Annotated in this window: 48 protein-coding genes (2 of these 48 only partly in view); 17 read left to right on the top strand and 31 right to left on the bottom strand. The window is 53.8% G+C overall.

The features are described 5' to 3' along the window. The 10 genes from V6575_RS18720 to V6575_RS18675 all read right to left on the bottom strand — a co-directional run. Positions 1-322: the beginning of an aminotransferase class I/II-fold pyridoxal phosphate-dependent enzyme gene (locus V6575_RS18720; RefSeq protein ID WP_340276498.1), read on the bottom strand. The gene continues 1067 nt to the left of window position 1, outside the view; the window shows 322 of its 1389 coding nt (coding positions 1-322); it begins with the start codon at positions 320-322; its stop codon lies beyond the left edge, outside the window. Continuing rightward, the gene (locus tag V6575_RS18715) at positions 319-7920 is read right to left on the bottom strand and encodes an SDR family NAD(P)-dependent oxidoreductase (RefSeq protein ID WP_340276497.1); all 7602 of its coding nucleotides are present in this window, start codon (positions 7918-7920) and stop codon (positions 319-321) included. The genes V6575_RS18720 and V6575_RS18715 overlap by 4 nt, the downstream gene beginning before the upstream one ends. A 495-nt stretch (positions 7921-8415) precedes the next feature. After that, on the bottom strand, positions 8416-8787 hold the full coding sequence (locus V6575_RS18710) for a YciI family protein (RefSeq protein WP_340276496.1): 372 nt from the start codon (positions 8785-8787) through the stop codon (positions 8416-8418). Between the two features lie 83 nt (positions 8788-8870). Further along, the gene (locus V6575_RS18705) at positions 8871-9833 is read right to left on the bottom strand and encodes a Bug family tripartite tricarboxylate transporter substrate binding protein (protein ID WP_340276495.1); all 963 of its coding nucleotides are present in this window, start codon (positions 9831-9833) and stop codon (positions 8871-8873) included. A 67-nt stretch (positions 9834-9900) separates the two neighbouring features. Further along, a complete protein-coding gene (locus V6575_RS18700) occupies positions 9901-11400 on the bottom strand; it encodes a tripartite tricarboxylate transporter permease (RefSeq protein WP_340276493.1) in 1500 nt (499 codons plus the stop codon). Between the two features lie 4 nt (positions 11401-11404). Then, on the bottom strand, positions 11405-11869 hold the full coding sequence (locus V6575_RS18695) for a tripartite tricarboxylate transporter TctB family protein (RefSeq protein WP_340276491.1): 465 nt from the start codon (positions 11867-11869) through the stop codon (positions 11405-11407). 54 nt (positions 11870-11923) lie between these two features. Then, positions 11924-12997 (bottom strand): Ldh family oxidoreductase, encoded by a 1074-nt coding sequence (locus V6575_RS18690; protein WP_340276490.1) that lies wholly within the window; start codon positions 12995-12997, stop codon positions 11924-11926. Beyond that, a complete protein-coding gene (locus tag V6575_RS18685) occupies positions 12952-13839 on the bottom strand; it encodes an alpha/beta hydrolase (protein ID WP_340276489.1) in 888 nt (295 codons plus the stop codon). Before V6575_RS18685 ends, V6575_RS18690 begins: the two co-directional genes overlap by 46 nt. 78 nt (positions 13840-13917) lie before the next feature. After that, complete coding sequence (locus tag V6575_RS18680; protein ID WP_340276487.1) at positions 13918-14823, bottom strand: VOC family protein; 906 nt, start codon at positions 14821-14823, stop codon at positions 13918-13920. A 155-nt stretch (positions 14824-14978) separates the two neighbouring features. Then, positions 14979-15806, bottom strand: a complete 828-nt coding sequence (locus V6575_RS18675; protein WP_340276484.1) for a fumarylacetoacetate hydrolase family protein — start codon at positions 15804-15806, stop codon at positions 14979-14981. Between the two features lie 233 nt (positions 15807-16039). Between V6575_RS18675 and V6575_RS18670 the strand changes: the two genes are divergently transcribed. Next, on the top strand, positions 16040-16738 hold the full coding sequence (locus V6575_RS18670) for an FCD domain-containing protein (protein WP_340276545.1): 699 nt from the start codon (positions 16040-16042) through the stop codon (positions 16736-16738). On the opposite strand, the gene V6575_RS18665 is transcribed toward V6575_RS18670, so the two are convergent. Then, the gene (locus tag V6575_RS18665; protein WP_340276483.1) at positions 16735-18306 is read right to left on the bottom strand and encodes a trimethylamine methyltransferase family protein; all 1572 of its coding nucleotides are present in this window, start codon (positions 18304-18306) and stop codon (positions 16735-16737) included. The genes V6575_RS18670 and V6575_RS18665 overlap by 4 nt on opposite strands. 326 nt (positions 18307-18632) lie before the next feature. On the opposite strand from V6575_RS18665, the gene V6575_RS18660 reads away from it, so the two are divergent. From V6575_RS18660 to V6575_RS18645, 4 genes are all read left to right on the top strand, one after another. After that, on the top strand, positions 18633-21194 hold the full coding sequence (locus V6575_RS18660) for a GcvT family protein (protein ID WP_340276482.1): 2562 nt from the start codon (positions 18633-18635) through the stop codon (positions 21192-21194). A 77-nt stretch (positions 21195-21271) separates the two neighbouring features. After that, positions 21272-22276 (top strand): betaine--homocysteine S-methyltransferase, encoded by a 1005-nt coding sequence (bmt, locus tag V6575_RS18655; RefSeq protein WP_340276480.1) that lies wholly within the window; start codon positions 21272-21274, stop codon positions 22274-22276. A gap of 180 nt (positions 22277-22456) precedes the next feature. Next, positions 22457-23692: an APC family permease gene (locus V6575_RS18650; RefSeq protein ID WP_340276478.1), complete on the top strand. Its 1236-nt coding sequence runs from the start codon at positions 22457-22459 to the stop codon at positions 23690-23692. Between the two features lie 198 nt (positions 23693-23890). Further along, on the top strand, positions 23891-24613 hold the full coding sequence (locus V6575_RS18645; RefSeq protein WP_340276477.1) for a DUF1194 domain-containing protein: 723 nt from the start codon (positions 23891-23893) through the stop codon (positions 24611-24613). A gap of 62 nt (positions 24614-24675) precedes the next feature. Here the strand turns inward: V6575_RS18645 and V6575_RS18640 are convergent, their stop codons facing one another. From V6575_RS18640 to V6575_RS18610, 7 genes are all read right to left on the bottom strand, one after another. Further along, the gene (locus V6575_RS18640; protein ID WP_340276475.1) at positions 24676-26703 is read right to left on the bottom strand and encodes an ASKHA domain-containing protein; all 2028 of its coding nucleotides are present in this window, start codon (positions 26701-26703) and stop codon (positions 24676-24678) included. Between the two features lie 6 nt (positions 26704-26709). Then, positions 26710-27063: a hypothetical protein gene (locus V6575_RS18635; protein WP_340276474.1), complete on the bottom strand. Its 354-nt coding sequence runs from the start codon at positions 27061-27063 to the stop codon at positions 26710-26712. 11 nt (positions 27064-27074) lie between these two features. Beyond that, positions 27075-28037 (bottom strand): methyltetrahydrofolate cobalamin methyltransferase, encoded by a 963-nt coding sequence (locus V6575_RS18630; RefSeq protein WP_340276472.1) that lies wholly within the window; start codon positions 28035-28037, stop codon positions 27075-27077. Continuing rightward, positions 28034-28936: a methylenetetrahydrofolate reductase gene (locus V6575_RS18625; RefSeq protein ID WP_340276470.1), complete on the bottom strand. Its 903-nt coding sequence runs from the start codon at positions 28934-28936 to the stop codon at positions 28034-28036. The genes V6575_RS18630 and V6575_RS18625 overlap by 4 nt, the downstream gene beginning before the upstream one ends. Continuing rightward, on the bottom strand, positions 28933-29244 hold the full coding sequence (locus V6575_RS18620) for a virulence factor (RefSeq protein ID WP_340276468.1): 312 nt from the start codon (positions 29242-29244) through the stop codon (positions 28933-28935). The genes V6575_RS18625 and V6575_RS18620 overlap by 4 nt, the downstream gene beginning before the upstream one ends. Positions 29245-29253: 9 nt before the next feature. Beyond that, positions 29254-29850: a DUF1638 domain-containing protein gene (locus V6575_RS18615; RefSeq protein ID WP_340276543.1), complete on the bottom strand. Its 597-nt coding sequence runs from the start codon at positions 29848-29850 to the stop codon at positions 29254-29256. A gap of 106 nt (positions 29851-29956) precedes the next feature. Further along, on the bottom strand, positions 29957-30658 hold the full coding sequence (locus V6575_RS18610; RefSeq protein WP_340276467.1) for a corrinoid protein: 702 nt from the start codon (positions 30656-30658) through the stop codon (positions 29957-29959). A gap of 344 nt (positions 30659-31002) precedes the next feature. On the opposite strand from V6575_RS18610, the gene V6575_RS18605 reads away from it, so the two are divergent. Genes V6575_RS18605 through V6575_RS18595 form a run of 3 tightly spaced genes read left to right on the top strand, consistent with a single transcriptional unit; the run spans position 31003 to position 33640 of the window. Further along, positions 31003-32238: an aromatic ring-hydroxylating oxygenase subunit alpha gene (locus V6575_RS18605; RefSeq protein ID WP_340276466.1), complete on the top strand. Its 1236-nt coding sequence runs from the start codon at positions 31003-31005 to the stop codon at positions 32236-32238. 4 nt (positions 32239-32242) lie between these two features. Further along, positions 32243-33319 (top strand): FAD-binding oxidoreductase, encoded by a 1077-nt coding sequence (locus tag V6575_RS18600; protein WP_340276465.1) that lies wholly within the window; start codon positions 32243-32245, stop codon positions 33317-33319. A gap of 9 nt (positions 33320-33328) precedes the next feature. Further along, positions 33329-33640: a M48 family metalloprotease gene (locus V6575_RS18595; RefSeq protein WP_340276464.1), complete on the top strand. Its 312-nt coding sequence runs from the start codon at positions 33329-33331 to the stop codon at positions 33638-33640. A 36-nt stretch (positions 33641-33676) separates the two neighbouring features. Here V6575_RS18595 and V6575_RS18590 read toward each other — a convergent pair whose 3' ends face one another. Continuing rightward, on the bottom strand, positions 33677-35347 hold the full coding sequence (locus V6575_RS18590) for a formate--tetrahydrofolate ligase (protein ID WP_340276462.1): 1671 nt from the start codon (positions 35345-35347) through the stop codon (positions 33677-33679). 74 nt (positions 35348-35421) lie between these two features. Next, positions 35422-36669: a winged helix-turn-helix domain-containing protein gene (locus V6575_RS18585; protein ID WP_340276460.1), complete on the bottom strand. Its 1248-nt coding sequence runs from the start codon at positions 36667-36669 to the stop codon at positions 35422-35424. A 99-nt stretch (positions 36670-36768) separates the two neighbouring features. On the opposite strand from V6575_RS18585, the gene V6575_RS18580 reads away from it, so the two are divergent. Beyond that, the gene (locus tag V6575_RS18580) at positions 36769-37518 is read left to right on the top strand and encodes a sulfite exporter TauE/SafE family protein (RefSeq protein ID WP_340276458.1); all 750 of its coding nucleotides are present in this window, start codon (positions 36769-36771) and stop codon (positions 37516-37518) included. Between the two features lie 27 nt (positions 37519-37545). On the opposite strand, the gene V6575_RS18575 is transcribed toward V6575_RS18580, so the two are convergent. Continuing rightward, positions 37546-38559 (bottom strand): GlxA family transcriptional regulator, encoded by a 1014-nt coding sequence (locus V6575_RS18575; protein ID WP_340276457.1) that lies wholly within the window; start codon positions 38557-38559, stop codon positions 37546-37548. 325 nt (positions 38560-38884) lie between these two features. Here V6575_RS18575 and V6575_RS18570 point away from each other — a divergent pair, with 325 nt between their 5' ends. Both V6575_RS18570 and V6575_RS18565 read left to right on the top strand, forming a co-directional pair. Beyond that, positions 38885-39697: a ferredoxin--NADP reductase gene (locus tag V6575_RS18570; protein ID WP_340276456.1), complete on the top strand. Its 813-nt coding sequence runs from the start codon at positions 38885-38887 to the stop codon at positions 39695-39697. Positions 39698-39974: 277 nt separating this feature from the next. After that, entirely contained in the window at positions 39975-40829 is an 855-nt protein-coding gene (locus V6575_RS18565; protein ID WP_340276454.1) for an N-acetylneuraminate synthase family protein, read from the top strand. A 45-nt stretch (positions 40830-40874) separates the two neighbouring features. On the opposite strand, the gene V6575_RS18560 is transcribed toward V6575_RS18565, so the two are convergent. Then, on the bottom strand, positions 40875-41792 hold the full coding sequence (locus V6575_RS18560) for a class I SAM-dependent methyltransferase (RefSeq protein ID WP_340276453.1): 918 nt from the start codon (positions 41790-41792) through the stop codon (positions 40875-40877). A gap of 239 nt (positions 41793-42031) precedes the next feature. Between V6575_RS18560 and V6575_RS18555 the strand changes: the two genes are divergently transcribed. Next, on the top strand, positions 42032-42763 hold the full coding sequence (locus V6575_RS18555; protein WP_340276452.1) for an acylneuraminate cytidylyltransferase family protein: 732 nt from the start codon (positions 42032-42034) through the stop codon (positions 42761-42763). Then, positions 42760-43893 carry a polysaccharide pyruvyl transferase family protein gene (locus V6575_RS18550; RefSeq protein ID WP_340276450.1) on the top strand — a complete coding sequence of 378 codons (1134 nt, stop codon included), beginning with the start codon at positions 42760-42762 and terminating at the stop codon, positions 43891-43893. The genes V6575_RS18555 and V6575_RS18550 overlap by 4 nt, the downstream gene beginning before the upstream one ends. A gap of 26 nt (positions 43894-43919) precedes the next feature. On the opposite strand, the gene V6575_RS18545 is transcribed toward V6575_RS18550, so the two are convergent. Continuing rightward, positions 43920-45779: a tetratricopeptide repeat protein gene (locus V6575_RS18545; protein ID WP_340276449.1), complete on the bottom strand. Its 1860-nt coding sequence runs from the start codon at positions 45777-45779 to the stop codon at positions 43920-43922. Between the two features lie 326 nt (positions 45780-46105). On the opposite strand from V6575_RS18545, the gene V6575_RS18540 reads away from it, so the two are divergent. Then, positions 46106-46279, top strand: a complete 174-nt coding sequence (locus tag V6575_RS18540; RefSeq protein ID WP_340276448.1) for a hypothetical protein — start codon at positions 46106-46108, stop codon at positions 46277-46279. A 70-nt stretch (positions 46280-46349) separates the two neighbouring features. Here the strand turns inward: V6575_RS18540 and gph are convergent, their stop codons facing one another. After that, positions 46350-47018 carry a phosphoglycolate phosphatase gene (gene gph / locus V6575_RS18535; RefSeq protein WP_340276447.1) on the bottom strand — a complete coding sequence of 223 codons (669 nt, stop codon included), beginning with the start codon at positions 47016-47018 and terminating at the stop codon, positions 46350-46352. A 106-nt stretch (positions 47019-47124) separates the two neighbouring features. Continuing rightward, the gene (locus tag V6575_RS18530; RefSeq protein ID WP_340276446.1) at positions 47125-48882 is read right to left on the bottom strand and encodes a methyl-accepting chemotaxis protein; all 1758 of its coding nucleotides are present in this window, start codon (positions 48880-48882) and stop codon (positions 47125-47127) included. A 249-nt stretch (positions 48883-49131) separates the two neighbouring features. Here V6575_RS18530 and rpiA point away from each other — a divergent pair, with 249 nt between their 5' ends. The 3 genes from rpiA to gor all read left to right on the top strand — a co-directional run bounded on the left by rpiA (position 49132) and on the right by gor (position 51979). After that, positions 49132-49842 (top strand): ribose-5-phosphate isomerase RpiA, encoded by a 711-nt coding sequence (gene rpiA, locus V6575_RS18525; RefSeq protein ID WP_340276445.1) that lies wholly within the window; start codon positions 49132-49134, stop codon positions 49840-49842. A 57-nt stretch (positions 49843-49899) separates the two neighbouring features. After that, complete coding sequence (locus V6575_RS18520) at positions 49900-50409, top strand: DUF2059 domain-containing protein (protein WP_340276444.1); 510 nt, start codon at positions 49900-49902, stop codon at positions 50407-50409. Positions 50410-50602: 193 nt separating this feature from the next. Beyond that, on the top strand, positions 50603-51979 hold the full coding sequence (gor, locus tag V6575_RS18515) for a glutathione-disulfide reductase (RefSeq protein ID WP_340276443.1): 1377 nt from the start codon (positions 50603-50605) through the stop codon (positions 51977-51979). A 43-nt stretch (positions 51980-52022) separates the two neighbouring features. On the opposite strand, the gene V6575_RS18510 is transcribed toward gor, so the two are convergent. The 6 genes from V6575_RS18510 to V6575_RS18485 all read right to left on the bottom strand — a co-directional run. After that, positions 52023-52262 carry a hypothetical protein gene (locus V6575_RS18510; protein ID WP_340276442.1) on the bottom strand — a complete coding sequence of 80 codons (240 nt, stop codon included), beginning with the start codon at positions 52260-52262 and terminating at the stop codon, positions 52023-52025. Then, on the bottom strand, positions 52259-53041 hold the full coding sequence (locus V6575_RS18505; protein WP_340276441.1) for a hypothetical protein: 783 nt from the start codon (positions 53039-53041) through the stop codon (positions 52259-52261). Before V6575_RS18505 ends, V6575_RS18510 begins: the two co-directional genes overlap by 4 nt. Further along, the gene (locus V6575_RS18500; RefSeq protein ID WP_340276440.1) at positions 53038-54105 is read right to left on the bottom strand and encodes a Rieske 2Fe-2S domain-containing protein; all 1068 of its coding nucleotides are present in this window, start codon (positions 54103-54105) and stop codon (positions 53038-53040) included. Before V6575_RS18500 ends, V6575_RS18505 begins: the two co-directional genes overlap by 4 nt. Before the next feature lie 175 nt (positions 54106-54280). Further along, on the bottom strand, positions 54281-54511 hold the full coding sequence (locus V6575_RS18495; RefSeq protein ID WP_340276438.1) for a hypothetical protein: 231 nt from the start codon (positions 54509-54511) through the stop codon (positions 54281-54283). Between the two features lie 82 nt (positions 54512-54593). Continuing rightward, positions 54594-56009, bottom strand: coding sequence for a sensor domain-containing diguanylate cyclase (locus tag V6575_RS18490; protein ID WP_340276437.1), 1416 nt, complete (start codon positions 56007-56009; stop codon positions 54594-54596). A gap of 551 nt (positions 56010-56560) precedes the next feature. Then, a protein-coding gene (locus V6575_RS18485; RefSeq protein WP_340276436.1) for a sensor domain-containing diguanylate cyclase crosses the window boundary here: on the bottom strand, positions 56561-57671 show its 3' portion. Its footprint extends 356 nt past the window's final position; only the last 1111 of its 1467 coding nucleotides appear in the window; its start codon lies beyond the right edge, outside the window; it ends in the stop codon at positions 56561-56563.

Raw genomic sequence — 57671 nt, 5'->3', positions numbered from 1 at the left:
GGCCAAGGTAATTATAGGAGGCAAAATTGTCATATTGCTTGCCGTCGATCATGGTGGTGCCAGCGGCAAGTCCGTCATGAGCCCGGAAAAACGGGTTTTCAATTCCCATCATGTCTGCGGCAGCGCGCTGCATCTGCAGCTGTTTGATTTGCGGCAGCTCGCCGAAATCATATGCTTTGCGCTTTGGGGCGCGCGCAGAATTCCCAAGTTCTTCCGGGCGTCGTTGGCGGCCTGTTCGTCGGCCAGATCTCATGCTTTCCAAAAGCTTGGCACGGTCGCCAGCGTTTATTCCCTTGGCATTGGGATCATTTGGGCCTGTCATAGGAATGATCCCATCTCACGGCTTTTCTCTTCAACTTTCGCCGCGACATCCTCGAAGTCATCCGTCTCGCTTTGCTCATCTGTCATGTGCTGGCTTGCAAGCTGACGGCTGTCGGTAGAGGCTGTATCGTCGCTTCCTTCACCCAGGATCCGGTTTGCAACGCGGGTCGACAGATCAATCAAAGTCGCACCATTTGCCAGGGACATCAATGGGATGTCGATGCCCAACTGGCGCTCGGCGCTCATGCGCAATTCGAGCGCCATAAGGGAATCCATGCCGATTTCCGAAAGTGGCTTGTGAGCGTCGATCTCATCTGGCGCAATCCGGAGGATTTTACCTATCTCACCCGCAAGCAGCTTGGAAACGACTTGTGCTGCTGCGACCTTTTCCATGCCTTCAAGAAGGGCATGCAGATCGACCGCGCCTTCTCCAGTGCCGCTATCGTCTCCATCGCCAAGGCCTAGAAGGTCAATCAGAGGTGTGTCGAGGAGGGCGAGATCCTTGCGGGCGGATTGCCAGTCGATGCGTGCGTAACCAACCGCTGCTGTTTCCAGATCAGCTTGCGGTAAGGCCATTAGGTCCATCAGCCCATCAAGAGCTTCTTTGGCTGACAGGGCATGGCGCCCAAGCTTGCGGGACAACATCTCGTTGACGTCTTCATTGCGCGCCAGATATCCAGCATCGGAAATAGCCCCCCATGCGACTGTCAGCGCGGGTTTGCCCTCTGCCCGGCGTTTGCGAGACAGCGCTTCCAGATAACCATTAGCGGCGACATAGTTGGCCTGTCCGGGGTTGCCTACCAGCGTGGTGGCAGACGAGTACAGAACGAAATGATCGAGTGGATCGTTCAAGGTCAGACGGTCAAGAAGCTCCGCGCCTCGTATTTTGGGGGCGAGCACCTTGGTCAGACCGTCATGATCAAGATTGGCGATCAAGACATCATTCAGAACCATGGCCGTGTGGAACACACCACGAATTTCCGGCATCTCGGAGCGGATGCCGTCAAGCGCTGCAGACATGGCAGCCTCATCGGTAATGTCACAGGCAAACGCCTTGGCCATTATTCCAGTTTTGGCGAGGTCAGCAATGGCTGTCTGGGCCTCCTCAGAAGCCCCACCGCTGCGGCTCAGCACGGCCAGGTGGCGCGCGCCTTTTTCGCCAAGACGCTTGAGAAGCTCTACGCCGAAGCCTCCGAAGCCACCAGCGATCACATAGGTGGCATCCGCCTTGAAGTTCTGCTCGGCGACTTCCGGAAGTGCTTCAGGAACGCTAGGTGGGCGCAGGACAATTTTGCCGATATGGCCTGCTTGCTGCATCAAACGGAAGGCATCAACCGCCCGATCCGCATCGAACACGCGGTAAGGAAGCGGCGAGAGGGTCCCGTTTTCAAACAACTCCACCAAATCAGTGAAAAGCTGTTCGGCCAAAGCGGGTTGGCGGGTCAAAAGCTGATCGGCATCAATGCCGAAGTAAGTCAGGTTTTGACGGAAGGGTCTCAGACCGATGCGTGTGTTGCCATAGTAATCGCGCTTGCCGAGTTCCAGAAACCGGCCGAAGGGCTTTAGCACTTCAATACTGCGTTCCATGGCTTCGCCGAACAGTGAGTTCAGGACCACATCGACGCCTTCACCGTCAGTCTCGGCCATGACTGCATCAACGAATTCAAGCGATCGTGAATCAAGCACGACATCTGCGCCAAGCAATTTGACGAAGTTGCGTTTCTCAACTGAGCCTGCGGTCGTGATGACTTTCACGCCGCGCCATTTGGCGATCTGAAGCGCCGCAAGACCGACGCCGCCAGCACCACCATGGATCAGAACCGTCTCACCCTTGGACAGTTTTGCCAGATGGACCAGTGCATAATAGGCTGTCAGGAACGTAACTGGAATGGTTGCGGCCTCTTCGGATGAGACCGTAGACGGCATCCGTGCGCAGCCGCTTTCGTCAACGGATACGTGGCTTGCAAAGCAAGCAGGAGCAAAGGTGATGACCTTGTCTCCAGGTTTGAAACGGGTGACGTTTTCGCCGCAAGAGGTGACTGTTCCGCAGCACTCCATACCCAGTGTCGGGCCGGCGAAGCCGTCTTCCAGTGCCTCTTCAGGTAGCAGGCCAAGGGCCCACATGACATCACGGAAATTCAGGCCGCTTGCTTCAACAGCAATTTCTACGTCGGAGCCTTGAGGTTGCTTGCGCGGCACCGCCTGCCAGGCGAGCTGATCAAGAGCTCCCTGACGGAGGATGTCGAGGCGCATAGCAGGTGCAGATTCTTTCGGCATGGTTGCTTCTGGAAGCACGCCGCCTTGAACTATCCGCAGTCCCGAACGCCGGTCGCCATCGATGATAACTTCCCGCTCGTCTCCAGAATGTAGCAGTTCGCGAAGCAGGCGCACCGCCGCTATGCCCGGCTCCAGGTCCGGCGATAGATCAATCAAACGAACACCGGTTTGTGGGAATTCGTTCATTGCGACGCGGGCATAGGCCCAGACCGCTGCCTGTGCAGCGATATGGGATGTGCCGCCTGCAAGGTCCTGAGCACCGCCCGGCGCAACTATCGTCACGGACGCATCATCAGCGCCAATCGTGTTCAAAAGGCGTGTCAGCGACCAGCTGCGTAGGGTCGCAGCTGCCAATGCATCATTGGCACCGTCATATGCGCCCATCAGATGGACAACACGTCCGCCAGCCTCAGCCAAAAGTGACTTCAAATGGGCCGGGTCTGCATCAAAATCCACATGAACAAGACCCTCTATCGCCTTTTCTGGCGAAAGAGCTGGGATCGCAATACAGGCATCCCCACCGTCTCGTTTAAGGCCTGAGGCCAGTGCATCAGCAAGTTTTCTGGAAGGCCCGATTGCATCCGCCAGGATCAGCCATTTTCCAATCGTTGCCGCAGCTTCTTCGGGAGCGGCAATGGACGCTTCATCGTCATTGTCAGCTTTCAATGCAACCGCACGCGCTGCAAATAGGTCGACTTCAGCATCAGCGCTGTCGAGTGGTACGGTTTCAACCCGCTCGAAACCAGCATGGGCAAGTGTCGTGGTCCAGTTCGCAGACTGCCGCGAGATCGGGAAATCAGCGGTCGCACTGTCTCCCCACCAATCACTTCCCACGCCCATGACTAGGTCCGTAAGAGGCGATGGTAGATATTCCGCGCCTAAAATCAATCCGTCTCGTGCAATGAGACCCGAAAGGCTGCGATGTTGCTCACCCGTCATGTTGGCAAGGGACGATGCGTATAGAATGAGGTCGTAAGGGGCCGTTTCCTTGATAGCGTCATCGTCGAACTCCACAAAGGAAGTCGATGTGCTGCCGGACCAAAGACGCATGGCGCGACCAAGCACAGCGTCATTTGCATCCGTGACAACAGCACTCATCCGGCGCGGGTCTAGTTTCCGGTCGATGGTTTGGGCAATGTCGAGTGACGAGGCCCCAACGATCAGAATCCGCATGGCCTCTTCTTCAGGCCAGCCTGTGACGATATTGGCGGCAAGGGCGTTCTGCGCATTGGATAAGGCGATCGCTGCCGGGGATGCTGTTGAATAGGCTTCGAACAGTCCGCTGGCGTAAAGTTCGCGCGCAGAAGACTTCAGGCCAGTCGCCAAAAGCTTGGACAAATCGGTGGAAAGCCGTGCAAGCAAGGCAGCCTCGGCAACATGCCGGGATCCCTCAAAAGCAATTGCCTGCATAAGAGCCATTTGGCCCGGACCGTCTGACGGATCGCTCAAAGCCCACTGCGCAGTATCAACGTCTTCTACAGCGAGATTACTGTCCGCCAGCCAATTCAAAAGTGAAAGGGCCAAGGGCCTCGCGCTTGCGTGCCAAGTATCATCCGCAAATAGGTTCGCAGGGGACAGTGAGCCGCTCTTGGCAAAGGTCCAAAGTGTTTCATGGGCTATGGTGCGGCCAAGCGCCTCGACAAGCAGTGATTGCTCAGAAATGTCCTGAGGCTCGTCTGAGGACAGGTCTAGACGTGCAGCGAAATCCGCAAAGCTCTCACCAATCACACTTCCAACCGGAGACTGACGGTTTGCATCCGGCAGAACAGCTGCGATTTGGCGATAGATGAGCTCATTTGGAAGAGTTTCGCGTCCAAGTTTCACGGCGCGGAAACGAGCTTGAGACAGACGGGCAACAACATTGCCTTCTGCATCATGATATTCAAATGTTGCTTCGATAGAGCGAGGTGATGCTTTTGTCACCTTGATGTGGACACATGTCGGTGTCGTGTCAGCCTTCAGAAGGCGCAGTGACCCAATCCGGATCGGCAGAAAACTGGTCTTCTCCGGGATCCCCTCGACATTTCGCAGAAGCGCAAATAGCCCGTGGAACCCGCTGTCTACAAGTGTTGGGCACAGGCAAAGTTTTACTTTCGAAACGGCATCATGCTGAGGCTTAAGATAGACCGTCGCGTTTCGCGGGTCGTGAGTAACAACTTTATCTGCACGCCGGAAGGCAGGGCCATATTCGAGGCCAAAACTGCGGGTAATTTCATAAAGTTCGTCATGTTCCAGTGTCGACAAGATTGCGGGATTGTCTTTCAGCCACGGGGTTGGACTACCATTTGACACAGAGACAAAATGACCGCGGACGTTCAAGGACCAATCGCTGTCCTGAAGGCGCGGTCGTGACAGTATCTCAATCACGTGATCGTCTGAAGAAATACGAACTTGAGTTTCGAATGTTTCGCCAGGCTCAATCACCATAGGACGCAGGATGTCCAGATCCCGTAGTTCAACCGTTTCCCCGTCGACCCAGATCAGTGCTGCACGAAGGGCCATTTCGGTGAAGCCGGCTGCGGGGAAAACGACAGATTCCTCGACCTTATGATCGTTAAGCCATTTGGTCGATTCTGCATCAATGTGGTTAAACCACTCGCTGGTATCCTTACGGAGCCGAGAGCCCAACAAAGGCCAAGAATGCCCGAAGATGGCATTTATCTGCTCGCCCGTTGGTGCTGGTTTGATTTCGATGTTTTGCCAAGGGTATAGCGGCAAATCCGCCAGCGAGTTTGGTTCTGGTCCGACGAAGGCTGCCAAGTCGACTTTTCCGCCATTGACGACGATGCCGCTGGCTGCAACGGAAATGGGGTTAGCAACTGGCTTGGCTTTTTTGCCTGGCTGGTCGAGCGTCGCAAGAACCTTGGCTTTTTTACCGCCGCCCCGAAGGGCGTCGTTCATGTAGGTTCCCAGAACTGCTTTAGGCCCGATCTCCACAAGGACGCCTGTGCCTGCGTCAATCATGTTCATGATGGCATCAGCGAACAGGACGGGTTGGCGAACATTGCGCCACCAATAGTCGGCATCGAGCAGTGGGGATTCAGCGTCCGTATCGACGGTCGAATAAAACCGGATGGAAGGAGCCTTCGGTGACAGGCCAGAGAGCGCGTTCCTGAGTGGTTCTCGGATCGGGTCAACCAGGGCACTGTGGAATGGATAGGCAAGGTTCAAACGGCGCATGGCCCATTTGTTCTTGCGCGCAAATTTCGCAAAAACATCAAGGCTTTCAGCATCGCCGGAGATTGTCACACTGCGTGGACTGTTGACCGCAGCAAGCTCAATACGGGGTAGGCCGCTGGCCCTGATCGCTTCCTTTGCTTTTTCAGCCGACAACAGCAAGGCTGCCATCGAGCCGAGATCACGGACAACTTCCTGCTCGGTGGAACGGGCATGGATTACCTTAACGGCCTGTTCAAGGGTCAGGGCGCTTGCACACCAGGCAGCAGCCACTTCTCCGACACTGTGTCCGGCGACTGCGTTGGGTTCGATGCCACGTGTTTTCAGCGATTCAACGACAGCGACCTGGATTGCAAACAGCAGTGGCTGCGCTATTTCCGTGCGCTCTATGTCACTTTCAAGATCTTCAGAGTACAGAGTTGTCAGCAGGGACCAGCCTGCAACGCCCATGAATATATGGTCGATTTTCTCAAAGGATTTTTGGAACGCGGTATCTTTTTGATAGGCTTCCTGGCCCATTCCTGCCCACTGAGAGCCATTGCCGGAAAAGATAAAGCCGATGTTTTCCGATGATCGCAAGGCCTCGCCTGAAACAACCTCAGGCCCTGCAGCATCTTCGAGGTAAGCGTTCAGAGCCGCGAATTTGTCAGCGCAGGTGTCGCCGTGGACAATTAGGCGTTCGCCAAGCAAGTCGCGGGCATGGGCTGTGGAAGCTGCAATATGGGCAGCCTTTACGCTATCATCTGTTTCGAAAAGCGCGGCATAGGACTTTGCTAGCTCCTTAAGGGCGCCTTGAGATCTGGCGGTCAGCAGAAGCGGTGCAGCTTGATTGCAAGCGGCTGCATCCTCGGTTTCTTCTTCGCCGTCCGCAATCACCGCATGGGCATTGGTGCCACCAAAGCCAAAGGAGTTGACGCCAGCCAAGCGCGGCGTGTCGGACGGTGCCAGCGCAACAGATTCTGCTGCAACCTGAAGATTGAGCTCTTCAAAAGGAATGTCTGGATTTGGATTCTGGAAATGTAGCGACTTCGGGAATGTATTGTGCTTGAGAGACAGAATAGCTTTCAAGAGACCGACAAGACCGGACACTGGCTCAAGATGCCCAACATTGGTTTTAACCGAGCCAATCGGCAAGACTGCATCGCGCTTTTGGCCAATAATCGTGCCAAGCGCTTCTGCTTCCGCAGGGTCGCCGACGCGGGTTCCCGTACCATGGGCTTCCACGAATGCCAGATCCTTGGGAGGAATACCCAGGCCATCATATATTTCGCGCAACAAGTCTGCCTGCGCGTAGGGCGAGGGCAGTGACATTCCGACGGTTCGGCCATCCGCGTTGATCCCGGTCGCAGAGAGTATCGCGTGGCTTCGGGTTCCTTTGAGCTTTCCGGCACGTTTTGAACGCAGAACGATGGCGACTCCGCCTTCAGAACGCACATAACCATCACCATTGGCGTCAAACGCCTGACAGAGCCCGGTAGGTGACAGCATTGTGGCACGGGAAAAGCCGATGAAAGCAAACGGGCTAAGGAGAAGACTGACACCGCAGACAATTGCAGTGTCGATCTGTCCGCTTTCAAGCGCGGTAGCAGCCTCATGAAGGGCAACCAGAGACGATGAGCAGGCAGTGTCAACGGTGAAGCTGGGTCCGCGCAAATCGTAAATATAGGAAATACGGTTAGATACGATCGACAACGTGTTGCCGGTCATGAACTGCATGTCGGAATTCGCAGGGTCAACCAGAAAGCGATGGTGATAATCGAGTGAAGATGCGCCAACGTAAACGCCGGTATTGGTGCCCGCTATATCACTCGGCTTTATATTCGCGTGCTCAAGGGATTCCCAGACGAGCTGCAGCAAAAGCCGCTGCTGAGGATCCATTTGCAGGGCCTCGCGCGGTGAAATTCCAAAAAAGGATGGATCAAACCCCCACACATCATCAATCTGGCCTGCTGCCCATGTATAGGATTTACCCAAGGCAGCTTTGTCCGGATGACCAAAACGCGCCAGCGGCCAGCGTTCTTCTTTGACTGTGGTGACGGTACAGGTGCCATCTGAGAGTAGCTTCCAGAATTCTTCGGACGAGTTGGCGCCCGGCAGGCGGTTGGAAAAGCCCAGGATATCAATATCAGAGGTAAGCGAAGCCACAGATCGACCTTCATTCCAAGGCGCATAGCGCCAGCTTTAGTTCTTTCAGCTTAAACACTTTTTTCGTTTAAACGTTTAATATGAGTATATGGAAGTCATAATGGTATTCAGTCCCCTCAACCCGAATTTTCGCTTACTTTTAATCCCAATGGGAGTGTTTAGCCATGCGAACATACCTCGTTCGTACATCAGTTACCATACGCATGGTAATGTTTACGCTGAGGATTAAAATTTGTAATAGCTTATTTGGAACGTTTATAAACCCACTAGCGCCGCAGATCGGCTACGCAATTGAAACAATCGGCAAATAAATGTGGATTTAATCTGCGGTGTTGCAAAAAAGTTTATGCCATTTACAAATTTGGGTCGCGGTTTTTAGGGGAGTGCGAAGCTCATTTAATGAGTTCAGTAAGCTCTTCTATGTAAGGCTAAAAGCTCGCCATAGATTATGAACATTTATATTCCCGCCCAGAACGTAACAGGCACATCAAGTAATCAGCCCACAACCACACTCTGATCGGAATAGCGGACAGTGAAGGTCATGCTGCCTTCGTTCATCATCCATTTGCGCAGTGTGTATGTCCTCAATCCTGCGGCGTGAAACGGATCAGCATCGGCCAACTCTCTTGCCTCAGTGATTGACTTTACACGCAAGATAATCATGCCGCCCGAGGGAATATCCTCGCCTTCCTCAAAATAAGGCCCTGCACCGAATAGCTTGCCCTCGCGTTCTAGCTTGACCTGATAGTCTAGATGTTCTGGCAACAGTTTCCTGATTTCAGGGGATCTGGCAGGTGTGGTCGTGACCACATATAGTTCCTTGCGCAGCATATCTGCGGTCAGCTGATCTGGTGTTTTCTCGCTCATAACCGAGAACCTGCTTTACTGGCTGCATATTCATAATAACAAAAAATAAGGTCCGCCAACATGTCGGCGAACCTCTTGGCAAGTTAACGCTTTTGGATACCAGTCAGTTCAACAACCTTTTTCCAGGTCGCGATCTGGTTCTCGATCATCTTGCGCATGTCTTTCCCGCTGGACGGAGAAGGCCATGCTCCCAACTTGCTTATCCGTTCAGCTGTGTCCGTGTTTGCCAGCGCCTTATGCACCGATGCGCGCAGTTTATCAGTAACTGCAGGGTCAAGGCCCGCTGGTGCACCAACACCAGTCCAGGATATGATATCAATTCCTGGCGCAACCGTTTCGGCCAGGCTTGGAATATCCGGACTATCAATCCAACGGCGCTTTGAACTCACTGCCAGAATATCAAAATTTCCGGCTTCTTTCTGGGGCTTCAAAACAGAGCCAGTGTCGATCACGACGTCAACTTCACCGCCGAGCATTGCAGTCACTGCTGCAGCTCCTCCCTTATACGGCACGTGGATAAAATCAGCCCCTGTTTCCAGTTCCAGAAGTTCACCAGTTAGATTTTGAGTAGAACCGACACCAGAGTGCCCGATCTTGATCGTGCTGGGGGCAGCTTTTGCTTTTGCGATCAAATCTTCGATCGAGTCATAAGCCCCAGCCGGGGTCGCCACAAAGAACGGAAACTGGCCGATTGTTGAGATGAAGGTGAAATCAGAAAGTGGATCAAATGGCTGCGAGTTATAGAGTGCCGCCGAAACGGCGTGTCCGCCGACCATGAGCTGTATTGTGTATCCATCCGGGTCTGACTTTGAGACAAAATCAGACGCCACATTACCGCCTGCTCCTGGCTTGGACTCAACCACAACAGGCTGTCCCAAATCCTGTGTCATCGGTTCTGCAAGGATACGGGCGACCGTATCTGCATTTCCACCGGCACCAAATCCGATGATGAACCGAATGGACCTATCTGGATAATCATCGCCCGCCATTGCGGCACCTGACATAAGTGTAACAACTGGCAGTGCCAGCATCAGTTTCTTCAACATTTTCTTCCTCCCAATAGTATTCGGTCCAACGTGAGCTCAAAGGGCCTAAGACCGAAAAAGCCCGATCTTACCTCCCACCTGTTTTCCAGGGTTTTCGATAAGACTTGAGTGTAGATAAAGCGGTAAACGCCATCAGAGCTGCGCCGCACGCCACCAGCACAGCGCTGATGGGGCGTGTCACGAACACTGAGAAATCCCCGCCGTACAAAAGCATGGTCCGTCGAAAGTTCTCCTCAAGCATCGGACCAAGTACAAAGCCGAGCAGTACCGGGGCAGGTTCAAAGCGGTACCGCTTCATTACATAACCCACGATCCCAAACACGAGAGTAAGCAAAACGTCTGTCACACTGTTGCGATGAGAATAGACGCCGACGCATATGAGAAGAACGATGGCCGGATAGAGCCGATGATAGGGAATGCTCAACAAACGCACCCAAAGGCCAATCAGCGGAATATTGATGATCAACAAGATGACGTTCCCTACAAAGAAACTGGCGATCACCCCCCAGAACAAATCCGGCTGTTCAATGATAAGACGTGGTCCAGGGACAATACCGTTGAGGATCAATGCACCAATGATGAGAGCCATCACTGCATCTCCTGGGACGCCAAGTGTCAATGTTGGGATAAAGCTGGTCTGGGCCGCAGCGTTATTGGAAGCCTCAGGTGCGCAAAGGCCTGGCAGATGGCCCTTGCCGAATTTCTCCGGGGTTCTGGAAATCCGACGCTCGAACGCATAGGCCATGAAAGAGGCGATCGCGGCTCCTGTTCCAGGTAGTGCGCCGAAAAATGCGCCAATAGAGGCTCCGCGTCCCACGGGAGATACCATGGCACGCAGCTCGTCCTTAGTGGGGAAAATGTCCTTGAATGACAAGTCAATCTTGGCACGGCGCTCATCAAAACTTGAGGCATTCCGAATGATTTCAGATACACCAAACAGGCCCATTGCCAATGAAACCAGGCTGATGCCGTCTGCCAGAGACTCTGTGGCAACGAAACGATATTGCCCGGTGTTTGCGTCAGCCCCCACCATTCCAAGGGCGATGCCGACCAAAGCCATCGAAAAGGCGCGTAAATGGGACCCGGAGCTGATCAAGGAAGCCGCAACCAGTCCAAGAGCCACCAGCATTGTATATTCGGGTGCGCCGAACTTAAGGGCAAATGCGGCCATTGGAATGGCAGCCAAGACGACCACGAACACACCAATCATGCTGCCGACAAACGATGAGAGTGCCGTCACAAGCAGAGCAAACCCCGCCCGTCCATTCTGCGCTAGCGGATAGCCCTCCAAGCAGGTGACGACGGAAGAGGGTGTGCCGGGCAAATTCAGCAAAATGGAGGCAATAGCACCACCATATTGAGAGCCGTAATAGATGCCTGCCAACAAGATCACGGAGCTCGTTGCATCCAGATAGAATGTGACTGGAAGCAGCAGCGAGATCGCGGTGATCGCCCCAACTCCCGGCAAAACCCCGATCACTTGTCCAAGCAGAACGCCAAAGAAGGCATACATAAGCACATCAGGCTGCAGAACGACGGATAAGCCTAACAGGAATTGTTCCAGCATCGCCTTACCTCCCAAACAAGGTTAGAGGCAAACCAAGTGCGACGATGAACAAGAACCAACCAGCCAAAGTAACGGCGGCTGAATAGATCAAAATACTCAGAAATCCTGACCGCTTGTTTGCAAGCATTGACGCTGCCACGGCACAGAACATCGCAGGGATAAGACCTGCAGGTTCGATCAGAACAATAAAGATGATGACAGCGCCAGAGATAAATACAAGTGCGCGCCAGTGGACCTGCTCCTCGCGCACAGGGCCAGCATCACGTAAATCAGAAACAATCACTGCGATCCCCATTGTGATCAGGGCCAACGCAATGAGGTGCGGCATGAAACCCGGACCCATTTGTGTCAGGCTGCCGCTTGGATAGGACCACGAAATCGCGATCATCGTGAGGCCGATCACAACCAAGACCGATCCGCCGATGATGCGGCGCCAGATCGGTAACTTCTGCTGATCCAAATTCTGCAATTCACTCTTCCCTGATCATAACTTGGCTTCTGCAATCTCTCCGGGCTGCTCGCTTCAAGCCGTATAAACAGCAGGCGCCTCCACGCCGAACCGTTCAGCCAATGTAGACAGTCGTTTTAGCGTGCCCTCGGCCACTGGAATGCCGCTCTCGTTGCGCGCTTCCGACAATAGAAAACCACGTTCTCCCGGCATCAGGATTGCGTCGGTTCCCTCTGCTTTTGGCAGGCTCTTGATACTCGCGGCCAAAGTGGCGATCTGATCGGCAAAGCTATCCGGATTGGAAAACGCACTGATATTCAAGGCCATGGCAACTCCATTCATGGAGCCACCTTGTCCGGACAAAGCCTTCGATATAACCGGGTTGCCAATAAGGACGCTTGAGAGCACCTCGATCATCAACGACAACCCAGAGCCCTTGGGGCCTCCAAGTGGCGTTACAGTCGCGACCTTTTGTGGATCGGTCACCGGGGTCCCATTTGCATCAATGCCCCAGCCTTCCGGGATCTGTTTGCCAGCGTCTTTTGCAAACATGATTTTGCCCAGAGCAACTGTTGATGTCGACATATCCAGGAGCAAAGGTCGACCAGAAGACGGTGCACCAATGGAAATCGGATTTGTCGATACGCCTGAGACCCGTGCCCCATGGTAGGCCATTAATGGGCCCGATGCAGTCATGACAATACCGACATAGCCTCTCATCGCGGCCTGCAATGCATAATATCCAACAGCCCCGGCGTGGGTGATGTTTTGCGCAGAACACCAGCCAATGCTGAACTGGGAGGCAAGATCAATTGCCTCATCCATGGCAGCCGTCATTGAGAACGCTCCCGGTGCATTCATTGCGTCAAGAACGGCAACAGAACCGCTGCGCTTTTCAATAACCGGGATGGCGGATGGATCGATTTTGCCCAGCTCAACCATTTCAATGTACCTGGGAATGCGAAGCACACCGTGGGAATCGGCTCCGCGTGCATTGGCCCAGACAAGTATGTCGGCAGTCTTCTCCGCATGAACCTGTGCGAAGCCGCCAGCCGTGAGCAAGGCCGCCGCATAGGATTTCAGATCCGCGGCACGCAAGGTGCTCATGACGCGTTCTTCAAGGGCGATGGGAAGAACTTGTTCAGCCATGCCTGAACCAGAGCCCGTGTATGGGGTGCATCTTCTTCCGAAAGCGGGAAGTGAGACATTCCAGTGGGGATCATGAGTTCAGCATTGGCACCAGCTTTTTCAAACAGGCGCATCGATTGTTCCATCGGTGTGATTTCATCGCCTGCTGTGTGAAACAGCAACAAGGGGCGCGGTGCGATGTCGGCCACCACATCGTCAGCACGGAAGTTATACATGCTGCTCGCCGTCTCTACCGGAACTTCAAATTGGGCCTTTGGCGACAGATTATATCGAAGTCTTTCTGGGATTGGCACCACATCAAACCGAGACACCCACATGCTTTCGCCTGTTTCTGCCTTTTGCTTGCGCCCGTCTTCCAGGATTTTGGTGAACTTGGCCCAAGCCTCCGGTGTAGGGTGCTGGCCACGGAACTTGCGCTCGCCATCTCCCCAACCGCAGAACGACATCACACAGGCGATCCGTTCATCAATGCCGCCTGCAAAGATTGCAACCGCAGCGCCAAAACTATGACCTGTGACACCAATTCTGTCTGGATCGACTTCCTCACGCTGGGCAATGAATGTCAAAGCATTTTTCGTGTCTGCGACCTGATCAAAACACCGAACTTCGCCGCGCGCGCCTTCACTTTCACCGCAGCCCCTGAAATCGATGCGAAAGACGCAATAGCCCATCTCCTCGATCATCCGGGCCACCAGCTCGACATGAGATTTGTCTTTCGTTCCAACAAACCCGTGAAGGACGATGAAGGTTGGCAGCTTCTGGCCAGGCTTACGCCCTTCCGGGACATGCAAAACGCCCGACAGTTTCAGGCCATCCGACATGAATGAAAGAGGATATTCCATGCGATTGTAATCTCCGTGTAGAAAATTGGTTTCCGGCACAACGGTCAAAAATTGACCTTAAAGCGCCCGGCAATGGCATCAGGCAGCCGGTTTGGCCCAAGGAAATTTATGAGCGAGCCAAGGGGCGGGTGCCGGTGTGCCCCATACGTTCATCACACGCACGTTTTCAGGGCGGGTCAGCGCGGTGATCACATTCGGCTCATATCTGTCATCGTCATGGATCATTGCCATGCCGCCGGCGACTTCGACCATCGCACCACAGGTGTCAACGTAATAGGCATAAGTGTTGTCACCGGGACGATGACGGCCAGGTCCCCAGGCGAACTCCTTGCCGATCATATCTAGCTTGTCGCCAAGGTGGCAGTAGTTAGCGAACTCTGCGAATTCAAACGAGTAATGATGCAAACCTGTTTCGCCGCGAACGATTCCGACGCAATGATGCAGACGATTGGCACCACGCATCCAGCTCAGGCTGTCGTCCACCATGCGCTCGGAGAGCTTGAGGCCCATGATATGTTCAAATTGCGCCCGCGTTTCAGTTGGTTCAGGCGATGTCAAATTGACATGATCCATACGCAGTGCACCAACTCCAAGCGCGTTATTGCGCCGACCGTAGGTCTTGTCAGCAATCGGCGTGTGCACTTCGATTGTATGCCCCTGAGGGGTGACGAATACCATTCCGCCTGTACAGCAATCTAGTGTTGGTTCTTGGGAAGCCAGACGACATCCGGCGGCTTCCACGCGGCTGGTCGCCTCTTTCACCGCATCTGCGGACAAGGCATCAAATCCGATTGAGCGAACCGAGTTTTCATCAGCTCGGTGCAGCACCAACTCAGCCTGACGCCCGCTTGAAGACAGCCAGACCGTTTCGTCTGTGGCACGGGTAACGTGCAGGCCGAGAATATCCGTCGATTCTTTCACCAAGGCATCGACATCGGTCACATTCAACTGCACATGTCCGATCGAATTAACCAGATAACTCATTTGGCACTCCCACCAAGTTTTTCATCACTGAAACATTAATTAGCACACGGCTTTCAACATTTCAATTATTTTCGAATATTTTTATTTAATAGAAAAAATGTACATGTTTCGCGTTCGCTCCGAACCTCGTACGCGCTTGTAATGAGTGGATGTATCTACTCTTCCACGCTCACCGAATTGGACAGAGTTCCGATGCCGTCAATATCGATTTCGACCAGATCCCCGGCGCTCAAGAATTCCTGAGGTCGGCGTGTAGCACCAAAGCCGGTGCATGTTCCCGTCACGATGACATCACCTGGCTCAAGAGGGGTGAATGTCGAAATATAGCTTATCAGATAAGGGATATCGAAAATCATCCGCGATGTGTCTGTGCGCTGTTTTTCAATGCCGTTGACACGGGTGACCAGCGACAAGGGCCCCTCAGGCATCGCATCAGCACTCACCATCCATGGGCCGAAAGCACCTGTTCCGACAAAATTCTTGCCCGGTGTGAACTGGTGACTGTGTCGCTGCCAATCACGCACGCTGCCGTCGTTGTAAATCGAATAGCCGCAAACCGATTCCATGGCGCGCGCCTGTGAAATGTGACGCCCACCCTGTCCGATAATCACGGCCAGCTCACCCTCGTAATCAAGCTTTTCTGACGAACTGGGGCGTATCAGCGGCGCGCCATGCCCAATCTGGGACTCTGCAAGCCTTAAAAACAAAACCGGATATTCCGGCGCTTTGGAACGATCACTATCAGCTTCAAAATAGTTCAGCGCCGCCATGACGATCTTTGATGGGTTAGGGATAACCGGTGCCAAAGTCACGCTATCCAGCGAAATGTTTGTCGAAAGATTTTTAAGGCGATCAACGTCTGGAAAGCCGGCTGCGATAAAGGACTTCAGATTTTCAGCCACCATCCCCAGATCCAAAATCTCGTCTTCTCGCAAAATCCCCCACGAGGACTGACCATTTTTCTCGAAAGATACAAACTTCATTCAAAACACCTCATTTATTCGAAAATATTATTATCGTCGAATATATCTCTTTGAAAGAAATTTATGCTATATTTGTCTTGATCCGGCATAACTGTCGGGAATTGGCGGAAACCAGCAAGGGTAAGGGCGAAAATACTTTTGCAAAATCTGCTGTTGATTGGTAATCGGCAATAAAGTGGCTAACACGGGCGGCAAGTGGCGACCGGTAGTCGAGCAAACGAACGGAATAGACCCTGACCAGCAAGCTAGAAAAATCTGGACGGAAAGACCAATCCAAGCTGGAAACATCTGGTGGGCGCGATGTTGTTGAACGTCTGAGATCGGATATCGTCAGCAGCGTTTATGAGCCCGAAACCCGCCTCAAGTTTGCAGATCTGACCAAACGATATGATGTCGGCATCGGGACTTTGCGCGAGGGGCTGTCACAGCTTGTATCAGAAGGCTTTGTCACGCTTGAGGCTGGTAAAGGCTTCACAGTTGCTCCTGTTTCACGCGAAGAACTCATTGAAATTACAGCGCATTTTATCGAGCTGGAAAAGCGTGCCATTGCTGATTCAATCGCGCATGGCGATGATGATTGGGAAAGCCAGGTTGTAGCTGCGCACCACCGTCTGAGCATCATTGAAAAACTGCCATGGTCGGAGAGAATGGAGCGCCATACGGATTGGGTTAAGCGGCACCGTGATTTTCACGAATCCATTGTGGCAGCTTGCCAAGGTAAGTGGTTGTTCCGGCTGCGATCATTGATGTTCGACCAATTGGATAGATACCGCTTCCTGACCAAGATGGCCCCGCAAGGTCTGGGGGCTCGGAAATTTGAAGAGCATCAACGGATCATGGATGCAGCACTGGCCCGTGATACCGATTTGGCGGTTAAACTGATAGAAGATCATATCAGCGACACATCCGACCGTGTCGTAACACTGCTCTAGACATTGCTGTCCGGGAAGGATTCCTTCCGCTTGGTCATGAAGGCGAGCAAGGCTTCATCAATGGCAGGGTCTAGCTCGGGACCTGTATATTCGCGCAATTGGTCTTTCCAGATTATGTTTGCCCTCCGGGCAGCATCATACGCTCCGTCTGCAAGCCATTGCTCATAGGAATTGTTGTCCGCAATGGCTGAGCGGTAAAAAGCGCTCTCGAAATTGCGCTGTGTGTGTTCAGCGCCCAGGAAATGACCGCCGGGTCCGACTTCTTCAAAAGCATCCATCGCCATGGCCTCGTCTGACAGGTCTATTCCCTTGGCCAGAACATGCATCATGCCGAGTTGATCCGCATCCAGAATGAACTTCTCATAAGACGAGCAAAGTCCGCCTTCGAGCCAACCGGCAGCATGCAGGCAGAAATTGACGCCAGCTTGGACTGTCGCTGTGATCGTATGGGTCGATTCTTGCGCAGACTGCGCATCGGGAACCTTGGATGCGGTGAAAGATCCGCCCGACCGAAATGGCAGGCCAACACGGCGGGCGAGTTTAGCCGCACCATTGAGCAGGAGCGTACCTTCCGGGCTACCGAAGGTCGGCGCGCCTGATTGCATCGAAATCGAACTGACGAAAGCGCCGAACACGACCGGTGCGCCAGGGCGCAGGAGCTGCGTCAGCGCGCATCCGGCCAAAGCCTCTGCCAGAACCTGCGAGAGGGTGCCCGCAACGGTCACCGGGCTCATGGCACCTGCCAGAATGAACGGTGAGACGATGCAGGCCTGATTGGCTCGTGCGTAGACCTTCAGCGCGCCAAGCATAGTGCCATCGAAGACCAAAGGCGAATTTGCATTGATCAACTGGATCATGACGCAGTTCTGATCGACGAAATCTTCGCCAAATACAATGCGCGCCATGGCGACCGAATCTTCTGCCCGTTCCGGAGCGGTAACTGAGCCCATGAACGGTTTGTCGGAATATTTGATGTGGCTGTAGACCATATCGAAATGGCGCTTGTTTACCGGCAGATCTACCGGTTCGCAGACGGTCCCGCCCGAATGATGCAGATAGGGCGAGAGATAGGTCAGCTTTACGAAGTTCCGGAAATCCTCGATGGTGCCATAGCGTCGTCCCTGGTCCAGATCGGTGACAAAGGGCGGGCCATAGACCGGCGCAAAGACAGTGTTATTGCCGCCTATTTCAACGCTACGGGCACGATTGCGCGCATGCTGGGTAAATTGGGCAGGGGCTGTCTTCACCAGCTCCTGCAACATGCCCTTTGGAAAGCGCACTCGCTCCCCGTCAACCGATGCGCCAGCAGCCTTCCAGATTTCCAGAACTTCCGGATCATCCCGGAACTCAAGGCCGATTTCTGCCAGCAGACGATCTGTCTGTGCCTCGATCTTCTCGCAACCTTCGTCGCTGAGGTAGTCGAGCGTTGGAATGTTGCGGCTCAGATAGGGGGCGTGAACAACTCCCGAGCCTGACTGTCTACGTTCGCGCCTTGCGGACCGGCCTCTTCGCCCAGATGGAGGAGGGCCGGGAGGAGGAGGCGTTCCGGAAAGGCTATTGTCGGTCATGGCTTCAACATCCTTGGCACTGCGATTTGCAGAGGGACTTCGCGCATTTCTTTCAGTCTTCATCCTGCTACCGCCTACCGCCAAGTCCCGGTCTTGATGCGTCGTTGTGTGCTCCAAAAACGGCATCTGAGGCTGTGGCTTTGTAGACACCATCGAAGGCATGGCGGCTTGAGAACAGCGCGTGTCGGTCCGGGGCAAATTCCGAAACGCTGGCCTGCCTAACCTGAGCCTCAAATGGAGGCCTGTTGATTTGCCATTTGCATGGGCAAGGCAGCAGGCGCGCGGCGTTGACACTTCGCTCTAGGGCGATTGAAAAGGAATGAACAATGTCAGCATTTCCTGACAAAGCAAAAATCGTCATCGTCGGTCTGGGCGGGATTGTTGGCGCTTCGGTGGCACATCACCTGATCGAGCGCGGCTGGGACGACATTGTTGGCATCGACAAATCCGGCATTCCCACGGACATCGGGTCCACGGCGCACGCCTCAGATTTCTGCTACACGACCAGCCACGATTACCTGTCTGTCTGGACCACGCAATATTCCATCGATTTCTTCGACAAGATGGGTCACTACGCCCGCGTTGGCGGCTTGGAAGTCGCGCGCACCGGCGATGATGCCTGGATGGAAGAGCTGAAGCGCAAGGTGACTTCCGGCAAGGCCTTCGGTACGAATGTGCATCTGGTCAGTCCCGCTGAGATCAAAGAGAAATTCCCGCTGATCGAGGAAGATCAGGTGCAGGGTGGCATGTTCGATCCGGACGCTGGTCTGGTCATTCCGCGCTCGCAAACGGTCGCCGGTAAGCTTGTGGACGCTGGCGAGAAAACCGGCAAGCTGAAATCATTCGCTAACACGCCGGCCAAATCGCTTCTGGTCGAGAACGGCCGCATCACCGGTGTTGTCACCCATCGCGGGACGATCCTGGCCGATCATGTCATCGTTTGCGCTGGGCTCTGGGGGCGTCTGATCGCTGATATGGTTGGCGAGGATCTGCCCGTTATGCCGGTCGATCACCCGCTGACGTTCTTTGGCCCCTACAACGAATTTGAAGGCACCGGAAAGGACATCGGCTATCCGCTGCTGCGCGATCAGGGCAATTCGGCCTATATGCGTGATACCGGCGATCCGAAGACCAGCGAAGGCGGTCAGATCGAGTGGGGGTATTATGAAACGACCAACCCACGTATGTGTCACCCGCGCGACCTTCAGGAAAAAGAGCAGGCCCGCTTGTCGCCCTCCCAGCGTGACCTGGAGATTGAGCAGGTGATCGAGCCTTTGGAGCGGGCCATGGAACTCACCCCGATCCTTGGCGAGCTCGGCTACAACGAAGGTCATTCCTTCAACGGATTGCTGCAGGTGTCTGCCGGTGGCGGTCCTTCCTGTGGTGAAAGCCAGAAGGTGCGTGGCCTTTGGTATTGTGTCGCAATCTGGGTCAAGGATGGCCCGGGTTACGGCAAGCTGATTGCCGACTGGATCACCGATGGCCGCACCGAAATCGACCACGCCTCGATTGATTATTCACGCTTCTACCAGCACCAGCTGAGCGAGAAATACATCGAAGACCGCTGTTATGAGGCAGCACAGAAAATCTACTTTCCGGCGATCCACAGCCGCGAGCCCTATGCGTCCAGCCGAGGCGTCAAACGTTCGCCCTTTTATGAGCGCGAGGTTGAGCTTGGCGGCTACTTTATGGAACTGGGCGGCTGGGAGCGGGCTCACGGCTATGCAGCCAATGAACATCTGCTGGAAAAATACGGCGACAGGGTACCCGTTCGGGAAAACGAGTGGGACAGCCGCCACTTCTGGCGCGTGTCCAACGCTGAACATCTGGCGCTGAGCGAAGATTGCGGCCTGATCAATCTGTCGCATTTCTATATGTTCGACGTTGAAGGCCCGGATCATGTCGCGTTGATGGAATATTTGTGCGCGGCAAAAATTGGCGGCGACACCAATATCGGCAAGGGAATCTACACCCACTTCCTCGATGACGAGGGCATGGTTCGTGCCGATCTGACCGTGATCCGCATGGCTGACCGCTGCCGCATCATCGATGGTGCCGACGCCGGTCCGCGCGATTACCATTATGTCAAGCGTATGGCCGAGGACAAAGGCTTCGATGTCACCGTCACTGATGTGAATGAGAAATACACGACCATTGGCATCTGGGGCCCGAACGCCCGCGAAAACCTGAAAAAGGTGGTGTCTGATCCAGCTCAGCTCGATCCGGAGAATTTCCCCTTTGCGAGTATCCGACAGATCGAGATCGCTGGCAAGGCGGTCACCGCGCTTCGGCTGTCTTATGTTGGGGAGCAGGGCTGGGAACTGCATATGAAATATGAGGATGGGCTGGCTGTCTGGGATGCTCTGCGTGCAGTCGGCGTCATGGCCGTTGGCGTTGAAACCTATGCCAACTCGCGCCGCCTTGAAAAAAGCCTCCGCCTGCAGAATGCTGACCTTTTGACCCAGTACAATCTGCTTGAGGCAAATCTGGCCCGGCCAAAGGTCAAGGAAGCCGACTTCCGCGGCAAGGCCAAACATGTGGAGTACAAGGCCCGCGAGCAACAGCCTGCCATGCTATGCACATTGGTGATGCTTGAGAACAAGGATGCCAGCGGCGTGCAGCGATTCCCTGTTGGGCCCATGCCGGTTATGGATCCGGACACCGGCAACACACTGGTCGATAGCCTAGGTCGTATCTCCTACACGACCTCCGTCGCTTACGGTCCAACCATCGGCAAGAACATCGCGCTGGCTTACTTGCCGCAAGATTATTGTCAGGTGGGCCGCAAGCTGGATGTCGAATATTTCGTGGAAACCTATCCTGTCGAAGTGGCAGCTGTCGGCTACAACCCGCTCTATGATTCGGAGAATTTGAAGCCAAGGTCCTGATCGCGTGAAGCCACGGCGGCTATATTCTACGCGGTTATCTCACGCACGCAGATGACCGGAGCAACAGGATTGAGAACGTGAGCAAACTTGAGGAATTCTTGACTGAAAAGGGCATTCTGCTTGCCGATGGTGCAACGGGCACGACCTTGTTCGGCATGGGGCTGCAGTCCGGCGATGCACCAGAGCTCTGGAATGTCGATGAACCGGACAAGATCCGGGCGATGCACGAGGGATTTCTCGATGCGGGTGCAGACATCATCCTGACCAACACTTTTGGCGGCAACCGCCATCGCCTCAAACTGAGCAAGGATGAACACCGGGTTCGCGAGTTGAACAGGGCTGGCGTTGATCTGGCTCGGGAGGCTGCTGACGCCTGTGGCCGAGATGTTCTTGTTGCTGGATCCATAGGCCCCACCGGCGAGCTGTTTCAGCCATTGGGCGCGCTCACCTATGAAGAGGCCGTTGAGGCCTTTGCCGAGCAGATGGATGCCTTGATCGAGGCGGGGGCCGACATTCTCTGGGTCGAGACAATGTCTGCAAGCGAGGAAATGAAAGCGGCTAGCGAGGCGGCCAAGGGCAGGGACGTGCCGTTGGTCATCACCGCAAGCTTTGACACAGCGGGACGCACCATGATGGGCCTGCCGCCAAAGGGGCTGAATGACCTGCGTTCGGAGTTTGCCTGCACTCCGGTCGCCATCGGGTCCAACTGTGGCGTTGGGGCATCGGACCTTCTGGCCGCGATTCTGGAGATCACGGCTGCTGATCCTGAGGCGATTGTGGTAGCGAAAGGCAACTGCGGCATTCCCCAGATCAAGGGCAAGGACCTGATCTATTCGGGAACACCGGAGCTGATGGCCGACTACGCAAGGCTGGCAATTGATGCCGGAGCCCGGATTGTCGGTGGCTGTTGCGGCACATCTGCCGCCCATCTGTCTGCCATGCGCGGCGCTCTGGACAGCCACGCGAGAGAGGATCGGCCCTCCTTGGACGATGTTGTCTCCCGCATCGGCCCCCTGATCTCGCCACTGAACAAGGCTGCCGAGGCTGGGGGCGGTGCCCGCAAGAACCGCAGGCGGGGTTAAGAGCAAGTCCCATTGAACTGGGGTTGTGGTGTGATTGACTTTCGGCGGTGAACGAGCCGATAGAACTGCCGTGTACCTCTGATATCGAGCGGAGAATCACCATTTTTCTTGAGCTAAGTGTTTCAACTTAGATGAATTTTTTCCTAGGAGAACGCTTGGCGTTCTGCCTAAATACACGCCATGAGAGAATTAGAACCCACATCACCCGCAAAGCTTAGGCGCGTTCTGTCTCTGCCGTTGCTTGTTTGTTATGGCGTCGGCGTGACTGTCGGGGCTGGAATCTTTGCCCTGATCGGTGAGATCCTGCGTCTGGCTGGCGATCATGCGCCGCTTTCTTTTTTACTAGCCGGGCTTATCGCGGGGGTGACCGGTGTGTCCTATGCGGTTCTGGTGCGCCGGTTTCCTCGTGCTGGCGGCGAGGCTGTGTTTGTAAACCGCGGAATGGGGTTGTTATGGGGCCGGATCACAGGCTACGGCATTACGGCAACGGGCATCATTTCCAGCTCTGTGATCGCACTTGCCTTCGTAGGTTATGTTCAGTCCTTGCTCCCCATTCCCAAGGAGATTCTGCTGATTGGCATCATCGGTATGCTGGCGGGGTTGGCATGCCGAGGTGTGAAGGAAAGTGTCTATTTTGCCGCTCTGGTAACCCTGATCGAGGTCGGCACCTTGATGATCGTAATTGCCTTTGGTGTGCCGCTATTTTCTGACATGACACTGGTTGCCTCTGCCTTCGTGCCAGATGTGGATACAGTCGTTCTCGCCGGGGTTCTCTCGGGCAGCGTGATCGCGTTTTTCGCTTTCATTGGCTTTGAGGACATCGAGAACATGGCCGAGGAGACAATCAACCCTGAGTGGACAGCGCCCAGGGCGATTTTCTGGACCTTGGGGATCACGGTCCTGATCTATGTGCTGTTGTCGTTGACGGCGGTGCTTGCGCCGGATCGAAATGCCATCACAGGATCTTCCGCGCCTCTGGCTGTGTTGTTCGAGCAGATCACGGGACTGCCTGGAAAACCGGTAGCCGCTGCGGCTGCAATTGCCATGGTCAACGGTATTTTGGTGCAGATCGTCATGGCAAGCCGCGTGCTCTACGGCATGGCAGGGGAGGGGCTTGCGCCGCAATGGTTCGCAAAGGTCAGCCCGACCCGCCACACACCGACCCGCGCGACGCTTACCGTGACGTGTTTGATCCTGGCGCTGGCTTTGTTTTTCTCGCTTGTACGTCTGGCAGCGCTGACAAGCCTTGTCACCTTATGCGTCTTTGCCTTGGTCAATCTGTCTCTCTTTAGACTGGGCAGTCAGCCGGGCGAAGAGACACTAGCTAGATACCGCTGGTGGGGTCTCTTCGGCATGATCATCTGCCTCGGCATTGCTGGGTTCCAGGTTTTCACTGGGATTATTGGAGCGCATTGAACCTGAACAAGGTCAGCCGTTGGCAGGAATATCTGACCAAAAGGTGATATTGGCTCAACCATAAAGAGCCTATGTCGATGAGCGCACTTCATATAGTCTGTTGCCATGAGACACGCTGGAACCAGGCAGCCGTTCATCGGTGCGCTATTGATAGCCATTTCATTTTGCCTACCCCTTAGGGCGCAGGAAAGGGTCGATGTGGCTCTTGTGCTTGCAGTCGATGTGTCCCGCTCCATGTCCTATGAAGAACTTCGCATCCAGCGTCAGGGATATGTTGCTGCGATCTCCAGCCCGGAGGTCTTGCGAGCCATAGGCCAGGGTGCCTATGGCAAGATTGCGGTGACCTTTTTCGAGTGGGCGGGAAATTATCATGCCAGAGAAATCATTGGCTGGACGCTGATCGGAAGTGCGGCAGATGCTGAAAGTGTCGCCAGCAAGCTTCTGGAAGGGGCCAGTCAGGGCGCGCGGCGCACCTCGATATCTGGCGCCATTGATCGCGCCAGCAGTCTGTTCGAAACTCTGCCGTTTCTCGCAGACCGTCACGTCATCGATATTTCCGGCGATGGGCCGAACAATCAAGGTGGTCCTGTTTCGGAGGCGCGCGACAAGGCTCTTGCCAAGGGTGTTGCTATCAACGGCCTTCCACTGATGACACGTGGCGGTTTTGGTTCCCGGTTCAACATCGACGATCTGGATGAGTATTATAGGCGTTGTGTCACCGGCGGTCCAGGTAGCTTTGTCATCCCGGTGAATGACTGGGCCCAGTTCCCGGAAGCGGTGAGACGCAAGCTGGTGCTTGAGATTGGAAACGTTCGGATGCAGCCTAAAATCTGGCGAGCCCAACTGCTTTTTTCAAAGCCCTATGACTGTCTGATCGGTGAAAAGATCTGGCAGCAACGCCAGTGGCAGTTCGACAATTAAGATCCATGACAGGGTGCATGCATGTTTGCTTTGCCTGAAACACCCGTTACATGGCTGCGGACTTATGCACTCCGCCTGCGTCGTCCGCTGCGGCCTCGCTCAGACCCGGATGGTTCTTTGCGATCTGGCAGCGATATAGCGGCTCTTAAGTTTTCGAATGCATCGACTTTGTTCGGCAGGGCCATGGCATTGACGAAATGCTCCTGGAACTTTGGCTCCAGAGCGGTTTCGATCTTCTCGATGGTACAGACCGTGGTCTCGACCGCGCGGCGATGGTCTGTATTCAGCAGCGCCATCCGTGCGCCGGTGCCTGCCGCGTTGCCAACGCCCGCCACGCCGCCCAACGGGCAATCAGGCAGCAGTCCAAGCACCAACGCATATTGCGGATCAATATAGCTGCCGAAAGCGCCCGCAAGCCGAATCCGGTCAATGTGTGTGGTGCCTAGCTTGTCTTGCAGCAGCTTGATGCCTGCATAGAGCGCGGCCTTGGCAAGCTGAATCGCGCGGATGTCCGTCTGCAGGATCGAGATTTCCAAGCCCTCTGACGCAATGATGTAGGAAAATGTTCGTCCATTTGCGACAATGCGGGAAGTGCGTGCCGTCATCTCCCCATCGATCACGCCGTCCTCGGTGATCAGCCCGCAGAGGAACATTTCCGCCACCACTTCGATGATGCCAGACCCGCAAATGCCGGTGACGCCGACCTGATCGATCTTGTCGGCGAACCCCTCTTCATCGGACCATTCATCCAGGCCGATGACCTTGAAACGCGGCTCGAGAGTGTCCCGGTCAATCCGGATTCGTTCAATAGCACCAGGTGCGGCCCGCTGACCCGAGGATATCTCAGCCCCTTCGAAAGCCGGACCGGTCGGTGAACTTGCTGCCAGCAGCCGGTCCTTGTTGCCCAGAACAATCTCGGCATTGGTACCCACATCAACCAGCAAGGTGATGTCTTGGCTGTTGGCTGGTGCTTCAGCAAGTGCTGCTGCTGCTGCATCAGAGCCCACATGTCCGGCGATACAGGGTAACATGTAAACGCGCGCGCCGGGGTTAAGCTCCAGATCAAGATCACGGGCTTTCAGCGACATTGAATCGGAGACAGCCAGTGCAAACGGTGCGCCGCCCAGCTCCACCGGATCAATGCCGAGGAACAGATGATGCATCACCGGATTGCCAACAAAAGTAGCGTCCAGAACATCCGCCCGGTCTGCGCCAACATCGCTAACCAGCTTGCCAATCAACGCATTGATGGCCTCGCGCACGCAGCGCGTCAGATCGGGAAGTTTGGACGGGTTCATCTGCACATAGGACACCCGAGACATCAGATCTTCACCAAAGCGGATCTGCGGGTTGGAGGTCCCTGCTGATGACACAGTGCGCCCGGTCTGCAAATCGCAAAGATGAGCTGCGATGGTGGTGGAGCCAATGTCTACGGCAAGTCCATAGATGCTGGTTTTCTCGACCGGCCACAGTGCGATGATTTCCGGTATCGTGCCATTGTCCCGGTAGACGGCGGCCGTCGTGGTCCATTGCCCTTTGCGCAGGATCGCCTGCACTCGCGGCAGGAGGGCAGGGTCCATCGTCACGAATGACAGGTCGAGGCTTGTCGCCACTGCATCGCGCAAACGATCTGCGTCGCCGTGCGGCGTTTCCATGGAGGGTTCGGTCAAGGTGACCGTCGTCAGCGAAACAGCAGTTTTTGGCGTGATGCTTCGGGCTTCAGCGCGCTTGCGCACCACTTGCCGGTTGGTTTGAGCTTCCGTTGGCACATCGACAACGAGATTGCCCAGTATTGTTGCCTGACACGACAGGCGTCGATCACCGGGCAACTTGCGCAAGGACCGGTATCGGCTTTCCGCTTCGCTCTCCCCATCCAGATGATCTGCAGCGCTGGTCAGATTTTCCTTGGCAAAGCTGCCCTCCGAGACTGAAATCTGACAGCGCCCGCAAATGCCACGCCCGCCGCAGACGGATTCAACATAGACTCCGAGTGAGCGGGCCGCATCCAGCAGAGGCGTGCCGATTGGGAATGTGCCCCGTCTTCCGCTGGGTTGGAATACGACTTTCGCTGTTTGCGGGGCCTCACTCATGGTCAGTCAGCCCTTGTCTGAGGCCAGGCGGTCGGAATTGGACCTTACCCGTTCGGCATAAGGGCTTATGAAAGCCTCGGCGGCTTTCTCGCCGGTGATCGCTGCCGATACGGGAGTGCGTCCGCAAGCGATGGCTGTCATCGCTGCGGCGGTTCCCTCAATCATGACCTTGTTGAAGGCCTGCGTGCTTTCCGTTGTGGCGGCGGCTTTCTCAGAGAACATCTTGTTGATCTCCGTATCGTCCTGGGACTGTCCTGTTAAAAATGCTGTTGCCATCGCCTGTGATCTCGCTGCGATGACCAGTGGCGCGTGAAACCAGAGGCTCGCGAAATCGCGTGCCAGGGTGTTCGTTCGGCCCATAAAATATTCCTTTAGCTTGCGCTCTGGCGCCGGCGACCTTCTCGGCCGCCTCTGCGTCGCCCCGTTTCCCCTTTCGTCATGTCCGGGGAAGCCGCTGCGTTCGACCCTGATATGGGTATGTGATCTCTATAGGCCATAATCCAGTCTTGGCAATTAGGATCGTGCCCTGTCAGGACATTGGCAGCCCGTACCATTTCCATCTCCTGCAGACGGCAGGGGTTCATGATGGCACTGGTCATGCCGGATGCTATCACCATGGGAATGAACGCCGCGTTTATGCCATGGCGGTGTGGCAGGCCGAAGGAGACATTGGAAAGGCCGCAGGTCGTGTTGACCTTCAGCTCCTCCTTGAGGCGCCTGAGCAGCTTGAAGACCTGATCTCCTGCTGTCCCCATGGCGCCAATCGGCATCACAAGCGGATCAACAACAATGTCATGGGCCGGAATGCCGAAGTCGGCAGCGCGCTGAACGATCTTCTTCGCCACTTCAAACCGCACATCCGGATCTTCGGAAATGCCGGTCTCATCATTTGAGATCGCCACCACCGGCACGTTGTACTTCTTGATCAGGGGTAGGATCGCTTCGAGTTTTTCCTCCTCGCCTGTCACCGAGTTTACCAAAGGTCGCCCTTTGGCCACTTGAAGTCCTGCTTCAATGGCGGCCGTCACTGATGAATCAATAGACAAGGGAATGTCCACAAGCCCTTGAACAAGTTCAAGAGTTTTGACCAGAAGCGGTGGCTCAGTTTCATTCGGATTAACCGCAGTCACGCCTGCGTTGATGTCCAGCATGGTTGCGCCAGCGGCGACCTGTGCCAGGGCATCGGCGGTGACCGTGTCGAAGTTTCCGGCCAACATTTCGGCAGCCAGTTTCTTGCGGCCGGTCGGGTTAATCCTCTCGCCAATGACACAGAATGGCTGATCAAAACCGATCACTATCTCCCGGATGGCTGAAGCAACGACTGTGCGCGTCATTGAGCGATCTCCTGAGACTGTGAGGTGTCGGGCTGATTGAACGTCCAACTGCCCCGAGCAGCCAACCATTCGGATGTCTTGGCGATGCCGCCGAACGGATAGACATGGATCTGTGAAAGCTCTGCATCTGGTTCACGGAGCAGGCGGGCCTCCAGCGGCTGGACCATACAGTCCGGGTCATAGCCTGCCAGCATGGACACCACAGACCCGCCGCGTTTCTTCAGGAACTTCAGCGAGTTCTGAACGCCGGCAAAGGCGGCATATTTTACGAGAGTTGCCATTTTCGCCGGGCCTGCGATGCCTACGTGAACCGGGAACTGGTTGCCCCAGGCAGTCAGTTGATCAAGCCAGAGGTTCAGGCGCACCGGATCAAAGCCGAATTGAGTCACGATGTGAAAGGCCGCGTCGCTGCCTTCGGCAAGCTCATGCTTGCGCATCAGGAAGGATCGCAGGGCCTCTGGCGAAATCTCTGGTGCACCGTCTGGATGACCGGCAACGCCGATGGTTCGTATGCCCAACTGATCGAACAGGCCGGTTTCCAGTAACATCACAGAGGACGTGAGGGGACCGCTTGTCTCCGCCTCTCCAGCGATCGCCAGAACATCGCGAACACCAGCCTCCAAGGCGAGCCGCTTGATCCGTGTTTCGAAGGCTTCAAGGCTTGGATAGCGCCGCGCTGCCATATGCGGCACAGCCGTGAAACCGCGATCTGCCAAACGGCTTGCTGCGGAAACGATCTGGTTTTCGGGGGCATTGCCAAGATCTGTGACGTAAACGCGTGTGCCAGCCGGAATGAGGTTCAGAAGCTCAGGCTTTTCCATCACCTGGTGCGGTGACATCTCTGTCGAGGCAGGCAGTGGCGTAGAGGCGCTGGGCGGGGGACGTGTGATCTCGTTCATGGCCGCTCTCCCGCCACCTGGCCAGCATGAGACACAAGCTCCCTGATTTTGTCCTTTGGATAAGCCGAGACGATGGCCTCCAAGGCATGATCTGCCTCCTGCTCCAGATCGTCGGAAACATCCACCGCTGCTGAACGTCGCCACTCGGCCAAATAGGCTTCGCTGTCCTTGGCTCCGACACTCATGGCGCAGGCATCAATGGCCTGCATGAACATGGGAGGTAGTTCTCTACGGGCTGCTTTGCGACCCTTTTTGATCAAGATTTGAGCCGGTATATCGCGCCAGTAAACGATGATCTTTTGTGCCATCTCCGGGTCCTAAAGCCTTGCCTGATTGCGTGTCGGTGCTTTGGGTGCCAGAAATTCACCAAGAAGACCGTATCCGGTACGTCTGATTTCCAGCGGTAAGCCAAGCCTATCCGCTGCCTTTTGTGCTGCTATTTCAAGCGCTGGATTATCTGTTTGCGCCAGATAAAGCACGCGCGTGTAGTGAGAAAAGTACATGTCTCGCAGTTCTGGCGCTCTGTGTAAGCCCAATGGCTCGATGACCATGGTCTGGAAATGTCTGGCGAGAAAATCCGTCAGATAAAATGTGCCGAGTTGAGTTTCTTCCAGAGCGTCGAATGTCTTCAGACCAGTGAAAAACGCATAACAATGTGCCCCATCAATCCGCCGCGCGCCGGTCTCCTCCAGCACCTTGTCTAAAAGCCGGCCGGTGCCGCAGTCTGCATAGGCAACAAGAATGTCATCATAATGGGGCCGATTTTCGATCACGGCAGCACGCACCGCGCCCGGAATTTTCTCCGGCGTGTTGTGCAACTGGGCAGGCAGGCAAGTCAGTTCGATATGATCCAGCTGATTGGCGTGGCAGATTGCAAGCACCTCGCGGGCCAGGGCTCCGCAGGCAATGACCAAAACGGTCTTTGCATGTCCAGCCTTGCCGTATCGTTCTGCAGCCGTTTTCTGAAGCGCTGGGAAAGAAGAGCCGGGTCCTGACACTTTCTCTTCCCTGAACATGACCTCAGCCCTTTCCGGCCAGCTGGTTGTGCCTGCGGGCAATCAGATCCTTAGCCATGTCCACCGCCACAGCGGCATCGCGGCAATAGCCATCGGCCCCAACCGCTATGCCGAATTCCTCGTTGAGCGGTGCGCCGCCGACCAGAACGATGTAATCATCGCGCAAGCCTTTTTCGCTCATCGTGTCGATCACGACTTTCATATAAGGCATGGTGGTTGTCAGAAGGGCTGACATGCCCAGAATGTCAGGCTGGTGCTCTTCAAGGGCGGCGAGATAATTCTCGACCGGATTGTTGATGCCGATGTCTATGACTTCAAAGCCAGCCCCTTCCATCATCATGGAGACGAGGTTCTTGCCAATGTCGTGGATGTCGCCCTTGACCGTGCCAATCACCATCTTGCCGACCTTCGGCGCGCCGGTCTCTGCCAGCAGAGGGCGCAGGATGCTCATGCCGGCCTTCATGGCATTGGCCGACAGCAGGACCTCGGGGACGAACAAAATGCCATCGCGAAAATCAATGCCGACGATCCGCATCCCTTCGACCAGAGCCTTGGTCAGAACATCGTAGGGTGTCCAGCCTCGCTTCAGCAGAATGTTGACAGCCTCGCGTATTTCCTCGCCGAGACCGTCGTAAAGATCATCATGCATCTGCTCGACCAGTTCGTTGTCGGGCAACGTGGCAAGATCAATGTCTTCATCGGACATGGCAGCTCCAATCCATGACTGAACAGCTCTGATATTCACAATGAGTCCATGTGCCTCACAGAGGTATCCCCAATGCGACACACCAAGTCCCGCGTACGACAAAAATAGAGCCGAACTGGTTGGGAAACACCCGACAAATGAAGGCGTTTGGAGGATGCTGACGGGGTGGTGTCTGAAACCGACGTTTCGGTGTCGGATTTGTTGCGCAGAGCCGCATGAAGTTGGTGCTATGCACAAATCAGCAGCGGCGTTCTAGCAAGGCTGCGACCTGTGTTTGACTGGCGACCTCGCGCGCTTGTTCTCGAGAAAATCTGGCCAAATAGGCGGCCTTCGGAGAGTTGCACATGTTGACCGATCAACAGAGGCAGGAACTGCTGAAACGACACCGGCCGGGCCATGGTCTGGAACAGGCGTTCTACACAGATCCTGACATTTTCCAGTTTGATCTTGAGACTGTCTTTTACCGTGAATGGTTATTTGCCATTGCTGTGTGCGAGCTGCCCAAGGCGGGTAATTATGTGACCCACAGGATCGGCGATTACGGTGTGATCCTGGTGCGTGGCGCAGATGACGAAATTCGTGCGTTTCACAACACCTGCCGTCATCGTGGGTCTATCCTGTGCAAGGCCGCCAAAGGCAGCGCACCGAAACTCGTCTGCCCCTATCACCAGTGGACCTACGAGCTGGATGGCAGTTTGATGTGGGCAAAGGACATGGGAGATGATTTTGATCCCTCCCTGCATGGGCTGAAGCAGGTCGCTTGCCGCCAGCTGGAAGGCTTAATCTATATCTGCCTGTCCGAGACCCCGCCAGACTTTGATGCATTTGCGGAAGTGACCAAACCTTATCTGGTGCCGCACCACCTGCATGATGCCAAAGTGGCCTTTGAAAGCTCGATCATTGAGAATGGTAACTGGAAGCTGGTTTGGGAAAACAACCGTGAGTGCTACCACTGCGGTGGTAATCATCCTGCCCTTTGCCGGACGTATTCCGATGATCCGTCCGTTTCAGGGATCGGGGAGGGCGGCGTCATTTCGCCCTATGTTCAGGCGCATTTCGACCGGTGTGAAGCCAAGGGATTGCCGTCCCAGTTTCATCTGTCCGACGACGGTCAGTACCGGCTGGCCCGCATGCCGCTACTGGAAGGGGCAACCAGCTTCACCATGGACGGAAAATTTGCGGTCACTCCCTGGCTTGGCCGTGTGACTTTGCCTGATGCAGGCGCGCTAATGAAATTCCATTATCCGACGACCTGGAACCACTTCTTGCCCGATCATGCGGTCATCTTTCGTGTGACGCCCATTTCGCCGACGCAAACCGAAGTGACGACCAAATGGCTCGTTCACAAAGATGCAGAGGAGGGGCGGGATTACGACCTGCAGCGGCTGACCGAGGTCTGGCTGACCACCAATGACGAGGATCGCCGCGTGGTCGAAGACAATCAGACTGGTATCAAGTCGCCCGCCTATGAGCCTGGTCCTTATTCGCGGACACAGGAATCTGGCGTGCTCCAGTTTGTCGACTGGTATCTTGACGCTCTGCGCGCTTCGGTCACGCCGCAGATCATGGCTGCGGAGTGATGTGATGAGCGATGCTTCGCCAATTCAGGGCACAGCCGTGTGGACGGACGATGAACTGCTGGAATGCGTGTCCATCATTCCCGAAATACCGAACACCAAGACGATTTCATTCCGCGCGCCCTCCGGTGCCTTGTTCGACTATCTGACGGGGCAGTTTCTGACCCTGGAAATCCCGGTGCCTGGCGGTCCGCTGCACCGTACTTATACGATTTCTTCATCGCCCTCCCGGCCGCGCTCGATATCGGTGACAGTCAAGGCTCAGGATAACTCCATCGGTACCAGGTGGATGTTGGACAATCTTGAGCCGGGCATGAAGGTCAAGGCTATTGGGCCCGCTGGCCTCTTTTCCATGGTTCACCATCCGGCCGACAAGTACCTGTTCATTTCAGCAGGGTCAGGCATCACGCCGATGATGTCCATGACCACATGGTTGTTCGATCTTGGCACAGAGCCTGACATCGTTTTCATCAATTGTGCGCGCCGTCCGTCTGAAATTATCTTCCGTGAACGACTGGAGCATATGGCCAGCCGGGTGCCGGGCATCGATCTGAAGTTCGTGGTCAATGGTCCGGATCGTTACCGTCCCTGGACCGGCTACCAGGGCCATTTCAATCAGCTTATGCTGGGTCTGATGGCACCAGACTATTTGGACCGTGAAGTGTTTTGCTGCGGGCCTGAGCCCTTCATGCAGTCTGTGCGTGATGCATTGCAGGGGCTTGGGTTCGATATGGATCGCTACCATCAGGAAAGCTTCCACGCGCCCGGATCCGTGGCGACTGAGCAGCCGGAAGCAGATGATGTCGTGCCTGACGAAGATACGGGCGCGGAAATCCGCTTTGCCCGGTCAAATGTCACAGCGAAATGTATTGAGACCGATACTGTGCTGGCAACGGCTAGAGCCTCTGGCCTCAACATACCCTCGGGCTGCACATTTGGTGTTTGCGGGACTTGCAAGATCAAGAAGCGCAAGGGCGAGGTTCACATGGTCCATAACGGTGGCATCTCCGAAGACGACATCGCCAATGGCTATATTCTCGCCTGCTGTTCACATCCCATCGGGAAGGTTGAAGTTGAAGTGTAACGAGGATGATTGCGTCCTGAGCTGAAACTGACGTTCTATCCTCGTTTCCTGATCGCACATGAATGTGCCCATCACGTCTATCGGCATCTCACCCATTTAGGGCGTGCGGAAGTGTTCGGTATTGATGTTCTCAATCATATGCTGCGTCAGGCAGAGCTGGATGCCGACTGTTTTGCCACCAAGGCCTTGCGGGAGCATGACATTGAAGCTGTACGCTCGGCCCAATGGGTATTTGACAATTCGGCAGCAATAACGTCAGCCTCGCATCCTTCCGGTATGGAGCGGGTGAGCCACATAGAACTCTGTTTGCATCAGCAATAGCGTAAGTCTTTTAGGTTGATGCCGGGCTGCCTTGTCTTAAAACAGCCCATCGATCTGACCGTTTCCGTCCAGGCCGATCTGTGTGGCGGCAGGCACGCTCGGCAGACCGGGCATGGTCATGATTTCCCCGCAGATCGCGACGATAAAACCGGCACCTGCTGAAAGTCTGACTTCGCGCACTGGCACACTGTGGCCAGTGGGGGCACCGCGCAGAGTGGGATCGGTCGTAAAGGAATATTGCGTCTTGGCCATACACACAGGCAGATGACCAAAGCCATCGGCTTCCCATCGCGCAAGTTGATAGCGCACGCCTTTGTCGATGGCGATGTTGTCAGCCCTATAGATTATCTTGGCGACCTGCTCGATCTTGTCGATCAGGGGCAGGGCATCGTCATAAAGCGGCGCAAAGTTGCTCGTGCCGCTGTCTGCCAGGCTTGCGACCCTTTGAGCGAGCGCTTCGGTGCCCTTTGAGCCATTTGCCCAATGGGTTGCCAGAATGGCTTCGACGCCATGTGCCTCGCAGTAGGTTTTGACCGCTGCGACTTCCGCGTCCGTATCAGCGGTGAAGTGGTTGATGGCGACGACCACGGGCACGCCGAACTGCTTGATGTTCTCTATGTGTCGGCCAAGGTTTTCGCAGCCTTTGGTGACTGCAGGCACATTTTCGGCAGCCAGCTCATCCTTGGCGATGCCGCCGTTTATCTTCAAGGCGCGAACCGTGGCAACGAGAACAACAGCATCAGGAGACAGCCCTGCCTTTCGGCATTTGATGTTGAAAAATTTCTCGGCCCCAAGATCAGCACCGAATCCGGCCTCCGTTACCACATAGTCCGCCAACTTCAGCGCTGCTTTTGTTGCCATCACCGAGTTGCAGCCGTGGGCGATGTTGGCAAACGGGCCGCCATGGACAAAGGCGGGATTGTTTTCCAGGGTTTGCACCAGGTTTGGCTGGGCTGCTTCTTTCAGCAGGACCGTCATGGCGCCATCGGCTTCAAGATCGCGGGCTGTGACGGCTGTCTTGTCCCGACGGTAGCCAATGATGATGTTGCCAAGACGTTTTTGCAGATCGTCCAGGTCTTTGGCGAGGCAAAGTATTGCCATGATTTCAGAGGCGACCGTGATGTCGAAACCGCTTTCACGCGGAAAACCGTTGGAGACGCCGCCGAGGGAGCAGACCACGGAGCGAAGGGCCCGGTCGTTCATGTCCAGAACGCGCCGCCAGGTAATCCGTCGCTGATCAAGCTGCAGCTCGTTGCCCCAATAAATATGGTTGTCGATCATCGCCGACAGAAGGTTATGTGCTGAGGTGATGGCGTGAAAGTCGCCGGTGAAGTGCAGGTTGATGTCTTCCATCGGCACGACTTGTGCCTTGCCACCGCCTGCAGCACCGCCTTTCATGCCAAAGCAAGGACCAAGCGAAGGCTCGCGCAGGCAGATTACAGCTTTTTTGCCGATCCGGTTGAGACCATCACCAAGGCCAACGGTGGTCGTCGTCTTGCCTTCGCCAGCCGGTGTCGGGTTGATTGCAGTGACCAGGATCAGTTTGCCATCCGGCTTATCATCGAGGGAAGAGAGATAGCTGCCATCGATTTTCGCCTTGGTCCGGCCGAACGGGATCAGGGCGTCTTCAGGGATGTCGATCTTGCTGCCGATTTCGGCAATCGGGCGCATGGTCGCTGCCCGTGCAATCTCGATATCAATGGCCATGGTCGTTCACTCCTGATGTCTTTGGGATTCGCTATTCGATTAAATATTGAGCTTATCCGGTTTGCGGTAAAACGCTAGTCGGAGGACCGCGCCATTGGCTCTCTTAGCCAGTCGTCGGCGTAGGCCACCTCAGAGACGCCAGAAAACCTGGCCATGCGGTTGAGTTCGCTGTCAAGTTTGGACAAGCGGCTCTTTGAGGCCTTGATGCCATGCTCTGGCCAAAACGCCTTGACGATGAGCTTGTCGTCAGCGCGGAAGGCCTTCATGTCGATCCTGCCGACAAGATGTTCCCCTTCAAGGACCGGGAAAACGTAGTATCCGTATTTGCGCTTTGGTTCAGGAACGAAAACTTCTATCCGGTAGTGAAAGCCGAACAGGCGTTCTGCGCGCTTGCGGTCCCGCAGCATGGGATCGAAAGGCGAAAGGATGCGCAGACGGGAAGTTGCAGGCTCCAGCGCTGCAGCGTCCTCTAATATGCCTGGAAAGGCAAAGCTGCGCCGGTGCGTGGTGGTCTTGCAGTCCTCAATCAACACCTCAATGATTTGGCCTGAGGCCAGCTTCCGGGCACACCAGTCCTTGGCTTCCTGGGGGGTGATCAAATCGAAAAAGGCTGCAATCTCGCCCGAGGTTGCAAATCCGAGCCGGGTAAGGGCGGCGTGACAGGCCCAGTCTATGGTGGCTGCTTCATCGGATCTCTCTGTCCGATATTGGTCTGGAATGACCCGCTCGGTGAGGTCGTATACTTTCTGAAAACCATTCCGGCGGCAGACGGAAAGCTGGCCCGACCGCCACAGATATTCCAACGCTGTTTTCGAAGGATGCCAGTCCCACCAGCCACCGCTTTTCCGGGCTTCTCCTTCTCCGACATCGCCTGATGTGGTTGGGCCATGGTCGGCAATGCGCTTCAGGACCGCGTCAAATTTTTCCTCAAAGCCCTCTCTGCGCCAATTTCGCCAACGATTGCGAATTGTAACCGCATCCCGTTCGAACTTGAGCATCCAATGGGGGTAAAACCGGGTGGGGATCATCGAGGCATCATGAGTCCAGTGCTCGAAAAGCTGCATGTCTCTTTCTGAAAGCTGCTTCAAATTTTTCTCGCGATAAGACGACCGTCGGGCGAACAGGATCATGTGGTGCGCGCGGGCGACCGTGTTGATGCTGTCCACCTGTATGAAGCCAAGGTCCTCAATCACCTGCAGCAGGTCATTACCCTTGCCCGAGCCCTTGGGGGCTTGAAGCAATCCATGCCGTGCTATGAACAGGCGGCGGCCCAGTGCATTGGGCAAGAGCGGTAGGTCGGGCTGAAATGATGTCTTGTTCATGATTTGTACTCTAGCATGGCTCGGCTTTCTTGCGAAACCCGAAAACCGCTCATATTGACGCGGTGTTGTCCGACGTTTCAATCGAGCTAAGTTATCGCGATGGATGATCCGATTCTCATTCCACTGATTGTGGCTGTTTTCTTTCTGGCAGGGCTGGTGAAAGGTGTGATTGGCCTTGGTCTGCCGACCGTCGCGCTCAGCCTCATGACCATCCTCACAAGCCTGCCGACAGCGATGGCTCTGATGTTGGTGCCGACATTTGCAACCAATGTTGTCCAGGCACTGACTGGCGGTCATGCCAAAGTGATTTTGAAGCGGATCTGGCCGTTTTTGCTGTTGGCCACCGTGACTGTTTGGGCTGGAGGGCTGGTATTGCGCGATGCGGATCTGTCGCTGATGTCGTCATTGCTCGGGGCGGTGCTGGTGGCATATGCCATTTTGGGGTTCACTGGCTATCAGATGAAAACCGCGCCGCAGCAGGAGACGTTGTCCGGTGTTGTTCTTGGAACGGTGAACGGTGTTTTGTCCGGCATGGTTGGATCTTATGCCGTGCCCGGAGTGATGTATTTGCAAAGCCTTGGCTTTGACCGCAATCAGTTTGTTCAGGCCATGGGCATGTTGTTTTTGGGCACGACAATAGCACTCGGGGTCACTCTGTCGGGCAACAACCTGATGACCGCCGAGATGGGCTGGATGTCAGTCGGAGCAACAGTGCCCGCATTCGCCGGTTTTTTTGCAGGTCAGATGATACGGAAGAGACTGTCCGAGCGCCTCTTCCGTCTGCTGTTTTACGCAGGCCTTCTGGCCCTTGGCCTTTTCATTGTCATCAGGCCGCTGCTCGGCAGTTGAGCAGCTTTCATGAGATCATCTGGTCTGTCACCGAGTTGCGTGCTGCCGAGAACTGGTGTGATTGGCGCCCCATTGATAGGAATGCCGTTCCTCTGTCGGGGTAAAGCCGAACCGCTCCCGATAGCATTTGGTAAAATGTGATGTGGAGGCGAAACCGCAGGCCAACGCAACATCCAGAACAGGACGCCCTGTTCTGCGCAGCAGGTCCCGTGCGGTATCCAGCCTGAGCCTGAGGTAATACTGCCCGGGTGTGCAATCGAAATGCCGCCGGAACAAACGCTCCAGTTGGCGCGGCGATAAATCGACTGTCATCGCCAACTGTTGACAGCTCAAAGGGTCCTCAATGTGAATATCCATGATCCGAATGGCATCCAGGATTTTGGTGTTGGCAATGCCTGTCCGCGATTCCGCATCATGACGCTGCGCGCTCTCGCCGGACCGCATGTTCTGATAAAGCGAGACTTCCGCAATTTCATGGGCCAGATAGGCACCATGTTGAATGGCGATCAGGCGGAGCATCATGTCCAGCGCGGCCATGCCGCCAGCGCATGTGATGCAATTCCGGTCAATCGTGAAGATATCCGAGCTGACTTCCACATGAGGGAACTCCTCGCGCAGAGAATGCAGGTTTTCCCAGTGAATGGTGCAGCGCCGACCATCCAGAAGATGGTACCGGGCCAGTAGATAGGCACCTGTGCAAATGGCTCCATAGGTTCGGCCCATGGCATTCAGGCGGCGCAGGCGCTTGCCCAGCTCCGGATCAAGCGGCAAACGCTCAACGTCGATCCCAGTACACAAAAGTGTAATATCCGCATCATGCAGGTCACGGATAGAAGATTGAGCAGATATTTCGACGCCGTTGCTCGCCGTGACAGGATTTCCGTCGAGCGAGTAAGTCGTCCAAGTATAATACTCTTTCCCGAGGAAGCGATTTGCTAATCTCATTGGCTCAATGAGGGAGGAAAACGCTATCAGGGAGAAGCGGTCGAGGATAACAAATGCTATCCTCTTTCCTTCTGAATACTGTTCCGGTGCGGACATAAGCTGTGCCCTTTTAAAGTGTCTGGAAAGTTTATCTTTTATAATTATTAAGACAGTGCTTCGGAAATTATGATCTGTCAAACAACTCTTTTGTCAGTCCGTGTATTTCCAGATTTTTTTGTGGGTGCCTTGTCTTAACGAGGGGCATTCGAGACGCTCCGGAGGGGAAACTTGGGCCTTCGATTGCGCCGTTTTGGTGAGATTAAATAAATTTTTTGTCAATTGTGCATTTCGGAGAGTTTGGTTGCTTCAAGTCAAGGCACGGAAAGTGGTAAGGAGTATCCAGAAATTACCGTCTATTATGTTGAACGGAAGTCCAAAGCTTATGAATGTTCTCGCCAAGCCCGCCGATCTGGAAGATGCAGCTCCTGCTGGTGCCTTCGTTCAGGAAGTCACTGCCGTCCAGCATTACACTGATCACTTGTTCAAGTTCCGCATGACCCGTCCAGCAAGCTTTCGCTTCCGCTCGGGAGAGTTTGTCATGATCGGCCTGATGATTGACGGCAAGCCGTTGTATCGTGCCTATTCGATTGCTAGCCCGTCATGGGATGAAGAATTGGAGTTCTTCTCCATCAAGGTGGCGGATGGCCCGCTGACTCAGCATTTGCAGAAAATCCAGCCGGGCGATGCCGTCTTGATGAAGAAGAAGCCGACCGGCACATTGGTCAATGATGCACTGGTTCCAGGCAAACGGGTCTATATGTTCTCTACCGGAACCGGGCTTGCGCCATTTGCCAGCCTAATTCGGGATCCGGACACCTATGAAAAGTTCGATCAGGTGATCGTAACCCATACTTGCCGTGAAGTTGCCGAGTTGAAGTACGGTCTGGATCTGGTCGAGGCGACCAAGAACGATCCGCTGATCGGAGAAATGGCGCAGGAAAAGCTGATCCATTACACCTCCGTGACCCGGGAGGACTACCCGTTCAAGGGGCGCATCACCGACCTGATTGAAAGTGGTAAGTTGTTCACGGACCTTGGCGTTCCGCCGCTTGATCCGGCGATTGACCGCGGCATGATCTGCGGATCGATGGACATGCTCAAGGACACCAAGGCCTTGCTGGAAAAAGCCGGTCTCAACGAGGGCGCAAACAATAAGCCTGCCGAGTTCGTCGTTGAGCGGGCATTTGTTGGCTGAGCATTCTGCGTGAATGCCTGTGTCGGTGATTCTTTTGCATGCCCTAATTAAGTCAACGGCCGTGTGCAAGCGCGGCCGTTTTGCTTTGATTTGTATCGCAGTGTTCTGTTTCTGAGTTTTTCCAAAGAAAGCAGAGCTTACTGTTGGCCAACGTCTGTCATTTGCTGGACAGCAGCATGACGTAGTGGCAGGAAGGTGAGGAGTGTGATTGAAAATTGGGCTGCCTTGCACGGGGAAATCCGTGGTGCGACGAAGCCCTCTAGCCGTTCAGGACCAAATGATAACTGACAGCAGTTGCTACGTAATCGCCGAGATTGGCATCAATCACAATGGTGCTCTGAGCCAGGCACTTGAGATGATCCGGGCGGCCAAACTTGCCGGCTGCGATGCCGTGAAGTTTCAAAAACGCACGATTGACGTCGTTTATTCGGCTGAAGAATTGGCCCGGCCGCGCGACAGCGTGTTTGGCATCACCAACGGTGATCAGAAAAACGGCCTTGAATTTGGCAAGGATGCCTTTGATCAGATTGATGCGCTGTGCCGTGAGCTGGACATTGAATGGTTTGCCTCCCCATGGGACGAAGGCTCAACCGACTTTCTGATGGCTTATGATTGCCCCTATTTGAAAGTCGCCTCCGCCATGGTGACAGACAAGGCGTTTTTGGAGCATTGCGCGCGGACAGGTCGGCCCTTGCTGGTATCTACGGGAATGAGCGATCTGGGGTTGATTCGCCGCGTGGTCAAGACAATCAACGCTGTCGGGGGCACAATCGCCTGCCTGTACCATTGCACATCGACCTATCCGACCACGGATTCTGAAATCAATTTGCGCGGTATTCAGACATTGGCGAAAGAGTTCCCTGATCTGAAAATTGGCTTTTCCGGCCACGAAAAAGGCTTGATGCCGACGATTGCCGCTGTGGCTCTCGGGGCCGCTTCAGTCGAACGTCATGTGACCCTTGACCGGTCGGACTGGGGGTCTGACCAAGCCGCTTCAATCGAAATGGACGAGTTGGCCAGCCTGGTCTCCGACATTCGCCGCCTGGAGACAGTCCTTGGAGATGGAAACATCTGCGTGTATGAAGATGAAAAGCCGATTGCTGATAAACTTCGTAGAAATACGACGGTTTAGTCCTTAGCTTATTTAGGTGTGTATCTTTGTTCAGGATACCTGAAACTAGCCATTCTTTTCTGCAATGGCGATAAGCGTGTCTGTTCTGTCCATAGCTGACAGCTGAGCGGCGTAGGCGCTATCAAGGTTTGGCGAACTCATGTGTTTATAGAGATCATGCCCACCTGGTTTCTTCTCGTTCAGCCAGTATAAGTGATTTGCAAAGCCGTACCGTTGAAATGGCTCTATCCTAATGTTGCCGAACCCGGCTGCTTTGAGGAAAGCTGAGAGACTTTCCTGAGTGTGTAAAACGAGGTGCTCACTCCAGTATATGAAGTCTCGGTATTCTGGTAAGGCCATCTCGTGGGATAAAAAATCACGAGCGTGCGGGACTTCAACAAATACCTTTCCTCCAGGTGAGAGCGCAGTGTGAATATCTTTGAGGACGCCGAGCTGGTCTGGAATATGCTCTAGTACGTGAAAGAGTGTTACGAGATCGAAATTGCCTGATGTTGAAGAAATAGCTGAAGCTACCTCTGCATTCGAACCCAGGCGATTGCGAATCAACTCTGCCAAGTCTGCCCTGATCTCTATGCCGCAAACTTGTTTGGCCGCACTTTGGATTGCATCCAAGTACAGACCTTGGCCGGTTCCGAAATCGCAAACCCTCATGCCTTCTACGAGTGAACTTGTCTGGCTGAGCCTGCGCTCCAGATCTTCGTTTCTCTTCAGTTTCAAAATACCGGAGCTTGTTTGAACTTCGGCTTCTATTTTCTTGCCGATTACCTTCTCTGCGTAATGTAGGTCGAGGTTCGGCTGTCTTGACAGAAATATAACTCCTGATCGGCGGTCTCTAAAAACTGGTATGTCGGTGTCACGTGTTCTTGGCCAATGAACTTCCTTTGTGTCGTCAGAGATGAGATTCAAGTCAGCGAGTTGGCAGATGAATTTGGGGGGGCTTGGTTCAGCTATCTGGCTACTCATTTTTCACTCCGGCAAAAGTCCAATGTGCCGTGCATGCATCGGCTATCCTGACTAGGCTATAGGACTGGTGTATATGAAATCGATGGTAAACACCTGTTGAAAATGAAGAGCTTTCTGAACTTGCCATTGCATGTTTCCGTGTGTTGCTGACGATTGAATATGTTTGAAAGAATCAGGAAACAAGCATTGGAAGGTCCCGGATGTGATAAACTTGTCGCTTGGGATGGTAGAGTGTGCCCATGAATTGTGTGGCGATTATTCCTGCGCGCGGTGGGTCTAAAGGTGTTCCCGGTAAGAATTTAAAACCTCTTGCTGGAAGGCCTTTGATTGGTTGGTCCATTGAAGAAGCATTGAAGGTCGACGGAATTTCCGAAGTCATTGTGTCCACCGACGATCCTGAAATAGCAGAAATAAGTCAGTCCTTCGGCGCTTCGGTTCCCTTTTTGCGGCCAGACGAACTTGCTGGCGACAGTGTACATGCGTTCCATGTGATCTTGCATTACGTTGAGTGGGTACGGCAGAGTGGGCACAAAATTCCTGATGCCATAGCCATGCTGCTTCCAACGGCCCCACTAAGGCGGCACTGGCACATCACCAAGGCTTTGGATCTGTTTTGGCAGGCACCAGAATCTCCGGTTATTTCGGTCTACAAAAGTCTTACGCCACTTATCAGCTTGCGATGGATTGATGACGGAGCCCTCAAGCCTGTTGTGAGCGCACCCGATTTAAATTTACAACGCCAGAACCTGAAACCAGTCTACGGCGTAAATGGTTCGATCTACATAGCCAAGCCGAGTGTTCTTGAGATCGAAGGGACGTTCCATACGAAGACGGCTCGTCCGTTTGTTATGGATCGTTTGCATTCCATGGATATTAATTCTCACGATGACTTTGCTATGGCAGAGCACCTTCTTAAATCGCCCGATTTTGATTTGGAAAAAAGCCTTCTTGAAGAGGATGTCATGACATGATCCGTATAGCCCATGTAGGCGGTTGGGGTCGTAACTACGGTGATCTTGCCCTTCAAGACGGTCAAATGCGTGTTCTTCGAGAGGATTCTGATCAGTCACTGGAATTCCTGCCCATCCATTGCCAGCAAACCGAATTCCACCCGGACCTGATTGACCGTATCAACGAGACTTGCGATCTCATGATACTTGGCGGCGGTGGCATGATTTTCCATCGGCCTGAAGATTCTAGTAAGTCCGGCTGGCAGTTCAACATCGCGTTGGAAGATCTCGATCGTATCCGGGTTCCTATTGTGGTTTATGCCGTTGGCTATAATCCGTTTCATTTTGATAGCCAGAAGCTTCTTCCCGTTGCGATGGAACATCTGAAAGCGACGCAGGAGCGTGCGTTGATGTTTTCGGTGCGAAACAATGGAAGCCGCAATGCTCTAATTAACGGTGGCCTTGACCCTAACCGTATAGAGATACTGCCTGATCCAGGTATGTATGTTCCATCCTTTCCACTGACACTGCCTCAGTCGGCTGGAAAGGACTTGAAGATTGGCCTGAACTGGGCTGGAGACCGGCCGCATTTTCGTTTCCCTGAACCTTGGGAGGCAAATCGTCTTGGGCTGATTGATGCGCTTTGTGGAGCATTTCAGGCGCTGGCTGGCGATTATCCGGAGCTTCAGGTTTATTTTATTCCGCATCTGGAAAATCGCATTGATAGTGATGTTTGGGAGCTGTTTTCCCAGCGTTTGGGCACACGAATTTTAAATTTGGAAGATAGCGTTCGAAATATTTATCCACCATCCCGTGCTCAGGTTGGCTTTCTGGCAGATACATATCGGCAAATGGATATTTCAATCGGGATGCGCGGTCATGCAAACATCATTCCTTTCGGCATGAATACGCCGCTATTGGGATTAGGCAGCCACGACAAGGTCGGTTTCTTTCTGGATGAGGTTGGGCTGCTAGATAACTGGTTATCCACCCAAGCAGATTCATCAGCAGGTGGAGCGACTGCTATTGCAGCGAAGATAAGGTCCGTTTTGGAAGAGCGTTTAGTACTGAAGGGCAGAATGGCAGAGCAGCTGACAAGGTGTCGCCAGACGACCAAGAACTTTCATGAGCGCCTTTTTTCTGCACTTTGAATATTGGCTCCAGCCTGCCTGAAAGCTTATAGCCCAAGTCGCTGAATGCGTGCTGTTTGATCTGCTGTTTTGGTCCAGTTCTCTAGATCACTCGCGATCCGAGGGGCGACGTCCTTTGCCCGCTCGTCTGGCTGAATGCGATAATATGTCATGTCTGGGTACCAAGGTGGGTTTTGTTCCCCCATCAAGATGACGCTGTGAATGGAGCCAAAGCGCCAGCAGGGGACACCGAGCGCGCCGGCTAGGTCCCCGACACTCGTATTTGCTGTTATCACGAGATCAACGCATGCGGTCATTGCCGCCGCAGCTTCCATGTCATCCTTGAGATCGACGTCATCCCAACTTTGTAACTTAACCCCCAGTCTCTCTCGAATGAATTCCAGTTCGCGGGCAAGGGCCCCATATTGAAGATTGACGAAAGTTACGTTCGGAGTCTCAAAAATTGGCTTGGCTTCAGGAGCACTGAGGTACCAGCGCGCTCTTCCTGTAGCCAAGTTTCCAGAACGCCAGGCAATACCAACCACTGGTTTGTTTGTTTCCCCTCCCATGCGCTTTGCATAGTTGCGCGCTAGCTTTCGATCAAAGCTTAAATAGGGAGACACGGCCTTTGAGAAGCTCTCGATATTAGGCCGAAGGTACTTGCCCAGATCAGCCAAACAATAATGCATGTCATAATCGTCTATTGTAGCTTCTAGGGTTTCAGGATCGTATTGGCCTGAGCGTACCTCTACCCCTTCAAAGCTTCGCTCGCAGAGTTCTGTGAGTTTACGTGCGGTCTCTAAAATGATCTTTCCGCCAAATCCCTTTAGTTCTTTTACGAAAGATGCGTTTCGGATGGCATCTCCGATACCTTGGTCATTCCAGACCATAAGGGTTTTGCCGTTTAGCGGTGTCCCATCCCATTCAGGAACAACGAATTTACGACACACAGAGGGGGTATTTGGATCTTCGAATCTAAGAAAGTGTTTGGACCAGCCCTCCTGAAGGCGTCCCGCTGCTATTAGGGCAAGGGCGATATTCCACTCGGCTACTGGAAGTGTACCTTTTGAGAGGCGAACTCCCTCGGTTAGATGTTCAACGGCCTCATTGAACATACCAAGGCAATGTAGATTGACGCCAAGTGTAACCTGAGCATGATGATCCTGTGGGTTTATCTTGACTGCTTTCTGGGCATAAGGAAGACCCTTGACGGCTTCTCCAAGCTTGAACTGAAGGCGTGCCATCTGGTGACATAGATCTCCATTGTCGGGGAACTTGGTTAGTGCCCTCGTAAGTTCAACGTCGTTCTCCATGAACTGCTCCGCCTCATGGCGTGCCTTCGATAGCTCAATGTGGTGATCCGGATTGTCAGGTTGAAGTAAAGTACATTTAAAGAAAAAGACCGCTGCTTTGTCGAATTTTTTATTATCCCTCAGCAAGATGCCATAGTTTCGATAGGCGTCTGAGTAGTCTGGGTGATCTACAATCAGATGCTGTAAGATCTCTTCGGCTTCTTCAAGACGACCTAATTTGCTTAATGATACTGCCTGAAGGTTCCGCGTCTCGACAATGGTCGGGTCCAGCGAAAGGGCCTTTTGTGTGCAAGCAAGAATGCTTTCGGGCCCGATATTCTTCATGTCAGAAAACGTGCGTGCCAGATTGGCGTAAAAGGGAGCTCTGTCATCGGCCAGTTTGATGGCTTTTTGGATGAATTCCTGAGCACGCTTCGGGTAACCAAGTTGCCGATAACACACACCCAGAAGGTGGTTGGCATCCGGGTTGTTGGGGGCCTTTTTCAAGACTTGCTTATAGAGCGTTTGAGCCTTTTCAACGTCACCGTTCTTTTGATAGGCTAGAGCCTTATGCATTTTTTCCATCAAGGGATTGGATGCGGGCTTCGGCGCCATAGGGATTGGTCCTTGCAACAAGTCAGGGAATCATCTGGTGCAACTTTAGCAGTCAAAAGACCAAAGTGGCTGATCCATGCAATTTACCGCAAAGCTATCCGCAGGAAAACTTTAGGGGCGGCTTTCGGATACTGCGGAATTCAAATTTTGAACACGGTAAGTCGGAAAAAAGAGGGGCAGGTATAGTTAAGAATCGCAGCAAGTACGCTCAAGACTGTCTTGTAACGACATAAGCCCATTAAAGTGTCAGCGTCGCGATACAGGGCGTGCCTGGATTTCAGTTTGGGCACATCGTTTGGAGCGTATTAGGGTTCGGGCCCATAAAATTGCATGCACTGGTCGATCTGGAACAGGTCGGATGCGAGGCGCAAAAAGGATGGAAACCTGGATGGTTTTCGAGTTTTGGTAACACTGCAGACGGCTTGTTCCAGATTGATCCGAAGGACGATGAACCTGCTGCGGATGGCGGCGTCAAAGCTCTTGACCTATGCAAGACATAACTCTTCAAGCTTTTCCTGCCCCTCCTTTGCAGGTTCAACGCCAGTGGATCCAATTTTATAAGTCCGAACCCTAGGCGGTCCGTGGCAGCTTTTGAAGGGCGGATCCAAGATCATCAAAATGGGAGATGACCTTGTCAGGGCCGAGCTCTTTGACTGGCACGGGCGTATACCCGAAATCGACGGCGACAACCGGGATGCCCGCAGCGCGGGCAGCATCTATGTCTGTAACGGAATCGCCGACCATAACAGAGCCTGTGACAACACCACCCGCGCCTGAAATTGCGCCCAAAACCGGGGCCGCATGGGGTTTGGGGTGCTCGAACGTATCACCACCTATAATCGCATCGAAGTGTTTTGTCATATCGAGGGCATCCAGAAGCGGAAATGTCAGGCGTTCGATCTTGTTGGTGCAGACCGCAAGCCGCCAACCTTCGGCCCGGAAACTTTCGAGGGCATCAATTACACCTGGAAAAGGGCGCGTTTGATCGGCGATATGGGCTTCATAATGGTCCAGAAACCGCTGAAACAGGGGCTCTATGGTTTCTTCTGTCCAGGAAACATCATTTGCATCGAGGCCGCGTTGCAGCAGCACTTTGGCGCCATGCCCGATCATGGAGCTCACGCGCTCCGGAGCCATTGCTTTGTAGCCTTCCTCGACAAGAATCGTATTCAGCGTTGGAACCAGGTCGTCCATTGAGGACACAAGTGTTCCATCCAGATCGAACACCAAAACAGACATGGAAATACCTTTGAAATATCGAAGAGAAACGGGGTCATTGCGACTGTACCTTTATTCTCTCTGATTGCAGGCCACAAGGTGTTCTGATGTCCTCACTGCTGTGTTTCTATAGTTTATAGGCCGTGCGGAAACCGCCCCAGTGCCGTCCGCCAACGATGATGGGCGCGTCGATCTCCCGCATCCAGACAAAGTTTCCATTTCCCATGTCTCTTGCGTAGGTCTGGATCAGGAATGGCCGTGTATTTCGCCCGGCACTCAGGCCTGCGCGATCATCAAAAATTCTCTTGTTTCGACAGTTTCCTGCGTTCCACGCCGGATCATCCGGGCGTTGAGGGTGGGAGTAGATCTGGTTGTGAACCGGCAAGAAACCATTTCTGTCGACCGCTGCACAAAACGCCATGCTTTTGTCGGTCGCAAGGATGGCCTCTTGAATATCTGGAATCGCAGACTCAAGGTCCTTTAGATAGCTGGTATCATATTGCTGAGGATTGGTGCCTTGAATGGGCTGGTAGTTAGTGTCGAACAGGTCGTCGATATTGAGTTTGCTCGATGCAATCAGCTGTTCCATGGCATCCGAGATCTGGGTGGCTCCCTCTTGGGCGCGCTCTACATAGGTTTTGTTCTCCCTGTGAATACGCTCAATTGTGCGTTCAAGTCTGTCTTTGAAGGCTTCATCAGGAGAGACGAATGCGCAGTGAACACCGTTGTCGGAAACATGGGCGACATCTGCGTGGCAGGGACCAAGGTCATTTAGGGAAACTGAGAGTCTCTGGCCTCGACGAAATGCTGTGTCTTCTGTGCTTTTGAACAGCATGCCACCTTCGGAAATATCCAAGGTTTCAATCGGCAGTGTTTTGCCATCAACCTGGGCCTGTCCTTTCAAGCGAGCGGGGAGCCTGTCGAACTTGCGTCTGTCACCCAATGCGCTTTGCCGGATCATCATGGTGAAGCGATTTCCAAGCGACTGAGCTGACGTGCCCATGTCCGAGCTTGCCTTGCTTGCCTCACTGGCAACGCTGACAGCATCGTTTGTCGATGCGTCAATGGCATCTGCGCGGCCTGTAACCTCTTGAACAAATGCAGCGGTTTCACTGGCCTGTTCACCAATTTGAGCCGTTGTTGTGATTTGTTCCTGAACGGCGTTTTCAACCGCAGAAAAGCTCGGGCGAATTTGCCCTATCACGTCGATAATTTTGTTGACGGAGCCGATACTGGTTTCTGCTGAGGCCTTGAGCCGGTCAATGTTGGAAACAATTTCGTTTGTGGCAGTCTGTGTTTCGACGGACAGGGATTTGACTTCGTTGGCGACGACGGCAAAGCCCTTGCCTGCCTCACCGGCACGGGCTGCCTCGATTGTTGCATTGAGGGCGAGAAGGTTTGTCTGTTTGGCGACGTCTGAAATCAGGCGTACAACATTCGCGATGTCTTCAATTGCGTTTTTTAGATCCAGAACGCCCACATTGGCTTCATCTGCAACATCCCGTGCCTGTTCTGCCAATTCACTAGACAAGACCACCTGTTTGCCAATTTCATTACTGGAAGTCGCAAGTTCGGAGATCGAATTGGCCAGAGCCGTGGCGTTGCTGGAGGCTTCTGCGCTTTGTTCGCGCAGGTTGCTGCTTTCCGTTTGAATGTGATTTAGCAACTGGAATTGTTCGGAAATTTTATCCTGTACTGCCTTTGCTGTTTTGCTGACGCCTTTGGCTGCAACGTGCAGGTCATCCTCAATCGCGGTCAGTGTAAACGACATGGAGTCCGTGGTTTGGGTCTTGTCATGCGCCGGAGTTGCTTCCTGATGAGTATCAATATCTTCAGGGTCATCTGAATTTTGAGTCTTTTTGGCTTTGAATCGAAGCAAATTCATGTCGATTAAGTCCTGCATCAACGGTACTTTTAAGAATTAAAACAATTTTAGTAATAAAATGGTGGTTAATTAATTAACTGCGCATCATAAGTTGAAACTTGGAAAGCCGGGCTTTGCCCTTTGCCCATTCGGCTAGCCGTGCTAATCACCCGACAAGGCTGAATACGATAGCTCAATGCAGGATGCGGACGTTGTGCCGTCGATGTCATGCATCGGCTTGTTAAAGCCAGATGAGGGAAGAACGACCGAATGAGCGACGAGTTGAAACGGCTTGCGGCCGAACGGGCTGTAGCAGACGTCGAACCCGGCATGAAACTGGGCATCGGCACAGGATCGACAGCTGAACATTTTGTTCGGGCACTTGGCCAAAGGGTGCGTGACGGTCTGGATGTGATAGGTGTTCCAACCTCAGAGCGGACCGCCGAGCTTGCCAAAGCTGAGGGAATTACCCTGACGACCCTCGAAGAGATGCCAGAACTGGATCTGACCATTGATGGGGCGGATGAACTGGATCCCCAGCTTGTCCTGATCAAGGGCGGGGGAGGGGCTTTGCTGCGCGAAAAGATCGTGGCAGCTGCGTCCAAACGCATGATTGTTATCGCAGACGTTGGCAAACTCGTTGATGTTGTCGGAGCCTATCCACTTCCCATAGAAGTTATCCCCTTCGGTCTGGGTGCAACGTGGAAGGCTCTTGAAGCCTGCCTTGTTGCAAATGATTTACCGGTCAAAATGGCACTGCGTGGCGGTGATGAACATCCTTTTGTCACAGATGGCGGTCACTACATCATCGATGCGCATTTGGAGCGAATCCCTCACCCGGCCTGTCTGGCGGATGATTTGACTGCAGTGCCGGGCGTCGTTGAGCATGGAATGTTCATCAGCCTAGCGACAAAAGCCTATGTGGCCGGCCCTGAAGGCGTCATTACTGTCGAAGATACGACGGTTGATCCTGAAACTTGAGTTTTGGAATTTGGTGACAGGTCAGTTAAGATTACCTGTACGTGATGGAGTTCGATTATGAAGCTTAAATCCTTGCTGTCAGCTGGTGCTGTCGTTGGTGCATCCTTGATGTTCACAAGCCTTCAGCCGCTCAGCGTAAAAGCGCAAGAGTTTACCGCAAGCCATCTGGAAGCCGCTCGGCAGCTTGTCATTGAAACCAAGGCATTGGAATCGTTTGATGATATTCTGCCGCTCCTTGCGGAACAGACCCGGACGCTTTTCATTCAGTCTGATCCTGCACGGACCCAGGAAGTGGTCGATGTGTCGACTGAAGTGGCTCTGAAGCTTGCGAGCAAGCGTACTGAGCTGAATAATATGGTTTACGAAGTTTGGGCGCGCCGGTTTACCGAAGAAGAGCTTATTCAGTTGGCGGACTTCTATCGCTCGCCGATTGGTCAGAAGCTGGCCAAGAATGGTCCTACGGTGACTGCTCTTGCAATTGGCGCAGCGCGACAGTGGCAGGACAAGATCTCAACTGAGATGGTCGCACTCGTGCGCGAAGAACTGGACAAACGTGCAGCCGAGTAACCCGAAGATCTTTCGGTAACTCCTGCGTGACGCTTTAAAAATGACAGGGCCGCTTTGCGGCCTTGTTTTTTGCCAGATCACAGCCAACATGATTGCTTGTTCAACTTGTTATCAGTTGGGCAGAGCTAGATCTTTCTGTAACTGTCATTTCAATTAGGCAGTACGCTGTATGCACATGAGCGACGAGGTTTCTATGAGTGATTTTGATTACGATCTCTTTGTTATCGGAGGTGGTTCAGGCGGTGTCCGTGCTGCGCGCATTGCAGCAACCCATGGGGCCAAGGTCGGTATTGCGGAAGAGTTTCGCTACGGCGGAACCTGTGTCATTCGCGGATGTGTACCGAAAAAGCTGTTTGTCTATGCTTCCAAGTTCTCCGAGGAATTCGAGGACGCAGAAGGGTTTGGCTGGACTGTTGGAGAACGTCATTTCTCCTGGCAAAAGCTTGTTGCAGCAAAAGATCAGGAAATCACTCGGCTTGAAGGCATCTATCGCCGGAATCTTGAACGCACGAACGTAGAAGCACACGATAGCCGTGCTGTTCTGGAAGGCCCTAACACCGTGCGCTTGCTGGCAACCGGCCAGACTATTTCAGCGAAGTATATTCTGATTGCTGTTGGAGCCTCTCCCAATGTGGATGAAGGCCTGGTCGGCGGTCAGCATGTGATCACCTCGAATGAGGCGTTTAATCTGGCGGACCTACCGCAGAGCATCGTGGTGGTTGGCGGAGGCTATATTGCTGTCGAGTTCGCAGGTATTTTCAATGGTTTGGGCGTTGACACCACGTTGATGTATCGTGGCGATGAAATTCTGCGCGGGTTTGATATGGACATGCGCACAGCTGTCCGCGATGAAATGCAGAAAAAGGGTATTCGGGTCGTTCTTGGCGACACATTTACTGAAGTTGAAAAAAATGCCGACGGCTCTTTGTCGGCGAAGACCAAACGAGGCGACACCCTTAAAGCGGATCAAATAATGTTCGCCATCGGTCGGCGCCCGCATACGATCGAGCTTGGCCTGGAGAAGGCTGGCGTGGAGATGGATGGTATCGGCGCAATCAAGGTGAGTGCCGACTCGCAAACATCTGTTCCGTCCATATATGCGGTTGGTGATGTGACAAACCGGGCCAATCTGACCCCTGTTGCGATCCGCGAAGGTCATGCGTTCGCAGATACAATCTTTGGCAACAAGCCATGGACTGTCGATCACAGCCTGATCGCTACGGCTGTGTTTTCACAGCCGGAATTGGGGACCGTTGGTCTATCCCAGGAAGATGCGTTGAAGGTCACTGGCAATCTCGACATCTACAAGTCTTCGTTCCGGCCAATGAAGCACACGCTGTCTGGCCGCGATGAAAAGATGCTGATGAAACTGATTGTTGATGCCGATACTGACAAGGTTCTGGGCGTTCACATCATGGGACCAGACGCGGGTGAATTGGCTCAGGTTCTGGGCATCACAGTGTCAATGGACGCGACCAAGGCTGACTTCGATCGCACCATTGCGGTGCATCCAACGGCAGCCGAGGAACTGGTCACAATGCGTGAGCCGAGCGAACGTATTCGCAATTGAGATAGGGCAGCAGTATTGCAAGTTTGAAAGTGCCCGGGACCATTCAGTTGGTGCCGGGTTTTTTCGTCAGAGTCTGAGATACTATGCCCCAGAGCCGGTTGCCTATACTCAAAAAGCAGAAGATAGAGAGGCCGCTGACCAAAAGGCGAAATTCCCGAGCAAAGGTGCCCTTGGACAGGGATTGTGCTTCTGCCCAAAGGACATAGCATGTGCCGATGAGAGCCGCGGTGATGATCCCGCCGATCAGAAGGTGCAGCCAGGACGGTGAGGTTGAGTTGCTCATTGTGAGGGGCCTTCCGCCAGTGAGGCTTTGAAGACCAGTAAATCATCAAGCTTTTCCACATCGCCCTCAAGGGTGACGGGAAGCCCAACAAGATCATAAATTTCATCTGAAGGCTGGCTACCATCAGGGGCCGTGAGTAAAAAGAAATTGCGCCCCTCAACGGGGATCTCTGTGACAAACACGGGCGGAACGCCTCCACTCAGGCAGAGGTTCGCGCAGGCTTTATGGGCCAATCCACGCCCGGGACGCATGGCGCCCGAATAGCATTTTCCATCACAGATCTCGCCGCTCAAACGCCATCGCCCAAGAGGAACAGTATTTGATGGTTGATAGCTAGGTGTTTGATCTGAAGCGCCACTGTGGACAGCGCTCAAGCCTTTGGGTCCCCCTGAGACTTGCACCATTGTCAAATCGCCGCGCCGGATTGGAATGCCCGTCATTGACACCATCATGTCCTCAAGGGGCTGGGCCTGCGGAAACACACCGCGCTTGCCGGGCCCTGCAAGCATGACAGTGCGAGGTGCGGGGTTGGTTTCGTCGGGCGGAAGGCGCAAAACCGGGTAGGGGCGAAGCTCCAACTTGCCGATCTGAGTTGAACGTTGGTTCCATTGAAAACCGGCAACGCCTGGATCTGCCAGCCCTGTTGGCAGAAGCAGTGCACTTGCTCCAAGGCCGATCAGGAAACACAGGCAGAAGACCCCGAGAAACAGCCTGAGGGAGGCGGGAACCTTACGGCCGTAGCCGATGAAGAACGGCGGATTTGCAGATGGGCTGCTCATGAGTTTGCTTCCTGGAATCTGAGGGGTTCGATCCGGGTACCAGGGGCAAGAGGTTCAGGCTCAACATAGACAACGCCTTTGTCCAGCATAAGCCGGTAGGTTGCAATTTTCTCGGTGAAGGGAGCTGGTGCGCACCCATCCTCCGGACGGTATTGGTAGCCATGCCAAGGGCATGTGATGGCTCCTCCGAGGATCTTGCCTTCTCCCAAAGGCCCGTTCTGATGGGCGCAGGCATTGGTGACTGCAGAGAGTTTGCCATCATAGCGGAAGATCGCAACCCGGTCCCCGTCCGGCAAATCGACGGTGATGGCGCGCTTGTCCGGAATATCAGCGACAGCCCCAGCTCGAACCCAACCTGTGTGTGGTGCCTTGGTTTCTGCCTGCAGCCTTATCTCGGCTTGTCCGTCACGGCGCGCGGCCATGAAGTGCAGCCCGCTGACAAGCGTGACGACGCCAAGCACAATCACCGGAAAGATCGTTCCGCGATCCGTTTGAAACGCGCCCAAACCTATGTGGAAGGCAACAAAGCCATAGGCAGCATAGATGCCCATATGCAGCGTTTTCCAGACAGGAGGTGTCAGGAAGCTTAACCAGAAATCATGGCTTGTTGTTGCCAGTATCAGAAGAATGAACAGTGCAGCCATGCCAAAGACTTCGAATGGAAATCCGCGGAGCTGGGTGAAACTGTCATTTGATCCAAGCAGTGCTACATAAGGATCTGTTGGACTGAAAGCGAAATACCAGCCAATTACATAGGTTGCGTGAACACAGGCGATCCCTGCAGTCAGGACGCCGAAATGCCTACGATTGTAGAGCAGAGGCAGATATCTTGGATCCAGCCGCGCCAATGGGCCAATGGCCAAGATCATCGAAAGCATTAAAAAGGCGAGACTGCCGAAGGCGCGCATTCTCAGGATCGCGCCGTCGGTGTTGCGCATGGCCTCTGAAAAGGAAGGCCCAACCCTCAGATAGAGATAGATATAAAAGACCACGCCGATGAGCAAAACCGCGTCGTAAATCCACTTGTTCCGGTTCCAGATAACAGGAACAAATTGCACGCTCATTGTCTGGCTCCCGTGGCCTCTGTGGTGCCTTCGGTGCTGCTATTCGGAGACAAGCGTTCTGCTACGGGTGACATCTGGGAGTGGTGCCCCATAATCATGAAAGCTACCAGGACAATGGGGAGAGCCAGTCCGAGAACGATCCAGACCCTACGATGGGTTTTCCTAAAGGCGGGCTTCACGAGACAGTGTCCTTCGATGCGTGTCTCAGGTCTCGTTCCAGCAATATCCACCGAACCAGGACAAGCGGCCAAAGCAGACAAAGTCCTGGCACCAGCAACGGGCGGAAGAAATAGGCCCCACGGGCTGAAGGGGCGATACGGTCAAGCCCAATGAGCAGAAAAGCTGCTGCTGAAATGCCTCCCACAAGAAGGTAAAGTCGCGCGATGCCGACTAAATGCTCAGCCATGCAGATGTTCTCCCCCAATGACTCATTCGAACTAACAAACTCTAACAATGACGAATGGAAAAGACCAATGCGTTTGATGTCTTCACGCGCTTGTGTTGACTCTGCCAGCTATTTCGCGAGCGAAGCCTGTCTGGACATCCTTGCACTTCTTGAGAGTCTTCAAGTCGCTGGCAAACATCATGCGCCCGCGCCCTGTCTGCTTCGAATGATAGAGGGCAGCATCCGCCGCTGCGACAATCGTTTCGCTATCGCTGCCCTGTTCCGGGGCGACCGAAATGCCGATACTGAGACCGACTGTGGCCTTCTTGTCATCAGGCAATGGCACCGGCTCGCTTACAGACAGGATCAGCCTGTTGGAAAGATCGGTCAACCCTGAGCGGTCGAGGTTGGTTCGCATGATGATGGCGAATTCATCTCCTCCAACCCTCGCAACAAGACCACTGGAGCCTGTCACGCTTTTCATCCGTTGTGCGACAGCCTTGATCACTGCATCTCCTGCAGCGTGCCCGTGAGAGTCGTTGACGGCCTTGAATTTGTCGAGGTCACAATGAAGTACGGCAAATTGCTTGTTGGGGAGGTTCTGGATCGACGTTTCCAGCACCCTGTTGAACTGCAGTCTGTTGGCAAGGCCGGACAATGTGTCATGTAATGCCAAATAACGGTTTTGTGTTTCGCTTGATTGCAGAGACGATGTCAGCTTTCCAATACGCCAGGCAATGCCGAATGCGAGGATGGCGAGGGCAGAAGACAAGACAAAAATAACCGGAATGACCGTCGGCCAGATTGTATCAGTCTGGGTTTCGCTTCTCCATGTGAAGCTGCCGAGTGTTTGTCCATCTATATCTTGGGTCAGATGATCTGACCCACCATCGTCAAGTAGTCTGTCTGTCGAGAATAAGAGGTTGGCGAAAGACAGTTGCGAATTAAGGTTCTTTAAAAAGTCTTCGTCAATGAATTGGGCCGAGATGAGGATGGTCGGCTCCCCCTTGGGGAGGACGACTGTCTCTTTATCTGGGATGATTGGCATCGCACCGACCAGAGCAATCTTGCCGTCAATGACAACAAAATTGATGGCCGCATAGTCGGACATCTGTAGTCCTTGCAGAGACCTGTAACTGTAGCCGCCAGGCACACGGACCCTGTTTTTCTGATAAAGCTCCCGTGCCTTTTTTAGAATTGGAGCCAGACTGGGTGTTTCAGTGATCGGCCGTCGGGATATGTGTGTGTATTCACGGAATGACTCAGCGAGAATGTCGCCATCGCCAGTGACAATCATGCTCCTGTCATGGCCGTGATCGCGCCAAAGGCTGCCGATTCTGGAACGTACAAAGTCATAATTGAAGTTGAGTACAAGGCCTTCGACCGATGTATCCGAGCGTGCAATTGGAAGTGCTTCACGCACAAACAGTCGCATTTTATCTTTTAACGCGTTATCGAACAGGCGACGTTCGTTTTGAATTGCCTGTTCATTGGATGCTTGTGAAGCGATGTAGCCCACGAATAAAAGTGAAGTAGAGGTGACAGCAATAAGAAGGCCGGCAAGAAAAAATGCCAGTCTCGAAATATGATGTCGCGATAAATTTGAATCGCGATCAGTATATCTTCTTTGCTTATTTTCACTCAACTAATATTTGCCTCTATTTTTTATGTATTGTAAAAAATATCAATGGTAATTTTGCTTTAATTGATATTTATGGGGTCTCGATAATTTATCTTATTCCATAATTCAAATTAAAATTTCGATAGGAATAAGTAAACCTGCGAGTTTTATTGCCTTGTCGTCTCATTGGACGTCATTGATTGCTGCGCTGTTGCTGCAGTTGACGTATTTTCTAAAAAAATCGATGAGCCGGCGGGATGGGTCAACTCATGAACCTAAAAGTTGCGGTCCGTGTAGTTGCCTGTCGATCCGCATGGGTGCATCAAAGGTAGAGGTGTCGATGACGGGTACTTCCAAACTGGGGCAGTTCAATAATTATGCGGTAAAGGCCAAATTTCCGATCGCGTTATTCAACGCTTTGGTTGGTCAATATGAAACTGTAGATTCATTTACGAAGGCACGCTTGTGCCCACATTCTGGTCTTCAAGAAGGGGGGAGGCGAAAACGGCTTGATTCCTGCCGTTTTCTTTTGCGGTATAAAGCGCCTTGTCGGCTGCGTTGACGAGATCAATTTCTCCGATACCGACTTCCTGGGCCAATACAATTCCGAGGCTAATGCCGATTTCCGTGGAAACTCCCTGAGCAATTTCTATCGGGGTTCTGAAAATACTCAGGATTTGAGATGAGAGGGTATCGAGCGTGTCATAGGTCACCGGGCCTGTGATCAGGATGATGAATTCATCGCCGCCTATGCGCCCGACAACTCCGCTTTCTCCAACCGCTTCTATCAACCGTTCGGCCACTTGTTTGATAACAATATCGCCGCCGCCATGACCATATGTGTCATTCACGGCTTTGAAGCGATCAAGGTCACAGCCGATGAGGGCGAATGGCTTTCCAGGAAGACCCATGAGGGCTTCTGCCAGATACTCCGAGAATGCCAGCCGGTTCATCAGGCCGGTCAAAGCATCATGACGCGCATTGTGGCGATTGATGCGTTCGCTTTCCTCAAGTGATTGTGACAGTCGGGCAATCCTGCGACTGACCATATAGGCCGCAAATGTCAGAAATCCGCCGAGGACAAAAACAATTGGGACCACAAGGGACCAGATTTCCTGCCCTGGCGTCTGTGCCACCCAACTGAAATGTCCCACTGCGTTTCCATTGGGATCTAATAAGGTATGGGTGGTGCGCTGCAGTGCTGAATTGGCTTCTTTAAGAAATTGAATATCGTTCAAGGATAGGGGCGCGCTTAGATTGTTGATGAACTTCTGGTCAATTATTTTCCCCGAGATCAGAATCACAGGCGGTTCAGCTGTGAGGACCACTTCTCCTTCGTCCGGAACGATGGCCATAGCGCTAAGCAGCATGGATTCGCCGTCAATTTTCGCATAGGCCAGCTCGGTTATATTGTTGACCTCAGTTGCGGTGATTGCCTTTTGTCCAAAGCCATCCGCGATCTTGATTCTGTTTTTCTCAAATCGCTCACGTGTCCGGTCAGCGAGTTGCTTGAGCACAGTGCCAGCCTTAAGCGGTTCGTTGGTAAAATCGACCTCATCT

This window comes from Roseibium algae (assembly GCF_037783265.1).
In the GTDB taxonomy this organism is placed as follows: Bacteria; Pseudomonadota; Alphaproteobacteria; order Rhizobiales; family Stappiaceae; genus Roseibium; species Roseibium algae.
Note: the sequence above shows the minus strand (reverse complement) of the source record. Positions and strands in the feature narration are given on the sequence as shown.

What these genes read in the sequence shown, in the direction of transcription:
- V6575_RS18710 (WP_340276496.1), bottom strand. Translation starts at nt 8,787, where the DNA reads ATGAGCGAGAAAACACCAGATCAGCTGACCGCAGATATGCTGCGCAAG.
- V6575_RS18705 (WP_340276495.1), bottom strand. Translation starts at nt 9,833, where the DNA reads ATGTTGAAGAAACTGATGCTGGCACTGCCAGTTGTTACACTTATGTCA.
- V6575_RS18700 (WP_340276493.1), bottom strand. Translation starts at nt 11,400, where the DNA reads ATGCTGGAACAATTCCTGTTAGGCTTATCCGTCGTTCTGCAGCCTGAT.
- V6575_RS18690 (WP_340276490.1), bottom strand. Translation starts at nt 12,997, where the DNA reads ATGGCTGAACAAGTTCTTCCCATCGCCCTTGAAGAACGCGTCATGAGC.
- V6575_RS18685 (WP_340276489.1), bottom strand. Translation starts at nt 13,839, where the DNA reads ATGGAATATCCTCTTTCATTCATGTCGGATGGCCTGAAACTGTCGGGC.
- V6575_RS18680 (WP_340276487.1), bottom strand. Translation starts at nt 14,823, where the DNA reads ATGAGTTATCTGGTTAATTCGATCGGACATGTGCAGTTGAATGTGACC.
- V6575_RS18675 (WP_340276484.1), bottom strand. Translation starts at nt 15,806, where the DNA reads ATGAAGTTTGTATCTTTCGAGAAAAATGGTCAGTCCTCGTGGGGGATT.
- V6575_RS18665 (WP_340276483.1), bottom strand. Translation starts at nt 18,306, where the DNA reads ATGACCGACAATAGCCTTTCCGGAACGCCTCCTCCTCCCGGCCCTCCT.
- V6575_RS18660 (WP_340276482.1), top strand. Translation starts at nt 18,633, where the DNA reads ATGTCAGCATTTCCTGACAAAGCAAAAATCGTCATCGTCGGTCTGGGC.
- V6575_RS18650 (WP_340276478.1), top strand. Translation starts at nt 22,457, where the DNA reads ATGAGAGAATTAGAACCCACATCACCCGCAAAGCTTAGGCGCGTTCTG.
- V6575_RS18640 (WP_340276475.1), bottom strand. Translation starts at nt 26,703, where the DNA reads ATGAGTGAGGCCCCGCAAACAGCGAAAGTCGTATTCCAACCCAGCGGA.
- V6575_RS18635 (WP_340276474.1), bottom strand. Translation starts at nt 27,063, where the DNA reads ATGGGCCGAACGAACACCCTGGCACGCGATTTCGCGAGCCTCTGGTTT.
- V6575_RS18630 (WP_340276472.1), bottom strand. Translation starts at nt 28,037, where the DNA reads ATGACGCGCACAGTCGTTGCTTCAGCCATCCGGGAGATAGTGATCGGT.
- V6575_RS18625 (WP_340276470.1), bottom strand. Translation starts at nt 28,936, where the DNA reads ATGAACGAGATCACACGTCCCCCGCCCAGCGCCTCTACGCCACTGCCT.
- V6575_RS18620 (WP_340276468.1), bottom strand. Translation starts at nt 29,244, where the DNA reads ATGGCACAAAAGATCATCGTTTACTGGCGCGATATACCGGCTCAAATC.
- V6575_RS18610 (WP_340276467.1), bottom strand. Translation starts at nt 30,658, where the DNA reads ATGTCCGATGAAGACATTGATCTTGCCACGTTGCCCGACAACGAACTG.
- V6575_RS18605 (WP_340276466.1), top strand. Translation starts at nt 31,003, where the DNA reads ATGTTGACCGATCAACAGAGGCAGGAACTGCTGAAACGACACCGGCCG.
- V6575_RS18600 (WP_340276465.1), top strand. Translation starts at nt 32,243, where the DNA reads ATGAGCGATGCTTCGCCAATTCAGGGCACAGCCGTGTGGACGGACGAT.
- V6575_RS18590 (WP_340276462.1), bottom strand. Translation starts at nt 35,347, where the DNA reads ATGGCCATTGATATCGAGATTGCACGGGCAGCGACCATGCGCCCGATT.
- V6575_RS18585 (WP_340276460.1), bottom strand. Translation starts at nt 36,669, where the DNA reads ATGAACAAGACATCATTTCAGCCCGACCTACCGCTCTTGCCCAATGCA.
- V6575_RS18580 (WP_340276458.1), top strand. Translation starts at nt 36,769, where the DNA reads ATGGATGATCCGATTCTCATTCCACTGATTGTGGCTGTTTTCTTTCTG.
- V6575_RS18575 (WP_340276457.1), bottom strand. Translation starts at nt 38,559, where the DNA reads ATGTCCGCACCGGAACAGTATTCAGAAGGAAAGAGGATAGCATTTGTT.
- V6575_RS18570 (WP_340276456.1), top strand. Translation starts at nt 38,885, where the DNA reads ATGAATGTTCTCGCCAAGCCCGCCGATCTGGAAGATGCAGCTCCTGCT.
- V6575_RS18565 (WP_340276454.1), top strand. Translation starts at nt 39,975, where the DNA reads ATGATAACTGACAGCAGTTGCTACGTAATCGCCGAGATTGGCATCAAT.
- V6575_RS18560 (WP_340276453.1), bottom strand. Translation starts at nt 41,792, where the DNA reads ATGAGTAGCCAGATAGCTGAACCAAGCCCCCCCAAATTCATCTGCCAA.
- V6575_RS18555 (WP_340276452.1), top strand. Translation starts at nt 42,032, where the DNA reads ATGAATTGTGTGGCGATTATTCCTGCGCGCGGTGGGTCTAAAGGTGTT.
- V6575_RS18550 (WP_340276450.1), top strand. Translation starts at nt 42,760, where the DNA reads ATGATCCGTATAGCCCATGTAGGCGGTTGGGGTCGTAACTACGGTGAT.
- V6575_RS18545 (WP_340276449.1), bottom strand. Translation starts at nt 45,779, where the DNA reads ATGGCGCCGAAGCCCGCATCCAATCCCTTGATGGAAAAAATGCATAAG.
- gph (WP_340276447.1), bottom strand. Translation starts at nt 47,018, where the DNA reads ATGTCTGTTTTGGTGTTCGATCTGGATGGAACACTTGTGTCCTCAATG.
- V6575_RS18530 (WP_340276446.1), bottom strand. Translation starts at nt 48,882, where the DNA reads ATGAATTTGCTTCGATTCAAAGCCAAAAAGACTCAAAATTCAGATGAC.
- rpiA (WP_340276445.1), top strand. Translation starts at nt 49,132, where the DNA reads ATGAGCGACGAGTTGAAACGGCTTGCGGCCGAACGGGCTGTAGCAGAC.
- V6575_RS18520 (WP_340276444.1), top strand. Translation starts at nt 49,900, where the DNA reads ATGAAGCTTAAATCCTTGCTGTCAGCTGGTGCTGTCGTTGGTGCATCC.
- gor (WP_340276443.1), top strand. Translation starts at nt 50,603, where the DNA reads ATGAGTGATTTTGATTACGATCTCTTTGTTATCGGAGGTGGTTCAGGC.
- V6575_RS18510 (WP_340276442.1), bottom strand. Translation starts at nt 52,262, where the DNA reads ATGAGCAACTCAACCTCACCGTCCTGGCTGCACCTTCTGATCGGCGGG.
- V6575_RS18505 (WP_340276441.1), bottom strand. Translation starts at nt 53,041, where the DNA reads ATGAGCAGCCCATCTGCAAATCCGCCGTTCTTCATCGGCTACGGCCGT.
- V6575_RS18500 (WP_340276440.1), bottom strand. Translation starts at nt 54,105, where the DNA reads ATGAGCGTGCAATTTGTTCCTGTTATCTGGAACCGGAACAAGTGGATT.
- V6575_RS18495 (WP_340276438.1), bottom strand. Translation starts at nt 54,511, where the DNA reads ATGGCTGAGCATTTAGTCGGCATCGCGCGACTTTACCTTCTTGTGGGA.